Genomic DNA, 57,419 nt, shown 5'->3' with positions numbered 1-57,419 from the left:
ACCATCGCCGCGGCCCTCGGACGGCTCGGCGAGGACGGCGGCTTCGGCCATCCGGCCACCCGGGGCGCGGTGGAACGGGCGGTGCTGCGGCTGCTGGAGTGAGCGGCCGTCGCACCCCCGCCCTCACTCGGTGCCGTGCGGCCCGGACGAGCGGCGGCGCGACCAGCGGACGACGAGGTTCAGCAGGGCCACGAGGGTCAGCACCCACACGCCGGCGAACGCCCAGATCAGGGCGGGTGCCTCGGTGGAGACGGCCAGGACGAGCAGGGTGAGCGCCGTCGCGCCGAGCGCGGCGACGTAGAGGCCGGACCGCCGCGATCCGGAGCCCGGGCCCCCGAACGGCCGCCGTCCCCCGCGCATCGACCGCAGCCGGCGCGCGAGCGTCTCGTCCCGTTCCAGCTGTTCCTCGATCTCCGCCAGCACGCGTCGCTCTCGTGCCGAGAGTCGGGCCTCGTCCATCTCGACCCCTCCTCCCGATGCCTGGGGTCGACGCTGCCGCGCCGCACCCTGCGGGTGCCCCGAGCGGCGTCCTCGAACCGCTCACGGACCCCGGCCTCCCCCGTATCCGGCCCGCATGGGTGGGCGCGGCCGGGGCATCAGCACCGCGAGGGGGCGGCCCGCCGCACGACGAACACGAGGGTGGATCATGTCCCGGCTCGCCACGGCACGGCACCTGCTGGAGGAGCACGGGCGGACGTACGCCGCCGAGGCCGGGATCCGCCTGCGGAACACCCCGCAACCGCTGTACCAGCTGCTCACGCTCTGCGTGCTGCTCTCCACGCGCATCAAGGCGGACATCGCGGTGGCCGCCGCCCGCGAGCTCTTCGCGGCCGGGATGCGCACCCCGCGGGCCATGGTCACGGCCTCGTGGCAGGACCGGGTGGACGCCCTCGGCCGCGCGCATTACCGGCGGTACGACGAGAGCACGGCCGACGCGCTCGGCGCCGGGGCGGAGCACCTCCTCGACGCGTACGACGGGGACCTGCGCGGGCTCCGCGAGGCAGCCGGGGGCGACCCGGAGCGGGTGCGCGAGCTGCTGCGGGAGTTCCCCCGGATCGGTCCCGTCGGGGCGGACATCTTCTGCCGGGAGGCGCAGGTCGTGTGGACGGAGCTGCGCCCGTCGTTCGACGCCCGGGCCCGGCGCGCGGCGGGCGCGCTCGGACTGCCGACGGCGCCGGAGAAGCTCGCGGCCCTGGTGGACGGCGACGACCTGGCCGTCCTGGCGGCGGCGCTCGTCCGCAGCCAACTGGCCGGCCCCCGCCGCTCGGGCGCGGGCTCGGGCGCGGGCGCGGCGAACGGCTCCGGCTCAGGGGCCGCCCCGTCGGCCGCCTCCGGGTGAAAGCGCTGCGCACGCGGGACCGCCCTACAGTGGAGAGGTGGCGCGGACGCCATGGGTACGACCCCGCACCCGGGCCCGCGCCACTGTCGCCCCGTGCGAGGTGGTCCATGGCAGAGCGCAGGCCCACGCCCAGGACACCCGGGCACGCCGAGCCCGGCGGACAGGCGGACGCCGCCGAGCAAACGCTGCCCGGCGGAGAGGTGGGACGCGGTGGGCCGGCGCGGCCCGGCGGCACCTCGGAGCTCGGCGAGAGCAGCCTCAGGGAGCTGCTCGCCGGGCTGACCGCCGTGCGCGACGGGGACCTCTCCGTGCGGCTCCCCGACTCCGGCGGCGGCATCCTCGGCGAGATCGCCGGGGTCTACAACGACATGGTCGGGCACCTCTCCCTCGTGACGTCCGAGGTGACCCGTGTCGCCGACGAGGTCGGTGCGCAGGGCCTCCTGGGCGGCCGCATCCGCGAGCCGGGCGCGCGGGGTGTGTGGCGGGAGCTGACGTCCGGCGTCAACACGATGGCCGACAACCTGACCTCCCAGGTCCGGAGCATCGCGCAGGTCGCGACCTCCGTCGCCGGGGGCGACCTCACGCGCAAGATCCGGGTGGACGCGCGCGGCGAGATCCTGGAGCTGAAGGAGACCATCAACACGATGGTCGACCGGCTCTCCTCCTTCGCCGAGGAGGTCACGCGCGTCGCCCGCGAGGTCGGCACGGAGGGCAAACTCGGCGGCCAGGCCACCGTCCACGGCGTCTCCGGCACCTGGAAGGACCTCACCGACAACGTCAACTCCATGGCCGACAACCTGACCAACCAGGTCCGGAACATCGCGCAGGTCACCACCTCCGTCGCCCAGGGCGACCTGACCAGCCGGATCGACGTGTCGGCGCGCGGCGAGATCCTGGAGCTCAAGACCACGATCAACACCATGGTCGACCAGCTGTCCTCCTTCGCGGCCGAGGTCACCCGCGTCGCCCGCGAGGTCGGCACCGAGGGCAAACTCGGCGGCCAGGCGGAGGTGGAGGGCGTCTCCGGCACGTGGAAGCGGCTCACGGAGAACGTGAACGAACTCGCCGGCAACCTGACCCGTCAGGTCCGTGCCATCGCCGAGGTCACCAGCGCGGTGGCCGAGGGAGACCTGACCCGCTCCATCACGGCGGACGCGCCCGGTGAGGTGGGTGACCTGCGCGACAACATCAACGCGATGGTCGAGTCGCTGCGCGCCACCACCCGGGCCAACGAGGAGCAGGACTGGCTGCAGACCAACCTCGCCACGATCACCGGCCTGCTCCAGGGCACCCGCGGCCTGCCGGAGATCGCCGAGCTGATCATGGCCGAGGTGTCGCCGCTCGTCGGAGCCCAGTACGGCGCGTTCTTCCTCGCCCAGGACGGCGAGCGCGGCCCGGAGCTCGTCCTCACCGCCTCGTACGGCTCCCCCGACGACCCCGACGCCCCGCCCCGCCGCTTCCGCCTCGGCCAGTCCCTCGTCGGGCAGGCGGCCCGGGACCGGCGGGCGCTGCTCGTCGAGGAGCTGCCCGAGGGGTACGCGACGGTGGCCTCGGGCGCCGGCTCCGGCGAGCCGACCACGCTGATCGTCCTGCCGATCGTGGTGGAGGAACAGGTGCTGGGTGCCGTCGAGTTCGCCTCGCTCCACCCGTTCACGCCGCTGCGGCGGGAGTTCCTCGACCGGTTCGTGGACAGCGCGGGGGCCGTGCTCGGCTCGCTGCTCGCCAACCTCCGCACCGACGAGCTGCTCGGCCAGTCCCGCAGCCTCGCCGACGAACTGCGCACCCGCTCGGCCGAGCTGCAGACCCGGCAGCAGGAACTTCAGCGGTCCAACGCGGAGTTGAAGGAGAAGGCGGCGCTCCTGGCCGAACGCAACCAGGACATCGAGTCGAAGAACCTCGTCATCGAGCAGGCCCGGCAGGACCTGGAGGCGCGCGCCCAGCAGCTGTCGCGGACCTCCATGTACAAGTCCGAGTTCCTCGCCAACATGAGCCACGAGCTGCGCACCCCGCTCAACAGCCTGCTGATCCTGGCCCGGTTGCTCGCCCAGAACCCCGAGGGCAACCTCACGGACAAGCAGATCAACTACGCGGAGGTCATCCACTCGGCCGGCTCGGACCTGCTCCAGTTGATCAACGACATCCTCGACCTGTCGAAGGTCGAGGCCGGGAAGATGGACATCCGGCACGAACCGTTCCCGCTCCGGCAGCTCATCGAGTATCTGGAGGCCACGTTCGGCCCGGTCGCCGACGAGCGGCGGCTGGAGTTCGCGGTCACGGTGGCGGACGACGTGCCCGCCGAGCTCAACTCCGACGAGGCCCGGCTCCGTCAGGTCCTGCGGAACCTCCTCTCCAACGCCCTGAAGTTCACCGACGAGGGCAGCGTGGCCCTGTCCGTGCGGTTCGCGGCCGCCGACGAGACGCCGCCGGGGCTGCAGGGCGGCCGGCCCGTCCTGGCCTTCCGGGTCACGGACACCGGGATCGGCATCCCCGCCGAGCAGCTGGAGCACACCTTCGAGGCCTTCCAGCAGGGCGACGGCACCGCCGCCCGCCGGTACGGCGGCACCGGTCTCGGTCTCTCCATCAGCCGCGAGGTGGCCGGGCTCCTGGACGGCACGATCGAGGCCGTGAGCATTCCCGGCCGCGGCAGCACGTTCACCTTCTACCTGCCGGTGCCGGAGGCCGCGCGCGCTCCGGGCGCCGACGCGCCCGGAGCGGCCCGGGAAGCCGGGGCGGGCGCCACCGCCCTGCGGCCGGGGGCGGGCGCCGCACCGGATCCCGTCGCGGGCGAGACCGTGCTCGTCGTGGACGACGACATCCGCAACGTGTACGCCCTGACCGAGGTGCTGGAGGCGCACGGCCTGCGCGTCCTCACGGCCGACGGCGGCCGGCCGGGCCTCGACGTGCTCGCCGCGCACCCGGAGACCCGGCTCGTGCTGATGGACATCATGATGGCGGGCATGGACGGTTACACCGCCATCAAGGCGATCAGGGGGCTGCCGGGCCGCGCGGCGCTGCCCATCATCGCGGTCACGGCGAAGGCGATGCCGGACGACCGTGCCGGCGCCCTGGACGCGGGCGCCGACGACTACGTCTCCAAGCCGGTCGACGAGGACGTGCTGACCGACAAGATCCGCACCTGGCTCAAGGGCTGACGCCCGCGCCGCCCCCTTCCCGCGCGCCCCGCACCCGTACCGCGACGATGCTCGTGTCGTCGTCGGTGTCCCCGGGCGCCCTGGCGAGCAGGTCGTCCACGAGCCGGTCCGGCGCGCGGTCCGCGAGCCGCTCGGCCTCGGCGGCGAGGAGGGCCAGGCCCTCGTCGATGCCGTCGCGGCGGCGCTCGATCAGCCCGTCGGTGTACAGGAGCAGCGTGTCGCCGGGGCGCAGGCCGATCCGCCGTTCCCGGTACGAGGCGGAGGGCACCGCGCCGAGCAGGACGTCGCCCGGCGGGTCGAGCAGCCGGGCCCGTCCGTCCCTGAGGAGCAGGACGGGCAGATGGCCGGCGCTCAACCAGAGCAGACCCCGGTCGTCGGGGTCGTACAGGCCGCACACCGCCGTGGCCGTGGTGCCGCCGCCGGTGCGCAGGGTGACCTCGTTGAGCCACTCCATCAGGCGCCGGGGCGAGTGGCCGGTGAAGGCGAGGGCCCGCTGGGCGTTGCGGAGCGCCACCATGCCGGTGACGGAGTCGATGCCGTGCCCGGCGATGTCGCCGACGGCCACGAGGACCTTGCCGCTGGGCAGGGGCAGGACGTCGTACCAGTCACCGCCGACCCGGTACTCCTCGGTGGCCGGCCGGTACCGGACGGCGACCGTCAGATCGCCGGGCAGGTCCTGGACGTCCGGCACTTCGGGGACGATCGCCCGCTGGAGCTGGAGCGCCAGTTGGTGGCGGATCTCCGCGCGGGTGTGCAGGGCGGTGAGGCTGTCGAACGTCGCCGTGAGGGCCGCCTCGGTCCGGCGGCTGCCCGACACGTCCTGGTAGACCCCGGCGAAACCGGTGACGGCACCCCCGCCGAGCAACGGCTCGGCCGCGACGCTCACATGGCGCACGGTGCCTCCGGGCAGCACGATCCGCAGGACGGCCTGCGCGCCCGTCCGGCGTTCCGTCAGCGTCCGCAGGAAGCGGGTGAGGACCTCGCCGTCGCCCTGGTGCACCCGGCCCCGCAGGCCGAGCAGCGGGACCGGCGTCTCGGTCCGGTCCATGCCGAACAGGTCGTACGCCTGCTCGGACCAGACCGTGCCGGCGCCGGTCAGACTGTCCTGGAACAGGGCCACGCTCTGCAGGCGCGCCACGGCGCGGCCGAAGGCGAGGCGGGGGTCCCCCGCGGTGTGCCAGAGGACGACCGCGTGCTCCTCGCCGACCGGGAGCACGCGTACGTCGAGGAGCGGCGCGTTCCCGGTCTCCGCCTCCTCGTCGGCGGAGGCCGGAAGGCGGGCCGCGCGCTGGGCGCGGAGGGTGTCGACGGCCCGCCGCGCCAGGTGGGCGACGTCGGTGTGCACCCGGGGGAAGGAGCGTTCGAGGGAGTCGTCGTGGTCCGCGGGCCGGTCGCTTCCGAGGACGGCGCCCGCGTCGTTGAGGTGCTCCACGGTCGGTTTGCCGTCGGGCCCGGGCAGGCGGAGCAGCATCGCCGGATGGGCGAGGGCGTCGAGGAGGTCCACGAGGACGGGGATCGGGGGCCGCGTCGGTTCGGTGGCGCCGAGCACGGTGGCGGCGACGTCCAGGAGCGCGGTGACGCCCCGCCGTACGGGGGCGTCGAGCGGGGTGGGGCCGGGCCAGCCGACCAGGGCGAGACCGACCGTGGCGCCGCGGTGGAACAGGGGCAGCACCGCCCGGGCGGCGTGCGCCGAGGGCCCGGGCAGGGGCTCTCCGTCCGCGGGGCCGTGGTCGAGCCAGACGGGGACCCCGCCGGCGAGGACCGTGCGGAACGCCTCGGGCGCCGCAGGGGGGATCCACTGCCAGGCCTCGGCCTCCGCGGCCCCCGCTCCGGCGCATCCGGCGAGGCCGAGACAGCCGTCGTGGGTGCGGCGCCAGAGCCAGACGGAGTCGGCGCCGAGGGCGGAGAGGCCGCCGTCCAGGAGGGTGCGCGCCGCTTCGTGGCCGGTGTCGGCGGTCTCGGCGCGCGCGGCCGTCCGGCGGGCCCTTCGCCGCTCGGCGGGGCGGTCGGCGGCGGGGGCGCGTTCGGTGGGTCCGGCGCCCGGGCGGCCGTCCTGATCGGCGACGGAGTTCACGAGGTCCGCCGCGAGGTCCTCGACGGACAGGCCGGTCGCGTGGGCGAGCGCGGTGAGGTGTGCGGCGGCTTCGGCGGAGGGCAGCCGCATCTGAGCGGCGATCACGCCGGTGGCGAGGTCGAGGAGGTGGCGGTCGGCGAGCCGGCCGCGCAGCCACTGGTTCTCGGCGAGCAGACCGTCGGTTCCGGGGCCGTCCGGCGCATCGGACGGCGGCCCTGCGGCTCCCGCGGAACCCGTCACGACGACCTCCGTTCCGCACGTGCGGACGTCCGGAGCATGTGCTCGTACCCGATCCGGATTTTACTCGCGGGACGCTTCGGCGCGGGGAGGGCGGCGGCCGCCACGCCGGGCGGTGCCCCGCCCGCGCGCGGACGGGGACGCGGAAGGCCCGCCGCGCCCCGGGCGGGGTGCGGCGGGCCGGTGCCCGGCGGGGCCGGGGCGGGGTGCGCTACTCGACGATCTTGAGGAGCTTGTTGGCGGTGCCGGAGGTGGCGTTGCCGATCTTGTCGGGGGTCGCCCCGCCGGTGAGGGCGTCGGCGACCTGGGCCGGGGTGGCGTCGGGGTGGCCGGCGAGGTAGACGGCGGCGGCGCCCACGACGTGCGGGGTCGCCATCGACGTACCGGAGATGGTCTTGGTGCCGGTGTCGCTGTCGTTCCAGGTGGAGGTGATGTCCGAGCCGGGGGCGTAGAGGTCCACGACGGAGCCGAAGTTGGAGAAGTCGGACTGCTGGTCGTCCTTGGTGGAGGAGGCGACGGTGATCGCCTCCGGCACGCGGGAGGGGGAGCCCTGGCCGGCGTCGGCGGACTCGTTGCCGGCGGCGACGCCGAAGGTGACGCCGGAGGCGATCGCCTTCTGGACCGCCTCGTCGAGGGCCGGGTCGGCGCCGCCGCCCAGGCTCATGTTGGCGACGGACGGGCCCTGGTGGTTCTTGGTGACCCAGTCGATGCCGGCGATGACCTGCTCGGTGGTGCCGGAGCCGTTGTCGTCCAGGACGCGGACGGCGACGATCTTCGCCTTCTTGGCGATGCCGTGGGTGGTTCCGGCGATCGTCCCGGCGACGTGCGTGCCGTGGCCGTTGCCGTCCTGGGCGGTTTGGTCGTTGTCGACGGCGTCGAAGCCGTCGGCGGCCCGGCCGCCGAAGTCCTGGTGGCTGACGCGGACGCCGGTGTCGATGACGTACGCGGTGACGCCCTCGCCGCCGCCGTCGGGGTAGGTGTACTTCCGGTCGCCCGCCGTGTCGGTCTGGTCGACCCGGTCCAGGCCCCAGGACGGCGGGTTCTCCTGGGTGGCGTTGATGGTGAAGGTGCGGTTCTGGACGACCTTCGCGACGGCCGGGTCGGCGGCGAGCCGCTTGGCCTCGGTCTCGGTCAGGTTGCCGACGGAGAAGCCGTTGACCCCGGAGTCGTAGCTGCGGCGCAGGGTGCCGCCGTACTCCTCGGCCAGGGTGGACTTGCCCGTGCGGTCGGTCTTCTCGTCGAGCAGCACGACGTAGCTGCCCGCGACGGCGTTCTCGGCGCCGAGGCCGTAGACGGTGCCCTCGGCGGGCGCGGGTGCCGCGCCGGCGAACGGGCCGACGGCGACGGTCACTCCGGCGGCCGCGACGATCGCGGTCGCGACGCTGATGTTCCTGAACGTGCGGGCACGCTTGTGAGTTGCCATGAAAAGGGCTCTCCTCGCCAGGATTTGTGGGGGGTTGGGGCTCCGGAAGGACGTTCTCCGGTGCCTCGCTCGAAACCCTGACCGATTGACGAGTGCAAATCAAAGGGCCTTCACAGAGCCATGACGTTCTCACCAAGTTTTCTTGGAATGGGGGACGACAAAACCGTCGAATCGCCCCAGCGGCCGGCACGGCGTGTGGGGCTCGTCGCTCTCGTCCGCCTCCGGCTGCGCCCGGTGGGACCCCGACCCGGACGACGGCGTCGCTCCCGACCTGCGCTTCGGCCTCGCCATCCCGGCCAAGGGCGGCTCCGGCACGATCGACCTGACCACCCGGAGCGTCGACTTCCTGCCCGAGGCCGTCACCGCCGAGAACCGCATCCTGCTCTGCGCCAGGGCCACGGTGACGGGGCGCTCCGTCCGCGCCTGCAACACCCACATCGAAGGTTCACCGCGGTGCGCGGCGACGCCGTGGGCTGCTCGGGCATCGCGGACCACCATCTGCTGCGCGGCGCCGCCGCCTGGCGGAACTGACGCACGGGACGTAGCGACACATCCGTCGCGTCCGTCGTCGGCATCGCGGACGGCCAGGAGCGGGGGGCGCCCCGGGCACCGGCCGTACGGTGAGGAGCCCGCGCGGTCGGCCGTGGCCGGGGTCCACGACATCCACCTGGTCGGCGTCCCGTCCCCGGCAGTTCGCGTACGAGCGGTCGCGGGCGCTGCGTCCCCGGCCGCCGCTTCGGCGGGGTCAGTCGCAGCAGTCGCAGCAGCACTTGCACGGGTTGCAGCAGCCGCCGCCGTCCCCGCAGCCGCCACCGGAGCCGCCCGATCCACCGGAGCCGTGGCCGCCGCCGGAGTTGCCGCCGGAGCCTCCCCATCCGCCCGAGCCACCCGAACCGCCCGAACCGTGGCCGCCGCCCGAGTTGCCGCCGCCGCGGCCGCCGAACCAGCCGTCGCCGCCGGAACCGGAGCCACCACCGGAGCCGCTGCCGCTGTCGCTGTTGCCGCCGCCGAAGTCGATCGGCTCGCCCTCGTCGTCGGAGCAGGTGCAGCAGCGGTGGCACAGCCGGCAGTCGGCGCACAGCCGGCGCCACTCCTCGCAGCGGCGGCAGCGGCCCTCCGAGGGCCGGTTCGAGGCCATGGCCGCGGGCGCGCCGACGCCGCACGCCGCCGACGACTCGGCGGGCGTCCCCGTCGCCGGACGCCTGCCCAGCCACGGCAGCATGCGCGGCCCGCGGGTCTGGTTGCCGCCCTGCTGCTGCCGGTGCCGGTGGTGCTGGTGCCGGGGGTCGAAGACCCGGTCCACGGCGCGTTCCAACTCGGTGCCGAGCAGCGCCCGTACCAGCCGGTCGTCGACGAACTCCGCCTCGGTCAGGGCCAGTCGGATGCCGTGGACGGCGTCGTCGCAGAGCCGCCGCGCCTCGGCGCGGTCCGTACCCGTCACGGCGATCGGGTTCCAGGCGCCGGACGCCGCGTCCGCGTCCAGGTCCTCCACCGCGTCGAGCAGGTGCGCCAGGCGGCCGAACAGTCTGCCCGCCTCGGCCAGCGGTTCGGCGTTGCCGGGACGGCCGGAGAGCACCGCGGTGTGGGCGAACGCGGCGGCGGTCGCCGTCTCCGTGGGCTCGGTGACCGTCAGGAGCGAGCCGCCCCGGACCGTGGACCGCTCGATCTCGCTCTGGCGCTCCACCGCCCCGAGCAGCACCGCCGTGTCGAAGCCGAGCCGTTCGCCGCCCGCCGCGCCCGCCCGGTCCCAGCCGTGGGCGATCCGGCGAGCAGCGAGGGTCACCGGGCGGCGCCCGAACAGGCCGTCGCCGTCGGCCATGTGGTCACGGATCTTCGCGGCGGCGAGGACCAGCGACACCGTCGCCGCGAGCCGCGCGCCCTCGCCCTGCGCCACGTCCGCCGACCGCATCCCGCGCAGCGGGCACGGGCCCGCGCCGCGCCGCCAGTCACCGCTGCGCCGCGACTGCGCCTCGGTCAGCACCGAGACGATGAGCCCGTCGTAGTTGGTGGCGACCCGGGCGAACTGCCCGTACTCGCCGCGCAACGCGAGACAGAGCCCGCACAGATGGGCCATCCACTCGGTCCGCAGCCCCTCGCCGAGACGATGACGGCACGGCCTGATGATTCCGAACATCGACGTACTCCCCCGTAGATCCCCCGCAGCGGCGCATCGCACGCGCGAGCCGACATCCTAAGGGGTCGCTTCCACGCGCTGAAGTGGCGGCCGCCCCCGCACCCTGGCGGCGGGCCGCATGTGCCGGATCGGAACTATGGTGTCCCACCACATACGCCGTTGACCTGCGTATTTCTACGGTGTGGCGACACGCAAACCCGTCCCCCGTTCCTGCCTGGAAGTGGTGCACATGGTCGCCGCAACACCCTCCCCGACGCCACCCGGATCCCTCAAGCGCATCGTCGCCGCCAGCCTCATCGGCACCACCATCGAGTGGTACGACTTCTTCCTGTACGGGTCCGCGGCGGCGCTCGTGTTCAACAAGCTGTTCTTCCCCGAGTCGGACCCGCTCGTCGGCACACTGCTCTCGTTCCTGACGTACGCCGTCGGCTTCGCCGCCCGCCCGCTCGGGGCCCTGGTGTTCGGGCACTACGGGGACCGGCTCGGGCGGAAGAAGCTGCTGGTCCTGAGCCTGCTGCTGATGGGTGCGGCGACCTTCGCCATCGGTCTGCTGCCGACGCACGCGACCGTCGGCTCCGCGGCCCCGCTGCTGCTGACCGCGCTGCGGCTGGTGCAGGGCTTCGCGCTCGGCGGCGAGTGGGGCGGGGCCGTCCTCCTCGTGTCGGAGCACGGGGACGCGCGGCGGCGCGGCTTCTGGGCGTCGTGGCCGCAGACGGGGGCGCCCGCGGGGCAGTTGCTGGCGACCGGGGTGCTGTCCGCGCTCACCGCGCTCCTGTCGGACGAGGCGTTCCTCTCGTGGGGCTGGCGCGTGCCGTTCCTGCTCTCCGGCCTGCTGGTGGTCGTCGGCCTGTGGATCCGGCTCTCGGTCGACGAGTCGCCCGTCTTCAAGGCGGCGCTCGCCGCCGCGGAGGAGCGCAGGGCGGCCGCCGCGCAGGTCGAGAAGATGCCGCTGGTCGCCGTGGTGCGCCACCACTGGCGGGACGTGCTGATCGCCATGGGCGCCCGGATGGCGGAGAACATCTCGTACTACGTCATCACCGCGTTCATCCTCGTCTACGCGACGACGCAGGTCGGCCTCTCCAAGCAGACCGCCCTGAACGCCGTCCTCATCGGCTCGGCCGTGCACTTCGCCGTCATCCCGCTCTGGGGCGCGCTCTCCGACCGCATCGGCCGCCGTCCGGTGTACCTCATCGGGGCGGTCGGCGTCGGCGCCTGGATGTTCCCCTTCTTCGTGCTCATCGACCGGGCCACCTTCGGCAGCCTGCTCCTCGCCATCACCGTCGGTCTTGTCCTGCACGGGGCGATGTACGCGCCGCAGGCCGCGTTCTTCTCCGAGATGTTCGCGACGCGCATGCGCTACTCGGGTGCCTCGATCGGCGCCCAGTTCTCCTCCGTGGCGGCCGGCGCCCCCGCGCCCCTGATCGCGACGGCCCTGCTCGACGACTACGGCAGCTCCACCCCGATCGCCCTGTACGTGATCGCCGCCGCGCTGCTCACGGTCGTCGCGATCGCCTGCGCACGGGAGACCCGCAACAGCGACCTCGGCGACGTCGAGGACCGCTCACGGGAGAAGGCCGGGGCCGCCACCGGCGCCTGATCCGAACGCTCCCCCGGGCGGCCCCCCGGTCCCCCGTCCCCGCGGGCGGACCGGGGGGCCGCGTCACAGCCGCGTCACACCCGCGGCACGGCCGCCGCGAGGGCGTGCAGGCGCAGGGCGAGCTGGATCTCCAGGGCGCGGGACGGCGTCTGCCAGTCGGGACCGAGGAGCCGGCCGACGCGTTCCAGGCGCTGGGCGACCGTGTTGACGTGGACGTGCAGGGCGTCCTTGGTGCGGGCGGGGCTCATGCCGCTCGCGAAGTAGGCGTCGAGGGTCCGTACGAGGTCGGTGCCGCGGCGCCGGTCGTAGGCGACGACCTCGCCGACGGTGCGCTCGACGAAGCCGTCGACGTCCCGGCTGTCGGCGAGGAGCAGGCCGAGGAAGCCGAGGTCCTCGGCGGCCGCGCCCTGCCCGGAGCGGTGCAGCAGCCGGAGGGCGTCGAGGCAGCGCCGGGCCTCGGTGTACGCGGCGGCCACCCGCTCCGGGTGGTCGAGGAGGTCGCGTACGGGCGCGGAGGCGCCGACGGTCACGGGCTCCCGCAGGACGTCGCCGAGGTGCCGGGCGGTCCTGCGGGCCAGGTCGGCGGCGCTCCCGCCGGGCGGGAGCGGCAGCAGCAGGACCGTACCGCCGTCGCGGGCGGAGGCGAGGCCGTGCTGGGTGGAGGCCAGATGGGAGGCGGCGGACCGCAGGCGCCGGCGGTCGGCGCTGTCCCGGTCGCCGGACCGCGCGTCGGCGGCGTCGGGCCTGTCCACCCGGGCGGCGAGCACGACGTGCGGGGCGGATCCGTCGGTACGGAGCCGGGCGGCGCGCTCGCGCAGGAGGCGCCGGTCGCGGTCGGGGGCGTCCAGGAGGTCGTCGAGGAGTTCGCCGCGCACCCGCTGTTCGGCTTCGCCCGCGGAGCGGCGGGCGAGCAGGAGGAGGGAGGTGACGAGGGCGGCGCGCTCCAGGGTGCGCTGGTCGACGGGGTCGAGGTCCGGCTGTCCGCGCAGGACGAGGGCGCCGAGGCTCTCGCCTCCGGCGGAGACCGCGGCGACCCAGTCGTCGCCCTCGCGGACGGCGTGGCCGTCGGCCCGGCGGGCCGATCCGGCGCCGGTCTCGGTGAACTCGACGGTGCCGCCGAGGACCTGGGAGACGGCGTCGGCGACGTCGTGGACGCCGCCGCCGCGCAGGACGAGTTCGGAGAGCCGGTCGTGGACCTCCGAGGCCCGTTCGATGACGGCGCTGTGCTCGCGGATGATGTCGTTGGCGCGCTCCAGCTCGGCGAGGGCGGAGCGGGTCTCGGCGAGGAGGTTGGCCGTGTCGATCGCGACGGCGGCGTGCGCGGCGAAGGAGCCGAGCAGCGCGACCTGTTCGCGTTCGAAGACCCTGGCCCTGCGGTCGGCGGCGAAGAGGACGCCGATGACCTGGCTGCCGAGGCTGAGCGGCACGCCGAGGATGGCGACGAGGCCCTCGTCCCGTACCGCCGTGTCGATGGTGCGGGTGTGCTGGAAGCGGTCGTCGTCGAAGTAGTCGTCGGTGACGTACGGGCGGGCGGTCTGGGCGACGAGGCCGCCGAGTCCCTCGCCCATGCCGAGGCGGAGCTGCTGGAACCGGGCCGAGACGGAGCCCTCGGTGACGCGCATGTACGTGTCGCCGGCGGCCGGGTCGTTGAGGCTGAGGTAGGCGACCTCGGTGCCGAGGAGGGAGCGGGCGCGCTGGACGATGGCGCGCAGCACGGCGTCGAGGTCGCGGAGTCCCGCGAGGTCGTGGGCGGTGGCGAAGAGCGCGGACAGCTCGGCCTCGCGGCGGCGGCGTCCCTCCAGCTCGGCCCGGACGCGCAGGGCGAGCTGCTTGGCCTCTTCGAGCCCGGCCAGCGCCTCGGGGCCCGCGCCGCTCGCCCGGGCGAGGAGGACGGGCCTGTCGTAGGCCTCCGTGGCGGCTCCTCGGGCGAGGAGTTCCAGGTAGGAGACGTGTTCGTGGGACATGGAGACAGGGATACCTGCCGGACGTGCGGTCGCACCACCCCTGTGGACAGCCTTCGGCGGAACGTTCAGTGCGCGGTCCAGCCGCCGTCGAGCGTGAGGGAGGTGCCCGTGACGAAGGACGCCTGCGGGGTGCACAGGTAGGCGACGGCCTCGGCGACCTCGTCCGGCTCGACGAGCCGCTTGAGCGCCGAGTCCGCGAGCAGGACCTCGGAGAGGACCCGCTCCGGGGGGATGCCGTGGGCGGCGGCCTGGTCGGCGATCTGCCGTTCGACCAGGGGGGTGCGGACGTAGCCGGGGCTGACGCAGTTGGAGGTGACACCGTGCGGGGCGCCCTCCAGGGCGGCGGTCTTGGAGAGGCCCTCCAGGCCGTGCTTGGCGGCCACGTAGGCCGACTTGTAGGGGGAGGCGCGCAGCCCGTGGACGGAGGAGAGGTTCACGATCCTGCCCCAGCCCCGGGCGTACATGTGCGGAAGGGCGCCCCGGATCAGCCGGAACGGGGCCTCCAGCATGACGGTGAGCACGGTGTGGAAGACGTCCGGCGGGAACTCCTCGATCGGGCGGACCAGCTGGAGTCCGGCGTTGTTGACGAGGATGTCGGTGCCGCTGGCGGCCGCCTCCGCCGCGTCGAGGTCGGTGAGGTCGAGCAGCCGGGGCTCGACGGCGCCGGGCAGTCCGGCGGCTCGGTCGGCCAGTTCGGCGAGGCCCTCTGCGGCCCGGTCGACGGCTCTGACCCGGGCTCCAGCGGCGGCGAGCCGGAGGGCGCAGGCCCGCCCGATGCCTCCCGCGGCGCCGGTGACGAGCGCGGTGCGGCCGGTGAGGTCGAGGGCGAGGGCGGCGGCCCGGGGCGGGGAAGCGGGGTCCGGACCCGGGCCGGGGGCGGTGAGGGGGGCGCTCATGCTCCGCACCCTATGAACGGGCCCCTCCCCCACCGATGTGTGCCCGGCCCACAGTTCAGACCTCTGCTGTGGTGCGGAACCACGTCGGTTCGTCGGCGAGCGCCTTCTCGATCCTCAGGTGCGAGAAGCGCTTCATCTCCGGCAGGTCGTCCACCTCGAACCAGCCGACCTCCGTCGACTCGTCGTCGTTGACGCGCGGCTCGCCGCCGACCGCCCGGCAGCGGAAGGCGACGTCCATGTACTGGCAGATGTCGCCGTTGGGGTACGTCACGGGCTTGCTCAGGGTCTCGACGAGCACGATCCGCTCGGGCACGCAGCGCACGGCGGTCTCCTCGTACACCTCGCGCACCGCGCAGTCGGCGGGCTGCTCGCCCGGCTCGACGATGCCGCCGATGATCGCCCACAGGCCGTCGTCGGCCCGGCGGCCGAGCAGGACCCGGCCGCGGTCGTCGAAGACGACCGCGGTCACGCCGGGCAGGAAGAGGAGCTGGTGGCCGGCCGTCTTGCGGAGTTCGAGGAGGAAGTCAGGGGTACCCATGACCGCGACCCTAGATCATCCTCGACGGCGCCCGGGACGAACCGGTGGGTAGCCCCGGGGTCACTCCGCCGGGCCGCGGCGGGCGCGGAGGGCGCGGGTCGCCGCCCAGCCGATGCCCGCCGCCGCCAGGGCCGCGAGCAGGGCCTCGGGCAGGGTGCCGAGGCGGGTCGCCGGGGTCTGCGAGGAGCGCAGCGGCACGGTCTCGACCAGGACGTCCGGGGTGAACATCCTCGTCCGCGCGACGATCTCGCCGTCGGGCCGGATGACGGCGCTGACGCCGCTGGTGACGGGGACGACGACGGAGCGGCTGTGCTCGACGGCGCGGACCCGGGACATGGCGAGCTGCTGGTAGGTCATCTCGCTGCGGCCGAAGGTCGCGTTGTTGCTGGGGACGGTGAGGAGCTGGGCGCCGCGGGTGACGGTGTCGCGGACGGCCCAGTCGAAGGCCGCCTCGTAGCAGGTGGCCAGACCGACCTTCGTGCCGGCCAGGTCGAAGACGCCCACCTTCGTCCCGGGGCCGAAGTCGCGGCTGACCCGGTCGACGTTGCTGTTGAAGAGGCGGACGAGGGACCGCATCGGGATGTACTCGCCGAAGGGCTGGACGTGCCGCTTGTCGTAGGTGGCGACCGGGCCGCGGCCGGGTTCCCACTGGATCAGCGTGTTGCGCAGCTTGCCGGTCTCGGGGGCGACGACCGCGCCGATGACGGTGGGCGCGCCGATCGCCCGTACCGCGCCGTCGATGACGTCGGCCGCGTCGGAGTTGGCGTACGGGTCGATGTCGGAGGAGTTCTCCGGCCACAGGACGAAGTCGGGCCGCGGCTCGCGGCCCTCCTCGACGGCCCGGGCGAGTTCGCGGGTGCGGGCGGCGTGGTTGTCGAGGACCGCGCGGCGCTGGGCGTTGAAGTCGAGGCCGAGGCGGGGGACGTTGCCCTGGACGGCGGCGACGGTGGCGGTGCCGTCCTCGGCCGTGTCGTCGACGAGCGGCAGGGCGGCGACGGCGCCGGTGACGGGCAGGAGCACGGAGAGCGCCGCGGCGGTGAGCGGGCCGCGCGGGACGGTGCCGGTGGCGCGGCGGAGGCGGACCTGACGGACCGCCTCGTACAGGCCGAAGCCGCACAGGGCGACGGCGAAGCCGAGGACCGGGGTGCCGCCGACGGCGGCGAGGGGCAGGAAGACGCCGTCGGCCTGCCCGAAGGCGATCTTGCCCCAGGGGAAGCCGCCGAACGGCACCCGCGCGCGGGCCGCCTCGGCGAGGATCCAGACCCCGGCGGCGAAGAAGGGCCATCCCGGGAGGCGGGAGACGGCCGCGATGCCGAGTCCGGCGGCGGCGACGAAGAGCGCCTCGACGGCGGCGAGGGCGAGCCAGGGGCCGGGGCCGACCTCCTCGCCGGTCCAGACGAGCAGCGGGAGCAGGAACCCGAGCCCGGCGAGGTACCCGAGGCCGAAGCCGCCCCGGAGGCGGCGGCCCCGGAGGGTCCACCCGAGCAGGGCGAAGGCGGGCAGTGCGAGCCACCACAGGGGTCGGGGCGGGAAGCTCAGGTAGAGCAGGAACCCGGACAGCAGGGCCGCCCCGGGCCGCGCGAACCGCCGCAGCCGGCTCCACGGGCTGGGCTGCGGGCTGTCGGCTCCGGGCGCTTCGACGGGAGTGATGGTGGTGCTCACCCTGCGGAGTGTACGGGTCCCCCCTGTTGACGCGGAGGTCGGCACGAACCCCGCGAGGGGCAGGTCAGGCCCCCGTCGGGGCCGGCGGGACCGGGGGGCCGGGGCGGCGGAGGTGGTCGCGGATGACGCGGACCGCGGACTCGGCGTCGTCGACCGTGACCGTGAACGTACGGCCGTCCCCGAGGCGCAGGACCAGTCCCTCGCCGCGGCGGACGACGACGGCGGTGCCCTTCTCGGGGCGCCAGCGGTAGCCCCAGCCGCCCCACTGGCGCGGGGTGACGCGGGGGGCGAACTCCGCGCCCACGACGTGGGAGAGCGGGATGCGGCGGCGCGGGACGCCGATGTGGCCGCAGCGGACCTCCATCGCGCGCTCGTCGACCTTCACGGCGACGTGGACGAACGCGAGGGTGCCGAAGAGGACGAGCAGTCCCGCGGCGACGCAGCCGACCACGGCCATGAGGAGGGCGGCGACGCCGGAGTTCCATCGCGACTCGACGGCGATGACGATGCCGAGGGCCATGCAGGCGGCACCGGCCGCGGCCGCCACCCACTGGCAGCGGTTGGTGGCCCGGCCGGTCCAGACGGCCGGGGCGCGCCCGCGGGGCCGTCCGGTGACCGCGGTGGCCCCGGTGACGTGGGGCGGCGTGCCGGTCCGTTCGCCGGCCTCGACCGCACCGTCCGCGAAGCCCTCGGTCTCGGCTCCGTACGGGAGGCGACGGCCGGAGCGCGCGGACCGGTGGTGCCGGGGGTTCCGGTGGTGCTCCCTCATACAGCGAGGGTAATCAGGGCGGGCCCGTTCGGCGCGGCGGACCGGGGTCGCGCGGTCACACGCGGTGAGCGTCGGCCCCCGCGGTGAGGAGGCGGCCCTCGGCGTAGCCGAGCGCCTCGGCGGGCAGCGGGCCGGGGCGGCCGCTGAGGAGGACGGAGAGGCCGCCGGTCGGGGCCGCGTCGGGGGCGGGTTCGGCGCCGATGCGGCGCAGCGCCTGGGCGGCGACGGCGTCGGCGGAGCCGTGGAACACGATCGGCGGCAGGTCGCGGGAGCGGCCCCGGGCCTCCAGGGCGGCGACGATGCGGTCCTCGACCAGCTCGTAGTGGGTGCAGCCGAGGACGAGGGCCCGGACGTCGGGCGGGGTGAGCGCGGCCGCCGCGGCGACGGTCCGGTCGACGGCGTCCGGGTCGGCGTGCTCGACGGCGTCGGCGAGGCCGGGGCAGGGCACCTCGGTGACCTCGGCGCCGTCCGCGAAGTCGCGGATGAGCCCGCGCTGGTAGGCGCTGCCGGTGGTGGCCGGGGTGGCCCAGATGGCGACCTTGCCGCCGCCGAGGGCGGCGGGCTTGATGGCGGGGACGGTGCCGATGACCGGGATGTGCGGTTCGAGCGCGGCCCGCAGGGCGGGCAGGGCGTGGACGGTGGCGGTGTTGCAGGCCACGATCAGCGCCTCGGGGCCCTCGGCGGCGGCGGCACGGGCCACGGCGAGGGCGCGCTCCGTCAGGTCCTCGGGGGTGCGCGGGCCCCACGGCATGCCGTCGGGGTCGTTGGACAGGAGCAGGTCGGCGTCCGGGCGCAGGCGGCGCATCGCGGCCGCTGCCGGGAGGAGGCCGATTCCTGAGTCCATGAGCGCGATCTTCACCCGGTCACCCTAGCCGATGGGCCTCGTGGGGCCGCCGATCTGGGGCAGACTGCGGCGAATGAGCACGTTCGCGTGGTGTGCGTCGGCCTCGCTGGCCGTCTGGGTCTGGCTGCTGCTGTTCCAGGGCTTCTTCTGGCGTACGGACCAGCGCCTGCCGCCGGTGGCCGGGGAGCGGGGACGGGCCGACGGGGGAGGCGGGAGCGCGGCGGGGGGCGCGGCCGGGGAGTGGCCGCGGGTCGCCGTCGTCGTACCGGCGCGTGACGAGGCGGAGGTGCTGCCGACGAGCCTGCGGTCGCTGCTCGTCCAGGACTATCCGGGCGAGGCGGAGGTCTTCCTCGTCGACGACGGGAGTACGGACGGGACGGGGGCGCTCGCCGTCGAGCTCGCGGCCCGGCACGGGGGGCTGCCGCTCACGGTGGTCTCGCCGGGCGAGCCGGAGCCGGGGTGGACGGGGAAGCTGTGGGCGCTGCGGCACGGCATGGCCCGGGCACGCGCGCGTGGACCGGAGTTCCTGCTCCTGACGGACGCCGACATCGCGCACGCGCCGGACAGCCTCCGGCGGCTCGTGACGGCGGCGACCGGGCACGGTCTGGACCTGGTGTCGCAGATGGCGCGGCTGCGGGTGGCGAACGCGTCGGAGCGGCTCGTGGTGCCGGCGTTCGTCTACTTCTTCGCCCAGCTGTATCCGTTCCGCTGGATCAACCGGGCACGGCCGCGGGCGACGGCGGCGGCGGGCGGCTGTGTCCTGCTCCGGACGGAGACGGCGGTGGCGGCGGGGGTGCCGGAGGCGATCCGGCAGGCGGTGATCGACGACGTGTCGCTGGCGCGGGCGGTGCGGCGGGCGGGGGGACGGATCTGGCTGGGGCTCGCCGACGGCGTCACCAGCGTCCGCCCGTATCCGGGGCTCGGCGAGCTGTGGCGGATGGTCTCGCGCAGCGCGTACGCGCAGCTCCGGCACAGTCCGCTGCTGCTCGTGGGGACGGTGGCGGGTCTCGTCGTCGTCTACCTGGTCCCGCCGGTGGCGCTGGTGGCGGGCCTGGCGGCGGGGGACCCGGTGGCGGCGTGGGCGGGCGGGGCGGCATGGGCGGTGATGGCGGGGACGTACGTGCCGATGCTGCGGTACTACGGGCAGCCGGCCCCGGCGGCCGTGCTGCTGCCGTTCACGGCGCTGCTGTACCTGCTGATGACGGTGGACTCGGCGGTCCTGCACTACCGCGGGCGCGGGGCCGCGTGGAAGGGGCGGACGTACGCGGGGACGTACGCGGGGACGCCCGGGGAGTGAGGCACGCGAACGACCACCCCGCGGCCGTGCCTGCGTTTGCGCCTGTGCCTGCGCCTCCGCCTGCCGCAAACCTGCACAGCGTGGGGGTGGGGAGGGGCGGCGCCTTCACCGTTTCCCGACACGGCGGATCCCGGGGAGGACCGGAAAGCGCACTTCTGTCCCGTTGTGTTCCCCGAGCGGGGTGAGGTCCCGGAATCCGTTACTCCGATCCGGGGAGAAGGTGTCGTCATTCCGTGAAAGTGACCGCACGACCCCTTCCCGACGTGCAGAAACGTCCGCGCGGAGGCGTCAACGGAATTGGTCCCGTCATCCGTTCGCGTGCTTGGATCAAGCCCGCTGCGGCCGCAGAAGACGGATTCCCCCCATGAACGAAGGGTGCGCATCATGCGTCACGACCTTGAGACCGCCGAGATCTCCGACGCGGACCTCGACGCCGTTTCCGGTGGCCTCGTCACCGTCTCCGGCGGCCTCGCCGGCGCGCTGACCAACGACGTCACCAACCTCCTCGGCACCGTCGGCTCGCTGCAGACGGTCCAGGGCGTCGAGGGCGTCGCCGCCGGCGTCCCCGGCCTGGCCTCCGGCATCACCGGCGTCTCGGTGAACACCGCGGGCATCACCGGCCTCGCCGGTATCTGAGCCGAAGCTCGCCCGTAGCTCACCGGTAGCTCACCCGTGAACCCCGGAACCGCCCCGGTTCCGGGGTTCACGGCCGCCCCGCCCCGAGCCCGATCTCGCGGAAGCCTCGACAGAAAAGCAGCCGAAGGAATAGTCCGTGCAGTTCCGCCGCAATGCGCTTTCCAAGCTGCAGTCGCCCGAAGAACTCGACGTGCCGGTCCGTTTCGCGCGCCCCCAGGGCCGTCTGGTGCTCGCCGTCACCGTCGTCGTCATGGCCGCCGCGGGCTACTGGGCCCTCACCGGCACCGTGACGTCCAAGCTGACCGCCCCCGGTCTCCTCACCCGCGCCGAGGGCACCTATCTGCTCCAGAGCCCCCTCGCGGGACAGGTCACGGAGGTTCTCGTCGAGGAGGGCCGGACCGTCGCCGCCGGCGCGCCGCTGCTGACCGTGCGCACGGGCCGGGGCGACCTGCCCGTCCGCGCCGTCGCCGGCGGCCGGGTCACCACGCTGTACGCCGGGCTGGGCTCGGTCGTCGCCACCGGCGCCGACGTGGCGAGCGTCGAGCGCGTGACCGACCCCGACGCGCCCCTGGTGGCCGTCCTGTACGTGCCGGGCGACACCGCCGCCGCGGTCCGCGTGGGCGCCCGGGTCGACCTCGGCGTCGAGACCGCCCCGCACGACCGGTTCGGCACGCTCCGCGGACGGGTCACCGCCGTCGGCACGGCCGCCCGGGCCCGGGCCCGGCTCGGCGCCCCGACCGGCACCGCACAAGGCGGCGGCCCCGCCCCGGGTCAGGGCGAGCCGGTCGCGGTCCTCGTGGCCCTGGACCGCTCCGCCGCCACCGCCTCCGGATACGTCTGGTCCGGTTCGGACGGGCCGCCGGCCGCCCCCGGCTCCGGTACGCCCGTCACCGGCGCCGTCCACCTGGCCGCCCAGCGCCCCGTCGACTGGCTGCTCCCGTGAGCGCGCCCGGAAGGCAGGCCGACACCTCCGGCGCCCCGTCCGCGGCACCGACCGGCGGGAGGCCCGGCGCGAGGTCCGGCGCGCCCCGGGCCCGGTCGGGCGGCCGGGCGCGGACGTCCGCCCGCGGGCTGCCGCCCGCCGCCGGGCCCCGTCGTCGTACCCCCGCCATGAAGGGCCGCAGGCCCCGGACCGTCCGCACGCCCACCGTCCTCCAGATGGAGGCCGTGGAGTGCGGGGCGGCCGCGCTCGCCATGGTCCTCGGCCACCACGGCCGCTTCGTCCCGCTGGAGGAGCTCCGCATCGCCTGCGGCGTCTCCCGCGACGGTTCGCGGGCCGGCAACCTCCTGAAGGCGGCGCGCGGTTACGGGCTGCGGGCGAAGGGCATGCAGATGGACCTGGCCGCGCTCGCCGGGGTGCCGGGACCGGCCGTGCTGTTCTGGGAGTTCAACCACTACGTCGTCTACGAGGGCATGGGCCGCCGCTTCGGCCGCCCCGGCGCGTACGTCAACGACCCGGGCAGCGGACGCCGGTTCGTCCCCATGGAGCAGTTCGACACCAGCTTCACCGGGATCGTCCTCACCTTCGAGCCCGGCCCGGACTTCCGGCGCGGCGGCGGGCGGCCGGGCGTGCTCGCCGCCCTGCCCGGGCGCCTGCGCGGCACGTCCGGCACGATGGCCGCCGCGGTCGTCGCCAGCCTCCTGCTGGTGGCCGTCGGCGCCTGGGTGCCGGCCCTGAGCCGTACGTACATCGACACGTTCTTGATCGGCAATCAGACGTCCCTGCTCGGCGTGGTGTTCGCGGCGATGGCGACCGCGCTCGTCCTCACCGCGACCCTCACCGGCCTCCAGCAGGCCAATCTGCTGCGCGGGCGGATCATCGCCTCCACCCTGGGCGGCGCCCGCTTCCTGCGGCACCTGCTGCGGCTCCCGCTCGCCTTCTACGCGCAGCGGAGCCCGGCCGACCTCGTCCAGCGGCTGCGGTCCAACGACGCCGTGGCCGAGACCCTCGCCCGCGACCTGGCCGCCGCGGGGGTCGACGCCGTCGTCGTGCTGCTCTACGCGGTGCTGCTGTGGACCTACGACCCCCAACTCACCGTCGTCGGCGTGCTGATCGCGCTGCTCAACGTCGTCGCCCTGCGGGTCGTCGTCCAGCTGCGGGCCACCGGCACCCAGAAGCTGCGCGCCGAGAGCGCCCGGCTGACCAACACGGCGTACAGCGGGCTCCAGCTCATCGAGACCATGAAGGCCACGGGCGGCGAGGACGGCTTCTTCCGCCGCTGGGCCGGTCAGCACGCCACCACGCTCGACGTGCAGCAGCGGCTCGGCGTGCCGAGCGCCTGGCTGGCCGTGGTCGCGCCCACGCTCGCGGCGCTCAACAGCGCGCTGATCCTCATGATCGGCGGCCTGCGGGCCGTGGAGGGACACCTCACCGTCGGACTGCTGGTCGCCTTCCAGGCCCTCGTGACGGGCTTCACGGCGCCGATCACCCGGCTCAACGGCGTGGCGGGCCGCATCCAGGACTTCGCGGCCGACGTCGCCCGGCTCCGGGACGTCGAGGACTTCCCCGTCGACCCGGTCCACACGCGGCGCGCCCCGCACGCACCCGCCCGTCGCCTCACGGGCCACGTGGAGGTGGAGGGCGTCACCTTCGGGTACAGCCCCCTGGACGAGCCGCTCCTCAAGGACGTGTGGCTCTCCGTCGGGCCCGGGCAGCAGATCGCCCTGGTCGGCGGTTCGGGCAGCGGGAAGTCCACCGTCTCGCGGCTGATGGCCGGCCTCTACACCCCGTGGGAGGGCGCGATCCGCATCGACGGGATGCGCCTGGAGGACATCCCGCGCAGCGCGCTGGCGGCCTCGGTCTCCTTCGTCGACCAGGACGTCTTCCTCTTCGAGGGGACGGTCCGGGACAACATCGCGCTCTGGGACCCCTCGGTGCCCGACGAGGCGGTGGTCGCCGCACTGAAGGACGCCGCCGTGTACGACGTGGTCGCGCGCCGCCCCGGAGGCATCCGCAGCCGCGTCGAGCAGGACGGCCGCAACTTCTCCGGCGGACAGCGCCAGCGCCTGGAGATCGCCCGCGCCCTGGCGCGCCGCCCCAGCGTCCTGGTCCTCGACGAGGTGACGAGCGCCCTGGACGCGGCGACCGAGCAGCTCGTCATCGACAACCTGCGGCGGCGCGGCTGCGCCTGTGTGGTCATCGCCCACCGGCTGAGCACCGTGCGCGACAGCGACGAGATCGTGGTGCTCGACCGCGGCACGGTCGTGGAGCGAGGGCGCCACGAGCAGCTCGTCGCGGCGGGGGGCGCGTACGCCGCCCTGGTCCGGGAGCACTGACGTGACCTTTACCCACCCGACCGTCGGCCCACTCGGCCCCCTCGGCCCCGGCGGCGCGCCCGACCCGGTCGTCGCGGCCCTGGGCTCCCTCGGCACACCGGTCGACCACACCGGCCTCGGCAGCGTCGCCCTCGAAGGCCCGCACGTCCTCTGGCTCGTCGTCGACGGCGCCCTCGACCTGTTCGCCGTCGACGCGGCCCGGCTCGGCCCCTGGCACTTCCTGGGCCGCCTCACGGCGGGCACGCTGCTCCTCGGCCCCGTCGAGGGCCCCGCGCACACCCTGGTCGGCCGCCCCGCGCAGGGCTGTCTGCTGCGCCGCGTCGAGCTGCGCCGACTCCCGTACGCCACGGGGCGGACGCGTCCCGGTGAGGGGTACGAGGGGCAGGGGTACGCGGCGCAGGGGTACGGCCAGGAGTACGCGGGACAGTGGTACGAGGGCCAGTGGTACGAGGACCCGAGCGCGTACGGGACGCGGGCCGAGCCCCCGCTCAGCCCGCTGGAGCACGCCTTCGCGCTCGGCATCGGGCGCGGTCTGCGCGTCCTGTACCAGGCGGCCGTGGACGGCGGCCCCGGGGACGCCGCCCCCGGCGCGGCCGACGACGACGTCCTGTGGATGCGGCTCGCCGCGGGGAGCGTCGCGTACGGCGCCGCCTACGAGAGCCCGGAGGCCGGCGTGTACGCGGGCGCCGCGGCGGGGGCGGGCACCCTTCTCGTGGAGGCCGCGACGTGGCAGGGCATGGTCGACCAGCAGTACCGGCTGCTGCACGCCCTGGACGGCTGGATCGAGCAGCTCGAACGGGACCACGAGGACCGCGCGGCGGCCGGCGTCGAGGCGGGCCGGGCGGCACGTACGCGGGCCGACCGCACGCTGCTCGCGTCCATCGGACGCGCCGGGAGCGTGGGTGGCGCGAGCGGCGGGGCGGACGGCCCGGCCGACGCCGACGCGACGTACGCGGTGTGCCGGGTCGTCGCCGACGAGGCGGGCATCACCCTCGCGGAGCCGGCGGACATCGGCGCGGCCGACGGCGCCGGTCCCGGGCTCGCCGACCCCGTCGAACGCGTCGCGGTCGCCTCCCGGATCCGCACCCGCGGCGTACGGCTCGGCGAGCGCTGGTGGCGCGAGGACTGCGGCCCCCTGGTGGGTCACCGCGCGGCGGACGGGAGCCCGGTCGCGCTGCTGTGGCGGCGCGGCGGGTACGTCGCCGTCGACCCCGCCACCGGCCGGCGGGAGCGCGTCGGCCGGGCCGGTGCCGGGGCGTTCGCGCCGCGCGCCGTGATGCTCTACCGGCCGTTGCCCGACCGGCCGCTCGGCGTCGCGCGGTTGCTCCGGTTCAGCCTGCGGGGCACCCGCAGGGAGGTGCGCGACCTGCTCCTCGGCGGGCTCGTCGCGGTGGCCCTCGGCGCGCTCGTGCCCGTCGCCACCGGTACGGTGCTCGGCTCGTACGTGCCCGCGGGCGAGACGGGGCTGATCGTCCAGGCCGGTTTCGCCGTCATCGCGACGAGCATCGTGTCGGCGGCGTTCATGCTGCTCCAGAACACGGCGATCCTGCGCATGGAGGGGCGCGTCGAGGCGACCCTGCAACCGGCGGTCTGGGACCGGCTGCTGCGGCTGCCGACGACGTTCTTCACGGGCCGCTCGACCGGCGAACTGGCCGGTGCCGCGATGGGCGTCAGCGCCATCCGCCGCGTCCTGTCCGGCATCGGCCCCGTGGTCCTCCAGGCGGGCACCGTCGGCACGGTCAACCTCGTCCTGCTCCTCCTCCACAGCGTGCCCCTGGCGCTCGTGGCGCTCGCGCTGCTCCTCGCCACGGCGGGGGTCTTCCTGGGCCTGGGGTTCTGGCAGCTGCGGTACCAGCGCCGGCTGATCCGGCTGGGAAACAAGCTCGACAACCAGGCCTTCCAGACCCTGCGCGGCCTGGCCAAGCTGCGGGTCGCGGCGGCCGAGAGCTTCGCGTACGCCGCGTGGGCGCGGGAGTTCGCCCGGACCCGCGAGCTGCACCGGCGTGTCGGGCGGATCACGAACGTCCTCGCGGTGCTCGGCGCGGTCTGTCTGCCGCTGTGCACGCTGGTGATGTTCGCCCTCCTCGCCGGCCCGGCCCGGGGCACGCTCTCCCCGGCCGAGTTCCTCACCTTCAGCACCGCCGTCACGATGATGCTGTCCTCGGTGACACAGCTGACCGGCGCGCTCCTGTCGGCCGCGGCCGTCCAGCCGATGTTCGAGCAGATCGGGCCGGTGCTCCGGGAGACGCCCGAGGTCCGCGGCTCCAGTGTCCGGCCCGGCGTGCTGACCGGGGAGATCGAGGCCGAGAACCTGTCCTACCGCTACACCGAGGACGGCCCGCTCGTCCTCGACGGGGTCGATCTGCGGGTGCGGCCGGGCGAGTTCGTCGCGATCGTCGGGGCGAGCGGCTGCGGCAAGTCCACGCTCCTGCGGCTGCTCATCGGCTTCGACCGGCCGACCTCCGGCACGGTGCGGTACGACGGACAGGACCTCGCGGCCCTCGACCAGGCGGCCGTGCGCCGCCAGTGCGGGGTGGTGCTGCAGAACGCCCAGCCGTTCTCCGGCTCCGTCCTCGACTGCATCCGCGGCGCCGGGTCGTACCCGCTGGAGGACGTGTGGGCCGCCGCGGCGATGGCGGGCCTCGCCGAGGACATCAAGGCCATGCCGATGGGGATGCACACGATGCTGTCCGACGGCGGGGGCACGGTGTCGGGCGGCCAGCGCCAGCGGCTGATGATCGCCCAGGCGCTGGTCCGCAGGCCCCGCGTGCTCTTCTTCGACGAGGCGACCAGCGCCCTGGACAACGAGGCGCAGCGGACCGTCATCGAGTCGACCCGGGCCCTGAACGCGACGCGGGTCGTGATCGCCCACCGTCTGTCGACGATCATGGACGCGGACCGGGTGATCGCCCTCGCGGACGGACGTGTGGTGCAGGAAGGAACCCCCGCCGAACTCCTCGCCGACACCTCCGGCCTCTTCCACGAACTGGTCCGGCGCCAACTCAGCCGATAGGCCTGTGATTACTTTCGGTAATACGGCGATAATCCTGAGTTTCAGGCGCTCATGATCAACAGAAAAAGCCCCCGCCGTTTACACAGATTTTATCGATGTTTTGGCAGGTCAGGCCCCGAAAACCCGGGTAAATCGGATGACCCGAAGATGGGGGCTCCCCAACCGGCACATCGTGGGCTTAACTTATGGCCATGACCTCCCCCCGCTCCTCCTATGGAGGCGGTTACCACACCGCGCCGTCCTTCCCGGACACCCCGATCTACGACTCCCTGGTCGCGGAGCGGGGCACGCCTCAGATCGCCCCGATCCGAGTGCCCGCCGCCTACGACACCGGCAGCAGCTACGGCGGAGCGAGCACCGGCTCCCATCTGCCGGCCCTGGCCTCGTCGCTGCCCGCCCTCCCGGCGGCGCCGAGCCCGCACCCCGCCCCCGCCTACCAGGGCGGTGGCTACGGCTACCCGCAGCCCGCGCCGCAGATGGCCCCCGTGCCCCTGCAGCACGCCCCCGCGCCGTACATCCCGCAGCAGCAGGCCGCCCCGCGCGGCTACGGCTACCCGGGCCCGCAGGCCCCGCAGCCGCCGCGCCCGGCTCCGGCCGGCTACGAGGCGATGCGTCCCGCGGCCCCCCGGCCCGCTCCGGCGCCCGTCCCGGCACAGCCGATGTACCAGGACCCGTACAACCGCCCGTACCAGGGCGGCGGTTACTAGGAGCCGCCCGCCCGGGGCGGGGCGGCTGGCAGGATGACCGCATGTCGCATCCCGTCCTCCGCTCCGTCCACGTCCACCCGGTGAAGGCCCTGCGCGCGCTCGCGCCCCCGGAGGCCGCGGTGGAACCCTGGGGGCTCGCCGGCGACCGCCGCTGGGCGGTCGTCGACCGTACGGGGAAGGTCGTGACCCAGCGCCGTCACCCCCGGATGGCGCTGGCCGCGGCGGCTCCGCTGCCCGGCGGCGGGATCACGGTGTCCGCGCCGGACCTGGCACCGCTGGCCGTCGAGGTCCCGCACCCCTCGGCCACGGTCACGGTCGACATCTTCGACAAGCCCGTGGAGGCCGTCCCGGCCGACGCGGCCGCGCACGCCTGGTTCTCCGCCCATCTCTCGGACGACGTGCGCCTCGTGCACATGGACGCGCCGGAGCACCGGCGGCCGGTGGACCCGGAGTTCGCGCTGCCCGGCGAGACCGTCAGCTTCGCGGACGGCTTCCCGCTGCTCGTCACCACCACCGCCTCGCTCGACGCCCTCAACCAGCTGATCGCACGGGGCGACCACGCCGACGAGGGCCCGCTGCCGATGAGCCGGTTCCGGCCGAACCTGGTCGTCGAGGGCACGGAGCCCTGGGCGGAGGACGGCTGGACGCGGATCGCGGTCGGAGAGGTCACCTTCCGCGTCGCCAAACCGTGCGGCCGCTGCGTCGTCACCACCACCGACCAGACCACCACCGCGCGGGGCAGGGAGCCGCTGTGGACGCTGGCCCGCCACCGCAAGCGGGGCGGCAGGCTCGTCTTCGGCCAGAACCTCGTCCCCGAGCACACCGGCACGGTCCGCGTCGGCGACGGCGTCACCGTCCTCGGCTGAGCCCGACACCCCTCTCCCTCCTCCCCTCTCCCCCGCCGCCGTTCGACGGGCGGGGAAACCTCCCCGGGGGCAGACTCGTTGGAGGAGCGGTGAACAACGAGGGGGTTCCGACGTGCACGCAGCCATCGGACTCTGGCGCTGGCGGCACAATCCCCTGCGCCGGACCACCGATCTGATCGAGGCCTGGGTCGCCCTGGCCGCGGTCGTCCTGCTCTGCCTCGCCGTGCCCGCGACCGGCTGGGCCGCCGCGTCCTCCGCGCGGGCCTCGCTGGACCACGCGGTCCGCGCGCAGCAGGAGCACCGGCACCCGACGACGGCCCGCGTGGTGCGCCTCGCCGACGAGCCCGCGGGCGGGCCCCAGTCCGTCGAGGCGGGCGGGGAGCAGCGGCTGCGCCGCGCGGTGGTGGCCCGCTGGACCGCCCCGGACGGCACGGAGCGCACGGGCACGGTGTCGACGGCCCGGCGCAACTCCTCGCCGGGCGACGCGTTCCCGCTGTGGACGAACCGGGCGGGAGAGCCGGTGCCCGCGCCCATGCGGCCCGACACGGCCCGCGCCCACGCCATCGTCGCCGGGGTCACGGCGGCGGCCTTCGCCGGCATCGCCGTGGAGTCCCTGCGGCGGCTCGTCGTCCGCAGGCTCGTGCGGCGGCGGTACGCGCGCCTCGACCGCGCCTGGGCCGCCACGGGTCCCGACTGGGGCCGCGCGGGCACCGGCAGCTGAGAGGCGCACACCCCACGGGGGGTCCGTCGGCGACCCGTCAACCCCCCGGCGCCGCGCGCGCTACGGTGGGGCATCGGATCAGCGACGAGGCACCAGGCGGGGGCAGGACACACCCATGGCACAGGGCACGGTCCAGGTGACGCACACCGGCACATCGCGGTGGCGGCGCCGCACGGGCGAGTACGCCTCGCTCGCCGCGGCCCTGGAGGCCGCCGGGGACGGCGACGTCCTCACCGTCGCTCCCGGCACGTACCGGGAGAACCTCGTCCTCCGACGGGCCGTCACACTGCGGGGGCCGGAGGGCGGGCTCGGCTCGGTGCGGATCGCGCCGCCGGACGGCGTGCCCCTCACCGTACGGGCCTCGGTGACGCTCCAGGACCTGCACATCGAGGGGCAGGACGTGGCGGCGCCCGCGCTGCTCGTCGAGGACGGCACGCCCGAGCTGCTCGACCTGCGGATCATGACGCGGTCGGCCGCCGGGATCGAGGTGCGCGGCGAGGCGCGGCCGACGGTCCGGCGCTGCACGGTCGACAACCCGGCCGGGGTCGGCATCGCGCTCGTCGACGGCGCGGGCGGGGTGTTCGAGGAGTGCGAGGTCGTCGCGGCCGGGCAGGCCGGCGTCTCCGTGAACGGCGGGGCGCACCCCCGCTTCGAGCGCTGCCGGATCCACCACGCCTCGGGTGCGGGGATCGCGGTGACGGGTGACGGGAGTGCCTTCGAGGGCACCGGTTGCGAGGTGTACGAGATCAAGGGCGCCGGGCTGCGCATCGCGGCCCGCGCCACCGCCCACCTCACCGACTCGTCGGTGCACCGCACGACGGCGGACGGGATCACGCTCGACACCGACGCGGTGCTCACGCTCTCGGACTGCGACATCCACGACGTCCCGGAGAACGCGGTCGACCTGCGCTCGCGCTCGGTGCTGACGCTGACCCGGTCGTCCGTGCGGCGGTTCGGCCGCAACGGCCTCTCGGTGTGGGACCCGGGGACGCGGGTGGACGCCAACCAGTGCGAGATCCACGAGAGCACGGGCGACTATCCGGCGGTGTGGGTGAGCGACGGGGCGACCGCCGTCCTCGACTCCTGCCGGGTGCACGACGTGCCGGACGCGCTGTTCGTCCTCGACCGGGGTTCGCGGGTGGACGTGGTCGACAGCGATCTGTCGCAGGTGCGGAACACGGCGGTGTCGGTCAGCGACGGGGCGACCGCACAGCTCGACGACTGCCGCATCAGGGAGGCGTCCACGGGCGCCTGGTTCCGGGACCACGGCAGCGGCGGGACGCTCGCCGGCTGCACGATCGACGCCGTGCAGACCGGGGTGATCGTCACCAAGGGCGCCGACCCGACGATCGAGCGGTGCGTGGTCACCTCGCCCGCGGAGGCCGGGTTCTACGTCTCGGCGGAGGGCCGCGGGTCCTTCCACGGGTGCCGGGTGAGCGGCAGCGGCGGGTACGGCTTCCACGTGACGGACGGCTGCCGCACGACCCTGCGGGCGTGCCGTACGGAGCGGTGCGCGCGTGGCGGTTACGAGTTCCCGGAGGAGGGCGCGGTCGCCGTGGACTGTACGAGCGACGAGAGCGCGGTCCGCTCCTCCGTGCCGGACGGCTCGGGCGGCGGTGGGGGCGCGGGCGGCGGTGGCGCCTCGGTACTGACGGCGACGCAGCCGGCCGGGATCCTCGGGACGGTGCCGACGCCCCGTACGACCGCCGCCCCGGCGGTGACCGCCCCGGCCGCCCCGCTCGTCGGCGCGGAGACCGTGGCGGCCCGCTCCTCGCAGGAGGTCCTCGGCGAACTGGACGCGCTGGTGGGCCTGGAGAGCGTCAAGCACGAGGTGCGGTCGCTCACCAACATGATCGAGGTGGGGCGGCGACGGCAGGAGGCCGGTCTCAAGGCGGCCTCGGTCCGCCGCCACCTCGTCTTCACCGGCAACCCGGGCACGGGCAAGACGACGGTGGCGCGGCTCTACGGCGAGATCCTCGCCTCGCTCGGTGTCCTGGAGCGCGGCCACCTGGTGGAGGTGTCCCGGGTGGACCTGGTCGGCGAGCACATCGGCTCGACCGCGATCCGCACGCAGGAGGCCTTCGACCGGGCGCGCGGCGGCGTGCTGTTCGTGGACGAGGCGTACGCGCTGTCGCCGGAGGACTCGGGCCGGGACTTCGGCCGCGAGGCGATCGACACGCTGGTGAAGCTGATGGAGGACCACCGGGACGCGGTGGTGGTGATCGTCGCCGGGTACACGGCGGAGATGGAGCGGTTCCTCACGGTCAACCCCGGTGTGGCGTCGCGCTTCTCCCGGACCATCACCTTCGGCGACTACGAGCCGGAGGAGCTGCTGCGGATCGTCGGGCAGCAGGCGGACGAGCACGAGTACCGGCTCGCCCCGGGCACGGACGAGGCCCTCCTCGCGTACTTCGCGAAGCTGCCGAAGGGCCCCGCGTTCGGCAACGGGCGCACGGCGCGGCAGACGTTCGAGTCGATGGTGGAGCGGCACGCGGGCCGGGTCGCCGCGCTCGCCGAGCCGAGCACGGACGACCTGACGCTGCTCTACCCGGACGACCTGCCCGAACTCCCCTGACCCTCCCACCGCTCGTCGGTCTCCCGAGGGTGGGGCAGGCCGGGCGGCAGCCGGTCGAGGAGCGCGGCGCGGCAGCGGGCGAAGGCCGGGTCGGCCTGGTAGTCGGAGTGACCCAGGATCGGTTCCGGCAGGGGGTGTTCGCGGGTGCGTCCGTACGCCACGGGATCGAGCAGGGCGGGCCTGTCGACGGCGGGCCTGCCGTCCTCCGCGGGGACGCGCACGGGGCCGCCGATGGGGTCGGTGGGGCGGTGGAGGTTGCTCCAGCAGTGGACGGTGCGGTGGAGGCCGCGCAGCGCCTCGGGGCCGAAGTAGGCGGGGAACCAGCGGCCGTAGAGCCGCTCCAGCGGTGAGCCGTAGGTGAGCAGCGCGACCCGGCCCCGGTGGGCGGGCGGCAGCTGCCAGACGGCGGCCGCGGCCAGGACGCTGCCCTGCGAGTGGCCGGAGATCACGAGCCGGCCACCGGTGCGGCGGGTCCAGGAGCTCATCCGCCAGGTCAGGTCGGGGACCGCGCGCTCGGCGTAGCAGGGCGGGGCGAAGGGGTGGGCGGCGCGCGGCCAGAACGTGCCGACGTCCCACAGGATGCCGATGGTGCGGCGCGCGGACACGTCCTTGTAGGCGCGGCGGCCCCAGGTGACGAAGAGCAGGAAGCCGAAGCCGACCATCCAGGAGCCGAGGGCCTGGGTGGCCGAGGCGAGGGAGGCGACGGCGGGGTGGGCGCCGTCGAAGGCCCGGCCCGGGACGTTGCCGCTGGCCCAGGCGCCGACGACGGACGCGGCCCCGAGGAGCAGGGCGGTGGCGGAGACGACGCCGACGAGGGCGGGGGCCGCGTCGGTGAGCGAGGCGCGGGCGCGGCTCGTCGCGATGTGGCCGGTACGGACCGGGTCGGGGTCCTCGCCCGCGCGTTCGCCGGCGTAGTCGGCCTCCACGGCGGGCCGCAGGCGCCGGGCGGCGAGCGCCGTCCGTACGACGAGGAGGGCGGTGGGCGCGAGGAGCAGCAGGAGCAGGACCGGGATGACGGAGGCCTGCCAGCTCAGCAGGACGGGCGGGCCGATCAGCGGCCCCTCGCCCATGCCGGGGGTGGCTCCGCCGTCGAGCCAGTCGGCGACGCGCTGGGCGACTCCGCCGGACATCACGCCGGCGAGCGCGCAGGCCAGCATGGCGGTGGCGGGGCCGCCGAGCCCGCGCAGGGCGGTCCTGGGGTCGCGCCGGGACCGCTGGAGGAGCAGGGCGACCACGCCGAGGGCGACGACAAGGCCGCCCTGGACGAGGGTGAGCGCCCCGAAGGCGGCGTCGCCGGGGAGGGTGCCGGTGGAGACGCGGCCCGGTCGTGACCAGCCGGAGTGCAGGGCGGTCAGGGCCAGCAGGGCGAGGGCGGTGCCGGGCAGCCAGGTGACCAGGGCGGCTTCGAGGCGCACGTCGAGCCGGTGCTCGCTGCGGCCCCGGCGGCAGACGACCCAGAGGACGACGGCCGCGAGCGCGACGAGCGCGGCCCTGAGGACCACCCCGAGGGCGGCGGCGGTTCCGGTGTCGGCGCGGGCGCCCGCCGTGGCGAGGGCGGCGGCGACGGTGAGGAGGCCGGCTGCGGTGTGGGCGGCGCGGAGTCGGGCGACCAGCCGGCGCCCGTACCAGAAGCCGGGGCGGCCGAGGGCGGGGCGGAGGTCCTCGGGGTCGGGTTCCGGCCGCGCGGGTTCGGCCGCCGGCCCCGGGGGTTCGGCTCCCGCCTCGGGGGCCGGGGCGGGGGCGGGGATCAGCGGCAGCGGTGCGGTGGAGCGGCCGACGACGACGTCCGGGTGGTCGGTGGGCGGGCGCTGCGCCTCGTACGCGCTCCAGGTGCGCGTGGAGAGGTACCAGAGCAGGCCGACGAGCGCGGTCGGCAGCACGGCGGCGAGGGCGAGGCGGCGGCCGGGCTGCGACCACCAGCCGCCGCGGTCCGCGGAGAGGAAGCCGAGCCACGCGTGCCCGTCGGCGCAGGCGGCGGCGCCCGCGCACTGCCAGGCCGTCAGATCGAGCGCGACCTCGCAGGCGGCCGCGGTGAGGAGCACGGTGAGGGTGAGGGCGACGAGCCGGACGAGGACTCCGTACAGGCGGACGAGTCCGGGCCTGCCCTGGGCGGGCGGCCGCATCCAGTGCGCGAGGTTGACCACCATGAAGGGCAGGAGCAGCAGCCACAGGGCGCGCGTTCCGTCGCCGGAGGTGAGGTTGGACCAGCAGTACGCCTCGGGGACGGGGCCCGCCGCGTACCGTTCGGGATGTCGCTCGGCGTCCACGTCCTCGGTGCGCCGGTGCACGGCGGCGGTCCGGTCGCCGGTCACCCGGACGGTCCTGGGGTCGTCGAGCATGTCCTGCGGGGTGGCTCCGCCGACCCCGTGGACGAGGAGTTCGAGGGCCGCGCCCCCGCTCTCGGAGGCCGATGTGGCAGGGGACACTTAGGGGTCTTCCTCTCGTGGGTGGGAGGATGCGACGTCGGCACCAGGATCGCGGACGGTCGTGCGCCCGTGCACGCCCTCTCACCGAATCCGACACATCCCCTTGTCTCCTGCGGAAGGACCGGCCCCGGCGGTGAGTGACAACCAGAACCTCCTCGCGGAGCAGCGGCGCGCCCTGATCCTCGACGAGGTACGGCGGCGCGGCGGCGTGCGGGTCAACGAACTGACCCGGCGGCTGAACGTCTCGGACATGACGATCCGCCGCGACCTGGACGCGCTGGCGCGGCAGGGCGTGCTGGCCAAGGTGCACGGCGGGGCCGTGCCGGTGGTCGAGGCGAGCACGCACGAACCGGGTTTCGAGGCCAAGTCCGTTCTGGAGCTCAGCGCCAAGGACGAGATCGCCCGCGCGGCGGCGGCGCTGGTGACGCCGGGGTCGGCGATCGCCCTGTCCGGCGGCACCACCACCTACGCCCTGGCCCGGCACCTGCTCGACGTGCCGGAGCTGACGGTGGTGACGAACTCGGTGCGGGTGGCCGACGTGTTCCACGAGGCGCAGCTGGTGGGCGGGGGCACGGCGGAGGTGCGGCGCGGGGCGCCGACGGTGGTGCTCACGGGCGGGATGCGGACGCCGTCGGACGCGCTGGTGGGCCCGGTGGCCGACCGGGCGATCCGCTCGCTCCACTTCGACCTGCTCTTCCTCGGGGTGCACGGCATCTCGGTGGCGGCCGGTCTGTCGACGCCGAACCTGGCGGAGGCGGAGACGAACCGCGGTCTGATCCGCTCGGCGCGCCGGGTGGTCGTGGTGGCCGACCACACCAAGTGGGGGACGGTGGGCCTGAGTTCGTTCGCGGGGCTCGACGAGGTGGACACCTGGGTGACGGACCGGGGGCTCGCGTCGGGCGTGCGGACCGAGGTGGCGGAGCACGTGCCGGGTCTCGTGGTGGCGGGCGAGGAGGCGGAGTGAGCCTGTTCCGGGTCGAGCGGACCGTGGCGCTGGCGCCGGAGGAGGTGTGGCGGCGGCTCACGGACTGGCCGGCGCACGGCCGTCAGGTGCCGCTGACGCGGACGACGGTGCTGACGCCGGGACCGTACGGGCTGGGGACGCGGTTCACGGCCCGGACGGGGATCGGCCGGCTGGCCTTCGACGACCCGATGGAGGTGACGCGCTGGGAGCCGCCCGAGGGGGTGGCGCGTCCCGGCGTGTGCCGGCTGGAGAAGAGCGGCCGGGTGGTGCGGGGCTGGGCGGTCGTGGAGGTGGCCGGCGCGCCGGGCGGGGGGTGCCGGGTGCGGTGGACCGAGGAGGTCGCGGTCCGGGGGCTGCCCGGGTTCTGCGATCCGCTGCTCGCGCGGGCCGGGCGCGTGGTGTTCGGCCGGGCGGTGGACGGGCTGCTGCGCGGCTGAACCTCCCGTCGCGTGCTCCCTCTCGCGTACGGCGTCGGACCGGGACGGCGCGGTGCGGGCGCGGCTGACCAGGTGGGACAGGGCGTCTCCTGTCCCGGACGGCCGGGATCGGTGTCACTCCCCCCTCGCGGCCGCCCATACTTCGAGGGCCTTCGCGGCGGGTTGGCCGCCGGGGGCTTTCCGTGCAGCATCCGACGCATTTTTCCCTGAGGGGGATCGCACATGTCGAAGGGTTACCGCTCCCTGGTCGCCGGTGTCGCGCTGGCCGTGGGCCTCGCTCTGTCCACGGCGAGCGAGGCCGCCGCCGCGGACGGGTGGCAGGCGACGGCGGACGTCTCGGACGGCAGCTACAGCAACGGGTACGCCAAGGAGTGCACCTACTCCGGCGACCAGGTCCTGTTCGACACCGGCCAGGGCTGCTTCCAGCCGTACGGCGACTGGGTCTGGATCCGCGACCTGGACGCGAACGGCATCCCGGTCGGCATCAGCTGGTCGTACTACCCGCCGGCCGGCTCCGGCGGGTCCTACCGCAGCGGCGTGATCTACAACAGCGCGGGCAAGGACAGCGGTTGGGGCAACCTGAACAAGAACTTCGTCGAGGGAGGCACGTTCAGCTGGCAGACCTGCGAGGTCAACGTCTCGACGGGCCGCGTCTACTCGGGGACGTGCAGCGAGAGCAACTCCATGCGGTCCTGAACGCGCGCCGCCCGGACCGGCGGCTCGCTCCGCTCACTCCGGCCAGACGCCGGTCGTCAGGAAGCTCTCGACAGCGGCGGTGTACGGGGCGATGTCGAGCCCTTGTCCGGCGAGCCACGCGTCGGAGTAGTACTTGTCGAGGTACCGCTCGCCGGGGTCGCAGATGAGCGTCACGACACTGCCGGTGCGCTGCTGGGCGACCATCTCGGCCACGATCTTGAAGGCGCTCCACAGGCCGGTGCCGGTGGAGCCGCCCGCCTTGCGGCCGATGGCCGTCTCCAGGGCGCGGACGGCGGCGACGCTGGCCGCGTCCGGCACCTTCATCATCCGGTCGATCGCCCCCGGCACGAAGCTCGGCTCCATGCGGGGCCTGCCGATGCCCTCGATGCGCGAGCCGCAGTCGGCCGTGGCGTCCGGGTCACCGTGCGTCCAGCCGTCGAAGAAACAGGAGTTCTCGGGGTCGGCGACGCAGATGCGGGTGTCGTGCTGCATGTAGTGGACGTAGCGGGCGATGGTGGCGGAGGTGCCGCCGGTGCCCGCCGTGGCGACGATCCACGCCGGCTCCGGGTACCTCTCCAGGCGCAGCTGCTGGTAGACCGACTCGGCGATGTTGTTGTTGCCGCGCCAGTCCGTGGCCCGCTCCGCGTACGTGAACTGGTCCATGTAGTGGCCGCCGGTGCGTTCGGCGAGCGCCGCCGCCTCCTCGTACATCGTGCGCGAGTCGTCGACGAAGTGGCACTGGCCGCCGTGGAACTCGATCAGCCGGCACTTCTCGTGGCTGGTGGTCCGCGGCATGACGGCGATGAAGGGGACGCCGATCAGCTTGGCGAAGTACGCCTCGGAGACGGCGGTCGAGCCGCTGGACGCCTCGATGACCGGCTTGCCGGGCCGCACCCAGCCGTTGCACAGGCCGTAGAGGAAGAGCGAGCGGGCCAGTCGGTGCTTGAGGCTGCCGGTGGGGTGGGTGGACTCGTCCTTGAGGTACAGGTCGATGCCCCACCGCTCGGGCAGCGGGAAGCGCAGCAGGTGGGTGTCGGCCGAGCGGTTGGCGTCGGCCTGGACCTTGCGCACGGCCTCCTTGAGCCAGGCCCGGTACGCCGGATCGCTGCGGTCGACGTCGACGGTCGCCGTGGCGGTGGCGTTGGCCGCGGCGGTGGCCGCGCTGTTCTCCGTGGTGCTCATCCGGCGCACGCTCCTCGTCATTCGTGTCGTCCGTGCCGTTCGTGACGTCCGCGTCATGACGCCGTGTCGGCGCCGCGGTCCCCAGGGGTCTCCCACTGCCGACGATACCGCCCCCACCTGGACAAACGTTCGCTTTGGGCGTCCATAGGAATGCCTTGGGATCAGCGCGTGGACGGGACGTCGCGGAGGCACTGGTGCGGGCGTCCGCGGTTCGGCACACTGGGTGGGACAACCGGGTGAAAGGGGCGGATCGACATGTCAGAACCCGAGTTCAGCGCGCGGGGGGTGCGGATCGCCCGCTGGCCCCGTTCGCTGACGCGCGCCGGAGAGGTCAGGATCGAGGACGGTCGCCTCGCCCTCCTGACGAGTTACGGCAGCGAGATCGACAGCGCCCCGGTGTCGGCGGTGCGTGCGGGACGCCCGTGGTTCGCGAAGGCGGACGAAGCGGTGGCGACCGTGAACGGCACCCGCTACCGGCTGACGATGGACCGTCCCGACGGGGACGACGGGCACGAGGGGGAGGCCGAGCAGTCGGGGCGTTTCCTCGCCGCGCTGAAGCGGGCGGCCGGGCGTCGCTGAAGCGGGAGGCCTGGCATTGCTGAACCGGGAGGCCGGGCGTCGCTGAACCGGGTGGGCGGGGCGGCGCTGCCCCGCCCCGCCCATCGACCACCCTCACGCCGTTCACCTGCGACGGGTCGCCGCGAGTTGCGGCGCGCTCACCGCTGGCTCACGCTGGTAACACCTCACCGAGGGTTCACCGGCGGTGACGCTGTGCTCCGGTCGCCGCCTGCTGTACCGCAAGACAGATCCGAATCTTCGTCTTCTCACGACAACTTCGGGGAGTCGCAGCCGTGATCAGCGAGCCGAGCAGGTACTACGCGGTGGAGCTTGAGGCCCTGCCGTCGCGGATCGGACAGATCCGCCGCATCATCTCCGCCCATCTCCGACATTGGCATCTCGACACCCTGGTCGACCAGGCCGCGCTCGGCGTCACCGAGCTGCTGACCAACGTCCATCGTCACGTCGAGCCGGACAAGACGTGCACGGTCGAGATCGAGCTGTTGCTCGACCGCCTCACCGTCTCCGTCCGGGACCGCGATCCGCGACTGCCCGAGCCCGCCAGGGCCACCAGTGCGGCAACGGCCGCCGGGTCCGTGGAGACCGCAGGGGCGACCGCCGTCGGTGCCGTCCGCGCCGCCCTCGATCCCCTCGCCGCCTTCACCGGGTTCGGGGACGCCGAGTCCTGCGACGCCCTGGCCACGTCCGGCCGCGGCCTCGCCCTCGTCGACGCGCTCAGCGACGTCTGGGGCGTCCGCCCCTGCGGGGCCGACGGGAAGGTCGTCTGGTTCACCCTGACGGCCCCCGCACCCCCCGCCCCGGTCGAGCCGCGCGTCGAGGTCGTCCCGCTGGCCGACAGCACGTTCGTGTCGTACGGCCGACTGCCGGGCCTGCCGCTCAGCACCCCGGCCGACCCGCTCAGCGTCCCCGCCGAGCCGGTCCGTACCCCGGCCGCGGCCCGCTAGGGCGACGGCCGGGGGCGGGAGGGCAGAGGGGGCCGGCTCCCGAGCCGCCCCGAACCCCCTCGGTCGCTCACTACGGTCCGCCCGACACGGCCGGCCCTGGGGCGCGGGGCGGCGGGGCCGTCCAGGGCGTAGGGGGCCGGACGGGCGCGGGCCGTACAGGCGTACGGGACCGACAGGGCGTACGTCCGGCGTCAGCGCACGGCGACGAGGGTGAGGTAGGCGATGCCGAGCACCGTGCGGTAGCCCGACAGCCAGCTCGCACGCTGGCGGTCCACGCGCTCGCGGATCTCGGCGGCACGCGGGTGGTCGGGGTGGGCGGCGAGCCAGACCTCGGTCTCGTGGCGGTAGCCCGACTCGAACTCCTCCCACTCCTCGCGGCTCGCCGTCTCGATCCACGCGGGCCGGAAACCCGCCTCGATCGCGAGGTCGACGAGGGCGTCGAGCGTGAGGTGGTCCCCGGTGTGCGCACCGGGCCACATGCGGGCCAACTCGTCCTCGGTGGGCGTACGTTCCCAGAAGCCCTCGCCGAGGACGACGCGGCCGCCGGGGCGGACGAGGCGGCGCAGCTCGCGCAGGGCGGCGGCCGGGTCGTGCGGGCCCGACGGGTCGCAGAGTGCCTGGCTGGAGCCGAGGCACAGGACCGCGTCGACGGGCCCGCGGTCGGTGCCGAGCGCCGACTCCTCGACGAACAGGGCCCGTTCGGCGAGTCCCCGCTGTTCGGCGAGGGCACGGCCGCGCGCGATGTCCTCGGTGTTGATGTCGATCCCGGTCCCCTTGGCACCGGGCGCCGCTTCGAGGAGGCGCAGGAGCAACTCGCCCCATCCGCAGCCGATGTCGAGGACGTCGGCGGGCCCGGCGGCGGCCAGCCGGTCGATCATGCGAGTGGCGCGGGTCTCGGAGAGCGGGCCGTGGAAGGTGAGGTTGCCGAGGCGGGGCGGCAGGTCGGCCTCGCTGCCGACGCCGGAGGCGGCAGCGGCGCCGGAAGCAGAGGCAGGGGCAGGGGCAGAAGCGGAGGCAGAAGGAGACACGGAAGCGGTATCGGGTGAGGTCACGGCCGAACGCTACGTCCCGGGCCGCCCGCCGCCCACCGTTTTTCGGGGACGAGCGAGCGACCGCTTCGACTCCTCCGCCCCACTTCCCTTACGCAGCAAGGGTGTTGGAGGATCAACGCATGAACCAGCATGCGACCGGACCGACCGCCGAGGCGGCGGCCGCGTACCTCTCAGCGCTCCAGCGACGACTGACGGCCGACGGCTGCGCGGTGACCGAGCCCCAGTGGAACGGCCGCCGCGTGGTGGCCGGTTTCCGCGCGGACCGCAAGGTCCGCTGGTTCGGCACGAAGGTCGAACTGTCCGTCTTCGCGACCGCGGTCCCCGAGGCCGACCTGGCCACCCTCGGGGAGTTCACCACCTGGGCCATGGCCTACGCCAAGAGCCTGCGCAGCGGCATACCGGGCGCCCGCAACGCGGCCATGGTGCTTCCCGCCCTGGTGAGCGACCGCGTCCGGCCCGACGCGGCGCGGTGGGCGGCGGAGGACGCCCGCATCCTGGGCACGACGCTGATCGGCCGTCCCCTCACGGTCGAGACCGCCCCGGGCGCCGTCCGGACCACGATGTACCGCGGTCAGGTCGCCTGGGGCGGCATGTTCACCGGCCACGTCCTGGAGAAGGCCGCCCTCTACTTCCCGTGAGCCGGGCCGGTGAGCCGGGCCGGGCCCCACGCCCCAAGGGGCCGCGGCCCCGGGTCCGTCGCGGGTCAGGCCGCCTCGCGGCCGAGAGCGGACAGGGGGTCGTCGAGGACCGGCTGCCAGGCGAGTTCCGCGGCGCCGACCAGGCTGTTGTGGTCGAGGGTGCAGGGCAGGATCGGAACGCCGCCGCTGCGCCCCCACAGGCTGCGGTCGGCGACGACGGCACGGAGGCGCTCGGGGTCGGCGTCGAGGAGCTCGCGGTGGAGGCCGCCGAGGATGATCCGGTCCGGGTTGAGGATGTTCACGAGGTTGGCGAGGCCGAGCCCGAGGCGGTCGATCAGCTCCTCGGTGGCGGCCCGCACCCCCGGCTCGTCCGGGCTGGTGCGCAGGAGGTCGCGGGCCTGCTGGAGCAGGGACACCTCGGGCCCGGGCGCCCGGCCCGCGACCGTGAGGAAGGCGAGCGGGTCGGTCTCGACGTCCAGGCAGCCGCGACTGCCGCAGTGACAGGGGCGCCCCTCGGGGTTCACCGTGACGTGGCCGACCTCCAGGGCCAGGCCTGAGCTGCCCGTGTGCAGGCGGCCGTCGAGCACGAGGGCGCCGCCGACGCCCCGGTGGCCGGTGGCCACGCAGAGCAGGTCGCGGGCGCCGCGCCCGGCGCCGTGCCGGTGTTCGGCGAGGGCGGCGAGGTTGACGTCGTTGCCGGTGAAGGCGGGTCCCCGGATCCCGGCGTCCCGTACGCACTCGGCGAAGATCTCCCGGACGGGCGCCCCGGCGGGCCACGCCAGGTGGAGCGGGTTCAGCGCCGTGCCCTCCGGCTCGGCCACGGCGGAGGGGGCGGCGAGCCCGGCGCCGACGCAGCGGCGGCCGCTCTCGCGGAGCAGGGCCGCGCCCGCCTCGACGACGGCGCGGAGCACCTGCGCGGGGTCGGCGGAGACGGTGACGCATCCGGGCGCGGTGGCGACGATGGTGCCGCCGAGGCCGACGAGCGCGGCCCGGAAGCCGTCGGCGTGGACCTGGGCGGCGAGGGCGACGGGGCCCCGCTCGTCGACGGCCAGCCGGTGCGACGGCCGCCCCTGGGAGCCCGCGGCGGCACCGGGGTTGGAGTCGACGCGGATGAGTCCGAGGGCCTCCAGTTCGGCGGCGACGGCTCCGGCGGTGGCCCGGGTCACCCCGAGCTCGGCGGTGAGGACGGCCCGCGTCGGCGCCCTGCCGGTGTGCACCAGTTCCAGCGCGGGGCCGAGCGCGCTGCGCCCCCTGTCCAGCCGTGTCCGGGTCGTCGTCGCCTTGCCGTTCATGGGGGCGAGTCTCCCATGATCGGGCCGCCACCAGGCACCGGGACCCCGACCGACGGCCGGTGGGCGCCGACCGCCCGAATGGTGCCGACCAGGCGCCCACCCGGGGGCTGCTGCCGGGCCGGGGTCGGCGCCGGGTCGCTGCCGGGTCGGTGCCGGGGTCGGTGCCGGCGCCGGGTCGGTGCCGGGTGCCGGCCCCAGTGGTTGCCCGCCGCGTCGCCGCGGGGCGCCCGGCGGGTCGATGCCGGGATGGTGCCGGCCACCCGCCGTTTCCCTGCCCCGCGTCCGCCCGGTTGAAGTCGGGGGGCCGTCGCCCCTATCCTGAGTTTGTGCCGCTACTAAACAAAGTACGGACGGCCGCATCGGGGGGCCACGGCGGAGACACCGCCACCCGCTCCCTGTCCCGCCTCCGCTCCGCCCTGACCCTGTTCTTCGCCCTCGACGGATTCCTCTTCGCCGGCTGGGTCGTCCGCATCCCCGCCGTCAAGCAGCAGACCGGCGCCTCCGCCGGCGACCTCGGTCTCGCCCTGCTCGGCGTCTCCGCGGGCGCCGTGGTGACCATGACGCTCACCGGCCGGCTCTGCCGCCGCCACGGCAGCCACGCCGTCACCGTCGCCACCGCCGTCCTCCTCTCCCTCTCCGTCGCCCTGCCCGCCCTGACCCGGTCCCCGCTCGCGCTCGGACTGGTCCTGCTCGTCTTCGGCGCCGCCTACGGCGGCATCAACGTCGCCATGAACAGCGCCGCCGTGGACCTCGTCACCGCCCTGCGGCGGCCGGTGATGCCGAGCTTCCACGCCGCGTTCAGCCTCGGCGGCATGCTCGGCGCCGGGCTCGGCGGCCTCCTGGCCGGAAGCCTCTCCCCCACCGCGCACCTCCTCGGCCTCACGCTCGTCGGCCTCGCCCTGACCGCCGCCGCCGGACCCGTACTGCTGCGCCACCCCGCCCCCGTACCGCCCGAATCGCTCCCGGCGGCCGCGGACCCCTCCGGGGCGGCGGCCGGAAAGCCGTCGCGGGCGACGCGCCGCACCGTCGTCGTCTTCGGGGTGATCGCGCTCTGCACGGCGTACGGCGAAGGGGCCCTGGCCGACTGGGGAGCGCTGCACCTCGCCCAGGACCTCCACGCCCACCCGGGCGTCGCCGCCGCCGGATACTCCGTCTTCGCGCTCACGATGACGGCCGGCCGCCTCTCCGGCACGCTCCTCCTGGAACGGCTCGGCCAGACCCGCACCCTCGTCGCCGGCGGACTCACGGCCGCCGTCGGCATGCTGCTCGGCGCGCTCGCCCCGACCGTGTGGGGCGCGCTCCTCGGCTTCGCCGTGACCGGGCTCGGCCTGGCCAACATCTTCCCCGTCGCCGTGGCCCGCGCCGGAGCGCTCGCCGGCTCCAGCGGGGTGGCGACCGCCTCCACCCTCGGATACGGGGGGATGCTGCTCGGCCCGCCGTCCATCGGGTTCCTCGCCGACTGGTTCTCGCTGCCGGTCGCCCTCACCACCGTCGCCGTCCTCGCCGCCGGGGCCGCCGCCATGGGCTACGGCGCCCGCAAGGCCGGTCCGGAAAAGGCGCGTTGACACCGCGGCCGCCTGCGAGAATCCGCCCCATGGAGACGATCAACGGGGACGCCGTGAAGACCACCGACCACATCGAGGCGCTGGAGGCGGCGGGGCTCGCCCTCGCGGAGGCCGCGGCCGCCGCGGGGCCCGGCGCCGAGGTGCCGACCTGTCCGGACTGGCGCGTGCGCGACCTGCTGCGGCACACCACGACCGTGCACCGCTGGGCCACCGCCTTCGTCGTCGAGGGGCTCACCTCGCCCCGCCCCATGGGCGACGATCCCGACCTCGACGGCGACGCGCTCCTCGCGCACTACCGCGAGGGACTCGCCGCGCTGGTCACCGCCCTGCGCGATGCGCCCGAGACGCTGGACTGCTGGGCCTTCCTGCCCGCGCCCTCCCCGCGCGCCTTCTGGGCGCGGCGGCAGGCCCACGAGACGACCGTGCACCGCGCCGACGCCGAAGCGGCGCTCGCCGCCACGACCGGCGGCGGAAACGGCCCGGTGGTTGCCCCGGCCCTCGCGGCCGACGGCATCGACGAGCTGCTGCGAGGTTTCCACGCCCGCGACCGGAGCCGGGTGCGGACACCGGAGCCCCGGACCCTGCGGGTGCGGACGACGGACACCGGCGACGTCTGGACCGTACGGCTCTCGGCGGACGCCCCGCGCACCGGACCCCACGCCAGGGCGGCCGAGGCGACGGCGGACACCGTGGACACGGAGCTGAGCGGCACCGCCGAAACGCTGTACCTGGCCCTGTGGAACAGGCTTCCCGAGGACGCCGTCACCGTGACGGGCGACGCCTCCCTGGCGCGCCTCTGGCGCGAGGCCTCGGCCATCGTCTGAGGCTCGGCCCGCCCCCGGGTCGCCTTCACCGAGGACCGGGCGCCCGCGCCAGGGGCTCGCCCGTCGCCGAAGACCACCGGCACCGGCGCGCTCGCCCCGCCGCCCGCCGTTCGTCCATGCCGCCACACCGGCCGCGCCCGCCGCACGGCGGCGTCAGCCGGGCGTGGTGGTCGCGTCCACTCCCCCCGGGAGTACGGGGCGGGTGCGCCGGGCCGGGGTTCTGGTGACCTCGGCCCGGCATCCGCTCAGGAGCCTGTCCAGGCATCCGTTCAGAAGCCTGTGTCCAGGCAACCGTTCAGGCGGCGATGGTGAGCTTCACCGGTTCGATGCCGGCCGCGCTGTGCCGCTCCGCCCAGTTCTCCAGCGCCGTACGGCAGGCGTGGTCGAGGTGGTGCAGGTGCGACAGGTCCAGTTCGACCGGGCGGTCCTGCGGGAGGGACTCCAGGCTGTCGAGGATCTTCGGCAGCCGGAGGAAGGTCGCGTTGCCCGCCAGGTGCGCCTGGACGGGGCCGGCGCCCTTGTCGACGACCTCCAGCCTGACGTGCGAGGCCTCCCAGGCCGTCTTGGCGACCGCGAGGGCGAGGCCGATCAGAACGCCCTCGAACATGTTCACCGCGACGATGGCCACGGCCGTGACCACCAGGATGACCACTTCGCCCCGGTGGTCCCGCCACAACTCCGCGACCTGGCGGAACGGGATCAGCTTCCACCCCGCGTGCACGAGGATGCCCGCGAGGGCGGGCAGCGGGATCAGGGCGAGGGCGAACGGCAGCGCGGCGGCGAACAGCAGCAGCCATACGCCGTGCAGGACCCGCGACGCCTTGGTCTTGGCTCCGGCGTGGACGTTGGCGGAGCTGCGGACGATCACCGCGGTCATCGGCAGGGCGCCGAGCAGGCCGCACACCGTGTTGCCCGCGCCCTGGGCGACCATCTCCTTGTCGTACTCGGTGCGGGGACCGTCGTGCAGCCGGTCCACGGCCGCGGCGCTGAACAGGCTCTCCGCCGAGGCGATCAGCGCGAACGCGATGATCGTTCCCCAGACGGCCGGGGACGCCAGCTCGGCGAACGCCTCGGAGCCGGGCGGCTGGACGACGTCGAGCAGGCCCTCGACCTCGACCGTGGCGACGGGCAGGCCGAGGCCGAGCGAGGCGGCCGTCGCCAGCACCACCGCGGCGAGGGCGCCGGGCACGGCCCGCACCCGCTTCGGCAGCCTCGTCCAGAGCACGATGACGGCGACCGTACCGGCCCCGATGGCGAGGGAGGCCACGCCCTCCGCGCTCCCGAGCGCGTCCGCCAGCGCCCCGGGCAGACCGGTGATCTTCCCGATGCCGGTCTCCGGAGCCTTCAGGCCGGCCGCGGCGTAGAGCTGACCGGCGATGATCACCAGGCCGATGCCACAGAGCATGCCCTCCACGACGGAGACGGATATCGCCCGGAACCAGCGGCCGATCCGGAGGAAGCCCATCGCGAGCTGGAGCAGACCGGCGACGAGCACGATCACTCCGAGCGTGCCCACGCCGAACTCGCTGACCGCCTCGAAGACGATCACGGTCAGACCGGCGGCCGGACCGGACACCTGGAGGCTGCTGCCGGGCATCAGACCGGTGAGGATGCCGCCCACGATGCCGGTGACGAGCCCGAGTTCGGCAGGGACGCCGGACGCGACCGCCACGCCGACGCAGAGCGGAACGGCGACGAGGAAGACGACGACGGAGGCGAGGAAGTCCTGGCGGAGGTGGGGTAACGCGCGCGTTCGAGCCATGGCGCCGCTCCTCACAGCGCCTCGAAGGAGTCCGACTCCCTGCGGTGTTCCCGCACGGCGCCGGTGCCCACCTCGTAGTACCAGCCGCGCAGCCGGATCCGCTCCTCCGTCAGCCGCTTCTCGACGCAGGGGTACGAGCGCAGGCGCAGCAACTGCGTCAGGACGTGGTTCTGCACGGCCTCGGCGACCGCCGGGTCGGCCGGGTCGGAACAACGCGGCTCGTCCGCCGCGTGGGCGAGCCAGTTCCGTACGGCCGGTACGCCGGTCAGGTCGTCGCCGCGGACCAGGGCGCCCACGGCGCCGCAGTGGGAGTGCCCGCAGACGACGATGTCCTTGACGCCGAGGACTTCCACGGCGTACTCGATGGTGGCCGCCTCGCCGGTGGGGGTGCCGGAGGCGTACGGGGGAACGATGTTGCCCGCGGTGCGCAGCTCGAAGAGCTGTCCGGGGCGGGCCCCGGTGATCAGGGCCGGGACGACCCGGGAGTCGGAGCAGGTGATGAACAGGACCTCGGGGGACTGACCCGCGGCGAGGCCGGTGAACTCCTCGGGGCGCTGTCCGAACGTACGCGCGTGGTCGATGAGGGGCTGCATGGCGTGGTGATTCCTCCTGGCGCGCTGCCAAGCGCGTCGGGTGTGCATGACGGAGATGTGGGGGGAGCGCTCCGCCGCCTCAGCAGCGGAACACCTGAAGTGCCACGGGGGTGGGAACGCTGGGACCTCTCACCGCACGGCTCGGCACCCGCGGCAGCGGCTCCGGCGCCCTCCCTCTCGTCGCGGTTCGTAACACGCTGGTCTCTCCCTGTGAGCGCATATGCATAGCGCAACCCAATGGCTGGTCAAGAGAAGGTCAAGAAGATGGTATTCCAGCAAAGCCCAGCGCTGGGTTAACTCCGTGTGTCGATCCGCCGAGAGCCCTAAAACCGAGGTCGATTGGCCGAATCGGGCAACCTCAGCGCATCGGTGGCGGTCCGATCATCTGATCAACGGCCGGGCCGGGCGCCGCGGGTCCCGACGACGTCCGGCGACGGAGCGGTTCCGGCCCTTGCGCTCACCGGTGGAACGATCAGGTCGGAACGGATCTGCTCGGCAGGGCCCGCAGGCCGCGTGGCGCCGCGGAACGTGTGGATCATGTCGTCGGTGATGACCGGGGGCCGGCCTCCTTCGCACTTCGGGCGGGCCGGTGCGCGGGTGCTGATGTTCTCGCCGAAGAGCGTGTCGCGGGGAACGCCGTGTTTGCCGGGCGCGTCGAGCCGGGAGTCGGGTTCCCGCCCGAGGGTCGAGCAAGGGGCGTGGTCGGTGCGGATGTCCGCGCCCGGCGGGCCCGTCGATGGGCGCGGGCGGCGGGGTGGGTGACCGGCCCCCACGGCCGGCCCGGACCGCGGTCGGCCGGGGTGGGCACCCGCAGCGCCTTCTTCAGCCGGGGCACCAGGGTGAAGCGGCGGGCGCGGCGGGCGGAGGTGACCGCACCCGCCGCGCGAGCGGCAGGGCGAGCCGGGCTGGGCGTCACACTACGGACAGGCGTGCTGTTCGACGTCGTCCGCGTCCGACCGGCCGGGCGACCCGTTGCCGGTCTTGTTCGCGCCGGGGGCGGGGGCAAGGCCCTTGAGGATGATGTCGACGGTGTCGGCGATCCCGGGGAGGGCGGGGACGGCATTCCGATCGGGTGCCGGGAGCGGGTTCATGGCCATGCCGAACAGCAGGGCGAGCAGGACGACGGCGCCGTGGTCGGGGTCGGCGTCGGCTCGCAGGCGGCCGAGTTCCTGTTCGGCGCGCAGGTACTCGGCGAGCCGTCCCGGGGGGCCGGGCAGGGCGCCGGGGGGCGGTGCCACCCGGGCGAGTTCGGGGTCGGTGAGGATGGCCAGTTCGAGGGGGAGGATGTCGGCGCGCAGGGTGGCGAGGTGGGTGAGGCAGTCGGTGAGGTTGGCCTTGACGGTTGCGGTGCCGGCGCGTGCGGGCAGGGTGTCGATCCAGTCGACGACGTGCTGGTTCTGCTGCAGGACGGCTTCGGCGAAGAGGGTGGCCTTGTCGGGGAAGTGCCGGTAGAGGGTGCCTTCGGCGACGCCGGCCGCCTGCGCGATGGCGCGGGTGGTGGTCTTGGCGTAGCCGAGTTCGCCGACGAGCCGGATGGTGGTGTCGACGAGTTTGGTCCGGGTGGCGCTGCCGCGTGGGGTCATGGCACTTCCCCTTCGAGGTGTGTGACGGGCTGGGGTCAGTCGGTGATGTCGCGGCGCTTGAAGACGGTGAGCGCGACGCCCAAGCCTAGAAGGGTGTAGAGAGCTCCGAGGGTCAGGGCGGTGCCGTAGGGGATGGCGCTGGTGCCGCCCTGGGCGAGCGCCGTGAGGGTTGCTCCGGGTGTCCAGTCGGCGATGGCGTCGAGGGCGGCGGTGATGACCGCTTCGACGACCAGGACGTAACCGACGCCGACGGAGATGGAGATGGCCGCGGAGCGGGTGACCAGCGCCAGTACGAGTCCGATGACACCCCAGACAAGCAGGGTGCAGAGCAGGTTGAACCACGCACCCGTCAGGGTCGGCAGGACGTCCTGGCCCCAGGCGGAGACGTCGAGGTCCGCGCTCCGGGCAGCCACGGGAGCGATGAGCAGGTTGGCGATGAGTGCCACCGTCGTGACGGCGGCCGTCCACAGGGACAGCGCGGCGACCTTGCCGAGCAGCAGCCGGACGCGGTCGGGCTGCGCGGAGACGGTGAGCCGGATCAGGCCGCTGCTGTAGTCACCGGCCGTCGCGATCGCCCAGAACGACAGGGCGACGACCCCGTACATACTGGCGGCCGAGGACAGGCCCGCCGTGATGCCGTCGGCTGCCTGCCACTGGTCGAGCGTAGGGAAGGACACCCCGGGTCCGCCTTCCGGCTGCGCCCGGGAGGAGCCGACGACCTGCGCCATCACCATGTTGATCATGGCGGTGAAGAGGATGGTCAGGCCGAACCAGCCCAGCACGACGCCTTTGCGGCGGGTCCGCAGGAGCTCGCTGCGCACTGCGTTGATCATGACGCCTTCCGTTCCGCGGCCGCGGCGCGGTCCGCAGTGAGGTCCTGGTCGCTGCTGCCGGTCATCTCCAGGAAGATCTCCTCCAGACTGCCGCGCACCGGGGTCATCGACGTGAGGGTGATGCCCCCGCGGGCGGCCAGCCGGTTCAGCTCGGCGCCCTGGTGCTCGCCTGCGGCGACACAGAGCCGGCCCTCGGACGTGAGCTCGACTTCCCATCCGTCGGCCGACAACAGCGTGAGCAGCGCCGAGGTATCCCCCGCGTGTTCTGCCGCGATCTCGATCCGTTGCCGCGCGCGAGTGAGCAGATCGGTGACGGGACCGGAATATACGAGGTGGCCGAAGCGGATGACGACCAGGAAATCGCAGACCGTCTCGATCTCGGCCAGGAGGTGCGAGGAGACGACGACGGTCCGGCCTGCCCGGGCCAGGTCCGCCAGCAGGCCCCGGATCTCGACGATGCCCGAGGGGTCGAGACCGTTGGTGGGCTCGTCCAGGATCAGCAGTTCCGGATCGGGCAGCAGGGCCGCGGCAATGCCCAGGCGCTGCTTCATGCCCAGCGAGAAACGCTTGACGGGTTCGGCGTCCCGACCGGTCAGGCCGACGGTCCCGAGCACCTCGTTCACCCGGGACGCGGGCAGGCCCCGCAACCTGGCCAGCGACATGAGGTTCGCTCTGGCCGACAGGCCGGGCACGAACGCCGGGTTCTCCACCAGAGCGCCGACCCGGTGCAGGTAGCGGCTGGGCTCGCTGACCGGCTCATCCAGTACTTCGGCCGTTCCCGACGTCGGCGCGATCAGGCCGAGCAGCATACGGATGAGGGTCGACTTACCCGACCCGTTCGGGCCCACCAGGCCGATCACCCCCGCCCGCGGGAGCTCCAACGTCAGTCCTTCCAGGGCTGTGACCCCGCCGAAACGGCGGGTGAGCCCAGCCGTCTTGATCACACTCATCATTCCTCCAAAGCGTGTGAGCGCTCACTCACATAGTGGGACGGAGGAACCCTCCTGTCAAACAGCGGAAAGAGCGGGGTCGAGTGCAGGGAAAGGCAGATCGAGGAGGACTGCCGGCCCCACCCGGACAGCAGCGGCCCAGCGCGGTCCCGTCGCGTGTGCCGCCCCCGGCCGGGAAGCCGGCCGGACGCGCGAAGGGCGTCATCAGCCCCAACCGGTTCGCACCGACGCGTTCCGCAGCCGCTCACGGCCCTTCTCCAGCAGCGCCCGGACCTCGATCAGGTCCTCTCGGCTCCCCTGCCTGCCGCACCGGGGAGCGGCTGGCCCGCGAAGGCTCCGTTGCGCCTGGCGTGCGTGCTCCCGCGGAGCCGGGAGACCCGTCTCGGCGCCGGGGTCGTGGCGGCGCTCGGCAACGAGCCGCACGTGTCGGTCGCGAGACCCCCGCCGAAGTGGAGGGCGCGAATCCGCGTGCTCCGGACCGTGCCTGTCGAGCGCGATCGACATCGTCGACGGCGCGCCCGCTCCCCCGCACCCGAGCACACCGCAGCCCGTCGAGAGGGACTTCGCGGTCGCTCTGGCGGGACCGGGCCTCAGCCGCGCGGGAGGAGGCCGACCTCGCGGCCGAGGCGTTCGGCGGCGTGGGCGAAGAAGGCGTCGCGGGCCTCGACGACGCGGTGGAACTGTCCGAACACCTCGAAGGAGACGAGCCCGAAGAGCTGGGACCAGGCGGCGACCAGGGCGGCGGCGACGGCCGGGGGGAGGTCGGGGGCGAGGTCGGCGGCCATGCGGGTCGCCTCGGGGCCGAGCTCCTCGGGGAGGGGCGGCAGGGCGAGACCCTCACCGGCGTGGGCCTCGCGGACGATGCCGACGAGGAGGAGGCCGACGCGGGAGGCGGGGACGATCGTGTCCTGCGGGGCCCGGTAGCCGGGGACCGGGGAGCCGTAGATCAGGGCGTACTCGTGGGGGTGGGCGACGGCCCAGGCGCGGACGGCGCGGCAGACGGCGGTCCAGCGGTGGAGCGGCGACCTGTCGGTGGTGTCGGCGGCCGCCTGCTCGGCGGTGGCGCCGAGGCTGTCGTACGCATCGACGATGAGGGCCGTGAGGAGGTCGTCGCGGCTCGGGAAGTAGCGGTAGAGCGCGGAGGACACCATGCCCAGCTCCCGGGCGACGGCGCGCAGGGACAGCTTCGCGGCGCCTTCGGCGGCGAGCTGGGCACGGGCCTCGTCCTTGATGGCGGCGGTGATCTCGATGCGGGCGCGGGCGCGGGCTCCCTGGGCGGTCGTCATGAAGATCAGTGTGCCACTGACAGAGCGGCGATCTAAAGAGAGAGCATCGCTCTTGTTTCGGAGCGCCGATCCGTGCACACTGTTCTCAATCGAGAGCACTGCTCACACTTTCCGCCAGGAGGCTCCCCATGTCCGCCGCCCCCGCTCACGTCATGAAGCCCGGCTGGTTCACGGTGAACGTCCTCAATCCCACCGTCGCGTGGCTCACCCGGCGCGGGCTCAGCGTCTGGGGCTCGCGCGTCCTCGCCGTGCGCGGCCGCAAGAGCGGCGAGTGGCGCCGCACCCCGGTGAACCTGCTGACCGTGGACGGTGCGCAGTACCTGGTCGCCCCGCGCGGTCACGTCCAGTGGACGTACAACATGCGCGCCGCCGGCGGGGGGCAGCTGCTGCTCGGGAGGCGGGCGGAGGAGTTCACCGCCGTCGAAGTCCCCGACGACGAGAAGCCCGCCCTGCTCCGCGCCTATCTCAAGCGCTGGAAGGCCGAGGTCGGTGTCTTCTTCGGCGGGGTCGGGCCGAACTCCTCCGACGAGGAGCTCCGCACCGTCGCGCCGCGGCACCCCGTCTTCCGCATCACGACGCACGGCCCCGCCGCCACGGCCGCGTGACGCGGTCGCGAGGGCAGGGGCGTGGCGGCGGGGCCGTGGCGGGGGACGGTCGCCCCGGGTGCGGCACTCAGCGCGGCTCCGGCGCCCCGTTGGCGTCCGCCCGGTTGGCGTCCGGCGCCCCGTCGTCGGGGCCGGCGTTCTCCTCCGGATCCGACGCGCGCGCGCTCACGCCGCGCCCCGCGGGGCCGACGCCCGTCGCGGTGTCCATCCTGCGGTCGAGCAGCTCCAGCGCCCGTCGCGCCATCCCGTTCGAGCGGACCATGCCGCCGAGGGTCGCCGAGCCGCGGGTGATGTCGGCGAACGCGTTCCACGCCGGCCGTACGCCGGTGAGCACCGCGTGCAGCAGCCCCGGGCGCCGTTCGAAGACCGCGAGCATCCGCCGGCCGACCGCCATCTCCACGCCGAGACCCGCCTTGATGGCGAAGGCGTAGTTGAGCGCCTGGCGACGGGCGTCGACCGCGTCGTTCGCCTCGGCGACGCGCACGGCCCACTCCCCCGCGAGCCGGCCCGAGCGGAGCGCGTACGAGATGCCCTCGCGGGTCCACGGTTCGAGCAGACCGGCCGCGTCGCCGCAGACGAGGACCCGGCCGCGGGAGAGCGGCGAGTCGTCGGTGCGGCAGCGCGTGAGGTGGCCGGAGGAGAGGGCCGGTTCGAAGCCGGACAGGCCGAGGCGGGCGACGAAGTCCTCCATGTACCGCTTGGTGGCGGCGCCCTCGCCGCGCGCCGAGATGACGCCGACGGTCAGCGTGTCGCCCTTGGGGAACACCCAGCCGTAACTGCCGGGCATCGGACCCCAGTCGATGAGGACGCGGCCCTTCCAGTCCTCCGCCACGGACGGCGGCACGGGAATCTCCGCCTCCAGGCCGAGGTCGACCTGGCCGAGCTTCACGCCGACATGAGCCCCTATCCGGCCCGCGCTTCCGTCGGCGCCGACCACGGCGCGGGCGAGGACGGTCTCGCCGCCCGCGAGGACGACGGCGACCGTACGCCGGTCCGGCACTGCGGGGCCGTGCTGCTCCACCCGGGTCACGGCGACACCCGTACGCAGCTCGGCGCCCGCCTTCTGCGCGTGCTCGACCAGCCGGGCGTCGAACTCGGGACGGTTGATGAGCCCGAACAGCATGCGGCGCGAGCGGCGGGTGCGGGCGAACCGGCCGCCCAGCGAGAACGTGACCGCGTGCACCCGGTCCTGGAGGGGCAGCTCGAAGCCGGGCGGCAGGGAGTCGCGGGAGGGGCCGATGATGCCGCCGCCGCACGTCTTGTAGCGGGGCAGTTCGGCCTTCTCCAGGAGCAGCACCCGGCGTCCGGCGACCGCGGCCGCGTACGCGGCGGAGGCACCGGCGGGCCCGGCGCCGACGACGACCACGTCCCACACGTCCGCCGCCCCGTCCTCCCGGCCGGTCCCCTCCTCGGCGGCCCCGGGGTCGCCGGCGACACCGGGCTCGTCGGCCTCGTGCTCGACAGCACCGTGCGCCTCGGCACCGCGCGCGTCAGGACCGTCCGCGACGGCCTCCGTCTCCCGGGCGGCCTCGGTGTTCTCCGGAACGGCGTTCTCTGTGTGCTCGCTGCTCACGTGTGCTTCTGCTCCTGATCCGACCGGTGGTCTGCTCCTGACGCATCCTACGGCTCGGTAGTGGCGGGCCCGGCCGTAGGATCGGCGATGCGTTCGCCGTACCACGACATACGGCGAACGCCCTCCTTTTGTCGTAACGTCGCACCCACCAGGAGCGTGCCCATGACCGCCAATCCGATCGCCGAGACCGTCCGGTCGCTGATGCCCCGGGCCCAGGTCGAGCTGGCCGAGCTCGTGGCCTTCGAGTCGGTGGCGGACGAGGCCGTGGCACCCCGCAGCGAGTGCGAGGCGGCCGCGAACTGGGTGGCGGACACGCTGCGCACCGAGGGTTTCCAGGACGTGGCGCTGCTCGACACCCCCGACGGTTCGCAGTCGGTGTACGGCGTGCTGCCGGGCCCCGCCGGCGCCCCGACGGTCCTCCTCTACGCCCACTACGACGTGCAGCCGAAGCTCGACGAGTCCGCCTGGCTCACCCCGCCGTTCGAGCTGACCGAGCGGAACGGCCGCTGGTACGGGCGCGGCGCCGCCGACTGCAAGGGCGGAGTGGTCATGCACCTGCTCGCGCTGCGCGCCCTCAAGGCCAACGGCGGCGTGCCCGTCACGGTCAAGATGATCGTCGAGGGCTCGGAGGAGCAGGGCACCGGCGGTCTTGAGCGGTACGCGGAGCAGCACCCCGAGCTGCTGACCGCCGACGCGATCGTCATCGGCGACGCCGGCAACTTCCGGGTCGGGCTGCCGACGGTCACCGCCACGCTGCGCGGCATGACCATGATCCGGGTCCGGATCGACACGCTGGAAGGCAACCTCCACTCCGGCCAGTTCGGCGGCGCCGCGCCGGACGCGCTCGCCGCGCTCATCCGCGTACTCGACTCGCTGCGGGACGAGACCGGTGCGACGGTCATCGACGGGCTGCCGCACGACACGGCGTGGGAGGGACTGCAGTACCCGGAGGAGGACTTCCGCCAGGACGCGAAGGTGCTGCCGGGCGTGGAGCTGCCCGGCACGGGCACGGTCGCGGACCGGATCTGGGCGCGCCCGGCCGTGACGGTCATCGGCATCGACTGCCACCCCGTCGCCGGTGCCACCCCGTCGATCCCGTCCTCGGCCCGCGCGCAGCTCAGCCTGCGGGTGCCGCCCGGCCAGGACGCGGCCGAGGCGACGAAGCTGCTGTTCGCGCACATCGAGCAGCACACGCCGTGGAACGCGCGCGTGAGCCTGGAGCAGGTCGGTCAGGGGCAGGCCTTCCAGGCGGACACGTCGAGCCCGGCGTACGCGGCGATGGCCGACGCGATGCGGGTCGCCTACCCGGGCCAGGAGATGCAGGCGGCCGGCATGGGCGGCTCCATCCCGCTGTGCAACACGCTGGCCTCGCTCTACCCGCAGGCCGAGATCCTGCTGATCGGCCTGAGCGAGCCGGAGGCTCAGATCCACGCGCCGAACGAGTCGGTGTCGCCGGAGGAGCTGGAGCGGCTGTCCGTGGCCGAGGCGCACTTCCTCGTCAACTACGCCCGGTCCAAGCAGAACTGACGCCCCGGACGGGACCGGCCTCCGCAGCGGCGGGCCGGTCCCGTTCAGCGTTCGGCGAAGCTCGCGGAGAGCGTAGAACCGCCCGGCGAGGGCGGGCACCGCCTACGTTCGGCGCATGGAACTCATCGCGGTCACCCCTCGGTTGTTCATGCTCGACCACTCCATCGGACAGGCCTACCTCTGGCTCGACGAGGACGGGCGGGACCTCACGCTCGTCGACGCCGGCTGGGCGGACACGGCCGACGCGACGGCTGCCGCGATCCGCACGGCGGGCCTGGACCCGGACCGGCTGCGCCGCATCGTGCTCACCCACTGCCACCGGGACCACGTGGGCTCGGCGCAGGAGCTGGCGGACCGGCACGGCGCCGAGATCGTCGCCCACCGGCTCGACGCCCCGGTGATCCGCGGCGAGGCGCCGGTGCCCGATCCCGTGCTGCTCGACTGGGAGGTTCCGCTGCACGAGAACGGTCTCAGGACGCCGGAGGCGCCGCCCACCCGGGTGGACCGCGAGGTGGAGGACGGCGAGGAGCTGGGCTTCGGGGACGGCGCGGTCGCCGTGCACGTCCCGGGGCACACGCCCGGCTCGCTGGCCGTCCATCTCCCCCGCCACGGCGTGCTGTTCGCGGGCGACACGGTGGCGTCCGTGGGCGGTGTGACGTTCGGCGTCATGCATGTGGACCGCGCGCTCGCCGCGGAGTCGATGCGGAGGCTCGCCGGGCTCCGCCCGTCGGTGCTGTGTTGCGGGCACGGCGCCCCGGTGACGACCGACACCGCGGAGCAGCTGGCCGCGGCGGCGGCGTTGAGCGCGTAGGGAGCCGGCCTTGGCGGGCCCGGGTGGTCAGCCCACCGGGACGCCCGCCTCCAGGTTGAGCACCGTGCCGCGTTCGCGGGCGCGCAGGGCCCAGCGCAGGCGCTCGTAGCGGACGGGCGGCAGCAGGTCGGCGGCCTCCTCCTCGGTGACGAAGCGCCAGTCGCGCAGTTCGGCGCGGGGAAGGCGGAGGCCGGCGGCGGTCGCCGCGTCGAGGCGGCCGCCGTCGAAGAGGAGGCGCAGTCCGCCGTGGCCGGGCGGCTGGGGGCGTTCCCAGTCGACGACCAGCAGGCGCGGTACGGCGTCGAGTTCGAGTCCGATCTCCTCGGCGACCTCGCGCATGCCCGCGCGGGCGGGCGGCTCGCCGGACTCGACGACGCCGCCGGGGAACTCCCAGCCCGGCTTGTAGGTGGGGTCGACGAGCAGGACCCTGTCGCGCTCGTCGAAGAGCAGCACTCCGGCGGCGAGGGTCTCGCGGGTCGGTTCGGGTGTCTGCACGATGCCGCAGGGCTCTGCCCGCCCGGTCCGGACCGCGTCGGCGACGGTCCGGGCCGTCTCGGCGGGGGTGAGCACGGAGTTGTCGACGGTGTAGGCGTCGGCGGCGAGCCAGCCGTCGGCGGCGGCGCGGTACGGGGCGAGGTGGTCGTGGCTCCAGCGCCGGACGCGGGCGTCGGCCTCGGGTTCGCCGTGCTCCGCGCGGCCGTCGATCCGCTGCCGCAGGATCGTTTCCTCCGGGGCCAGGTGGATGTGCCGCACCTCGATGCGGCGGGCGGCGAGGCCGCCGAAGATCTCGTCCCGGTACTCCTGGCGGAGCAGGGTCATCGGTACGACGAGGACGCCGCCGACCTCGGCGAGCAGGGCGGCGGCCGTGTCGACGACCATCCGCCGCCAGACGGGCAGGTCCTGGAAGTCGTCGACCTCGGCGAGCCGCTTGGCCGGGAGCAGGGCGCTCAGGGCGCCGCCGGTCAGCTCGGGGTCGTAGACGGTGCTGTGCGGGATCAGATCGACCAGTTCGCGCGCGGTGGTGGTCTTTCCCGCGCCGAACGCACCGTTGATCCAGACGATCACGATTCCCCCTCATCGGTAGCCCCCTGTGGCTTGCCCGCACCACCCTGCCACGGAAACCCACGAACACACGTCCGAGCGCCGGACGGGCGGCCGGAGCCTGGCGCGGACCGGCCGTCCCCGCAGACGGCACCGTCCCCGCAGAGGGCCACGCCGGGCCACGGCGACCTCCGCCGCCGGGACCGCGCCGGGCCTCACCCCCGCGGCCACCCCCGCCGGCCCGCGGCGGCCCCCGTCGTCGGGGCCCGGGCCGCCGCGGCCGCGCCGAGCAGGCCCGCGTCGGTGCCCGTCTCGGCCGGGACGACGGTCAGGTCCCGTACGAAGGAGAGCGTCGCGTACGTGGCGAGGGCGCGGCGCAACGGGCCGAAGAGGACCTCACCCGCGCCCGCCACGCCGCCGCCGACCACGGCGATGTCGACCTCGACGAGCGTGGCGGTGGCGGGCGTTTACGCCCCCCGCGCCCCCCCAAAAGAAGAAGGGGTGGGAAGGTGAAAATGGTTAAATAGGGGGGTAGG

General features: G+C 74.5%; 46 protein-coding genes and 1 pseudogene (1 of these 47 running past the window's edge). 24 read left to right on the top strand and 23 right to left on the bottom strand.

Features of this window, described 5'->3' with window-relative positions:
- Positions 1–102, top strand: partial view of a DNA topoisomerase IB gene (locus tag ACWDVG_RS25230; RefSeq protein WP_451702119.1) — the 3' end only. It extends 909 nt beyond the left edge of the window; only the last 102 of its 1,011 coding nucleotides appear in the window; the start codon falls outside the window, past its left edge; it ends in the stop codon at positions 100–102.
- A 21-nt stretch (positions 103–123) separates the two neighbouring features.
- Here ACWDVG_RS25230 and ACWDVG_RS25225 read toward each other — a convergent pair whose 3' ends face one another.
- Entirely contained in the window at positions 124–459 is a 336-nt protein-coding gene (locus ACWDVG_RS25225) for a DUF3040 domain-containing protein (protein WP_451702116.1), read from the bottom strand.
- Between the two features lie 187 nt (positions 460–646).
- On the opposite strand from ACWDVG_RS25225, the gene ACWDVG_RS25220 reads away from it, so the two are divergent.
- Entirely contained in the window at positions 647–1,339 is a 693-nt protein-coding gene (locus ACWDVG_RS25220; RefSeq protein WP_451702115.1) for an endonuclease, read from the top strand.
- Positions 1,340–1,446: 107 nt separating this feature from the next.
- The gene (locus tag ACWDVG_RS25215; RefSeq protein WP_451702113.1) at positions 1,447–4,491 is read left to right on the top strand and encodes a HAMP domain-containing protein; all 3,045 of its coding nucleotides are present in this window, start codon (positions 1,447–1,449) and stop codon (positions 4,489–4,491) included.
- On the opposite strand, the gene ACWDVG_RS25210 is transcribed toward ACWDVG_RS25215, so the two are convergent.
- The 3 genes from ACWDVG_RS25210 to ACWDVG_RS25200 all read right to left on the bottom strand — a co-directional run bounded on the left by ACWDVG_RS25210 (position 4,481) and on the right by ACWDVG_RS25200 (position 10,359).
- Positions 4,481–6,805 (bottom strand): PP2C family protein-serine/threonine phosphatase, encoded by a 2,325-nt coding sequence (locus ACWDVG_RS25210; RefSeq protein ID WP_451702111.1) that lies wholly within the window; start codon positions 6,803–6,805, stop codon positions 4,481–4,483. The genes ACWDVG_RS25215 and ACWDVG_RS25210 overlap by 11 nt on opposite strands.
- A 208-nt stretch (positions 6,806–7,013) precedes the next feature.
- Entirely contained in the window at positions 7,014–8,225 is a 1,212-nt protein-coding gene (locus ACWDVG_RS25205) for a S8 family peptidase (RefSeq protein ID WP_451702109.1), read from the bottom strand.
- A gap of 745 nt (positions 8,226–8,970) precedes the next feature.
- On the bottom strand, positions 8,971–10,359 hold the full coding sequence (locus ACWDVG_RS25200; protein ID WP_451702107.1) for a DUF5685 family protein: 1,389 nt from the start codon (positions 10,357–10,359) through the stop codon (positions 8,971–8,973).
- Between the two features lie 229 nt (positions 10,360–10,588).
- On the opposite strand from ACWDVG_RS25200, the gene ACWDVG_RS25195 reads away from it, so the two are divergent.
- Positions 10,589–11,956 (top strand): MFS transporter, encoded by a 1,368-nt coding sequence (locus tag ACWDVG_RS25195; protein ID WP_451702105.1) that lies wholly within the window; start codon positions 10,589–10,591, stop codon positions 11,954–11,956.
- 74 nt (positions 11,957–12,030) lie between these two features.
- Here the strand turns inward: ACWDVG_RS25195 and ACWDVG_RS25190 are convergent, their stop codons facing one another.
- The 6 genes from ACWDVG_RS25190 to ACWDVG_RS25165 all read right to left on the bottom strand — a co-directional run bounded on the left by ACWDVG_RS25190 (position 12,031) and on the right by ACWDVG_RS25165 (position 18,644).
- Positions 12,031–13,920 (bottom strand): helix-turn-helix domain-containing protein, encoded by a 1,890-nt coding sequence (locus ACWDVG_RS25190; protein ID WP_451702103.1) that lies wholly within the window; start codon positions 13,918–13,920, stop codon positions 12,031–12,033.
- A 65-nt stretch (positions 13,921–13,985) separates the two neighbouring features.
- The gene (locus ACWDVG_RS25185) at positions 13,986–14,816 is read right to left on the bottom strand and encodes a 3-hydroxybutyrate dehydrogenase (protein ID WP_451702101.1); all 831 of its coding nucleotides are present in this window, start codon (positions 14,814–14,816) and stop codon (positions 13,986–13,988) included.
- Positions 14,817–14,871: 55 nt separating this feature from the next.
- Positions 14,872–15,354, bottom strand: coding sequence for an NUDIX hydrolase (locus ACWDVG_RS25180; protein WP_451702099.1), 483 nt, complete (start codon positions 15,352–15,354; stop codon positions 14,872–14,874).
- Between the two features lie 60 nt (positions 15,355–15,414).
- On the bottom strand, positions 15,415–17,016 hold the full coding sequence (gene lnt, locus ACWDVG_RS25175; protein WP_451702097.1) for an apolipoprotein N-acyltransferase: 1,602 nt from the start codon (positions 17,014–17,016) through the stop codon (positions 15,415–15,417).
- A 64-nt stretch (positions 17,017–17,080) separates the two neighbouring features.
- On the bottom strand, positions 17,081–17,785 hold the full coding sequence (locus ACWDVG_RS25170) for a hypothetical protein (RefSeq protein ID WP_451702095.1): 705 nt from the start codon (positions 17,783–17,785) through the stop codon (positions 17,081–17,083).
- Between the two features lie 55 nt (positions 17,786–17,840).
- A complete protein-coding gene (locus tag ACWDVG_RS25165) occupies positions 17,841–18,644 on the bottom strand; it encodes a glutamate racemase (protein WP_451702094.1) in 804 nt (267 codons plus the stop codon).
- A 58-nt stretch (positions 18,645–18,702) separates the two neighbouring features.
- Between ACWDVG_RS25165 and ACWDVG_RS25160 the strand changes: the two genes are divergently transcribed.
- The 9 genes from ACWDVG_RS25160 to ACWDVG_RS25120 all read left to right on the top strand — a co-directional run bounded on the left by ACWDVG_RS25160 (position 18,703) and on the right by ACWDVG_RS25120 (position 31,720).
- Entirely contained in the window at positions 18,703–19,926 is a 1,224-nt protein-coding gene (locus ACWDVG_RS25160; protein WP_451702092.1) for a glycosyltransferase, read from the top strand.
- A gap of 384 nt (positions 19,927–20,310) precedes the next feature.
- Positions 20,311–20,562, top strand: a complete 252-nt coding sequence (locus ACWDVG_RS25155) for a hypothetical protein (RefSeq protein WP_451702090.1) — start codon at positions 20,311–20,313, stop codon at positions 20,560–20,562.
- A gap of 136 nt (positions 20,563–20,698) precedes the next feature.
- Positions 20,699–21,505 (top strand): HlyD family efflux transporter periplasmic adaptor subunit, encoded by an 807-nt coding sequence (locus ACWDVG_RS25150; protein WP_451702088.1) that lies wholly within the window; start codon positions 20,699–20,701, stop codon positions 21,503–21,505.
- Positions 21,506–21,672: 167 nt separating this feature from the next.
- On the top strand, positions 21,673–23,838 hold the full coding sequence (locus ACWDVG_RS25145; RefSeq protein ID WP_451702086.1) for an NHLP family bacteriocin export ABC transporter peptidase/permease/ATPase subunit: 2,166 nt from the start codon (positions 21,673–21,675) through the stop codon (positions 23,836–23,838).
- A gap of 1 nt (position 23,839) precedes the next feature.
- Positions 23,840–26,851 carry an NHLP bacteriocin export ABC transporter permease/ATPase subunit gene (locus tag ACWDVG_RS25140; RefSeq protein WP_451702085.1) on the top strand — a complete coding sequence of 1,004 codons (3,012 nt, stop codon included), beginning with the start codon at positions 23,840–23,842 and terminating at the stop codon, positions 26,849–26,851.
- Between the two features lie 191 nt (positions 26,852–27,042).
- Entirely contained in the window at positions 27,043–27,558 is a 516-nt protein-coding gene (locus ACWDVG_RS25135; protein WP_451702084.1) for a DUF6643 family protein, read from the top strand.
- A gap of 41 nt (positions 27,559–27,599) precedes the next feature.
- Positions 27,600–28,424 (top strand): MOSC domain-containing protein, encoded by an 825-nt coding sequence (locus ACWDVG_RS25130; protein WP_451702083.1) that lies wholly within the window; start codon positions 27,600–27,602, stop codon positions 28,422–28,424.
- Between the two features lie 112 nt (positions 28,425–28,536).
- Positions 28,537–29,145, top strand: coding sequence for an Rv1733c family protein (locus tag ACWDVG_RS25125; RefSeq protein WP_451702082.1), 609 nt, complete (start codon positions 28,537–28,539; stop codon positions 29,143–29,145).
- A gap of 115 nt (positions 29,146–29,260) precedes the next feature.
- Positions 29,261–31,720, top strand: a complete 2,460-nt coding sequence (locus ACWDVG_RS25120; protein ID WP_451702080.1) for a right-handed parallel beta-helix repeat-containing protein — start codon at positions 29,261–29,263, stop codon at positions 31,718–31,720.
- On the opposite strand, the gene ACWDVG_RS25115 is transcribed toward ACWDVG_RS25120, so the two are convergent.
- Positions 31,690–34,146, bottom strand: coding sequence for a hypothetical protein (locus ACWDVG_RS25115; RefSeq protein ID WP_451702079.1), 2,457 nt, complete (start codon positions 34,144–34,146; stop codon positions 31,690–31,692). The genes ACWDVG_RS25120 and ACWDVG_RS25115 overlap by 31 nt on opposite strands.
- 133 nt (positions 34,147–34,279) lie before the next feature.
- Between ACWDVG_RS25115 and ACWDVG_RS25110 the strand changes: the two genes are divergently transcribed.
- The 3 genes from ACWDVG_RS25110 to ACWDVG_RS25100 all read left to right on the top strand — a co-directional run bounded on the left by ACWDVG_RS25110 (position 34,280) and on the right by ACWDVG_RS25100 (position 36,243).
- Positions 34,280–35,110: a DeoR/GlpR family DNA-binding transcription regulator gene (locus ACWDVG_RS25110; protein ID WP_451702077.1), complete on the top strand. Its 831-nt coding sequence runs from the start codon at positions 34,280–34,282 to the stop codon at positions 35,108–35,110.
- Positions 35,107–35,547, top strand: a complete 441-nt coding sequence (locus ACWDVG_RS25105; RefSeq protein WP_451702075.1) for an SRPBCC family protein — start codon at positions 35,107–35,109, stop codon at positions 35,545–35,547. Before ACWDVG_RS25110 ends, ACWDVG_RS25105 begins: the two co-directional genes overlap by 4 nt.
- A 222-nt stretch (positions 35,548–35,769) precedes the next feature.
- Positions 35,770–36,243 carry a hypothetical protein gene (locus tag ACWDVG_RS25100; RefSeq protein ID WP_451702073.1) on the top strand — a complete coding sequence of 158 codons (474 nt, stop codon included), beginning with the start codon at positions 35,770–35,772 and terminating at the stop codon, positions 36,241–36,243.
- Positions 36,244–36,276: 33 nt separating this feature from the next.
- On the opposite strand, the gene ACWDVG_RS25095 is transcribed toward ACWDVG_RS25100, so the two are convergent.
- On the bottom strand, positions 36,277–37,425 hold the full coding sequence (locus ACWDVG_RS25095; protein WP_451702072.1) for a PLP-dependent cysteine synthase family protein: 1,149 nt from the start codon (positions 37,423–37,425) through the stop codon (positions 36,277–36,279).
- A 255-nt stretch (positions 37,426–37,680) separates the two neighbouring features.
- Here ACWDVG_RS25095 and ACWDVG_RS25090 point away from each other — a divergent pair, with 255 nt between their 5' ends.
- Together ACWDVG_RS25090 and ACWDVG_RS25085 are read left to right on the top strand one after the other, a co-directional pair.
- The gene (locus ACWDVG_RS25090; protein ID WP_451702070.1) at positions 37,681–38,004 is read left to right on the top strand and encodes a hypothetical protein; all 324 of its coding nucleotides are present in this window, start codon (positions 37,681–37,683) and stop codon (positions 38,002–38,004) included.
- 272 nt (positions 38,005–38,276) lie between these two features.
- On the top strand, positions 38,277–38,948 hold the full coding sequence (locus ACWDVG_RS25085) for an ATP-binding protein (protein WP_451702068.1): 672 nt from the start codon (positions 38,277–38,279) through the stop codon (positions 38,946–38,948).
- Positions 38,949–39,139: 191 nt separating this feature from the next.
- On the opposite strand, the gene ACWDVG_RS25080 is transcribed toward ACWDVG_RS25085, so the two are convergent.
- The gene (locus tag ACWDVG_RS25080; RefSeq protein ID WP_451702146.1) at positions 39,140–39,889 is read right to left on the bottom strand and encodes an SAM-dependent methyltransferase; all 750 of its coding nucleotides are present in this window, start codon (positions 39,887–39,889) and stop codon (positions 39,140–39,142) included.
- A 230-nt stretch (positions 39,890–40,119) separates the two neighbouring features.
- Between ACWDVG_RS25080 and ACWDVG_RS25075 the strand changes: the two genes are divergently transcribed.
- Positions 40,120–40,638, top strand: coding sequence for a hypothetical protein (locus ACWDVG_RS25075; protein WP_451702066.1), 519 nt, complete (start codon positions 40,120–40,122; stop codon positions 40,636–40,638).
- Positions 40,639–40,703: 65 nt separating this feature from the next.
- Here ACWDVG_RS25075 and ACWDVG_RS25070 read toward each other — a convergent pair whose 3' ends face one another.
- Positions 40,704–41,930, bottom strand: coding sequence for an ROK family protein (locus ACWDVG_RS25070; protein ID WP_451702064.1), 1,227 nt, complete (start codon positions 41,928–41,930; stop codon positions 40,704–40,706).
- A 326-nt stretch (positions 41,931–42,256) separates the two neighbouring features.
- Here ACWDVG_RS25070 and ACWDVG_RS25065 point away from each other — a divergent pair, with 326 nt between their 5' ends.
- A complete protein-coding gene (locus tag ACWDVG_RS25065) occupies positions 42,257–43,495 on the top strand; it encodes an MFS transporter (RefSeq protein ID WP_451702062.1) in 1,239 nt (412 codons plus the stop codon).
- A gap of 53 nt (positions 43,496–43,548) precedes the next feature.
- Positions 43,549–44,319 (top strand): maleylpyruvate isomerase family mycothiol-dependent enzyme, encoded by a 771-nt coding sequence (locus tag ACWDVG_RS25060; protein ID WP_451702145.1) that lies wholly within the window; start codon positions 43,549–43,551, stop codon positions 44,317–44,319.
- A 295-nt stretch (positions 44,320–44,614) separates the two neighbouring features.
- On the opposite strand, the gene ACWDVG_RS25055 is transcribed toward ACWDVG_RS25060, so the two are convergent.
- The 6 genes from ACWDVG_RS25055 to ACWDVG_RS25030 all read right to left on the bottom strand — a co-directional run bounded on the left by ACWDVG_RS25055 (position 44,615) and on the right by ACWDVG_RS25030 (position 51,326).
- On the bottom strand, positions 44,615–46,081 hold the full coding sequence (locus ACWDVG_RS25055) for a SulP family inorganic anion transporter (RefSeq protein WP_451702059.1): 1,467 nt from the start codon (positions 46,079–46,081) through the stop codon (positions 44,615–44,617).
- Between the two features lie 11 nt (positions 46,082–46,092).
- Entirely contained in the window at positions 46,093–46,674 is a 582-nt protein-coding gene (locus ACWDVG_RS25050) for a carbonic anhydrase (RefSeq protein ID WP_451702056.1), read from the bottom strand.
- A gap of 917 nt (positions 46,675–47,591) precedes the next feature.
- The gene (locus ACWDVG_RS25045) at positions 47,592–48,257 is read right to left on the bottom strand and encodes a TetR/AcrR family transcriptional regulator (protein ID WP_451702054.1); all 666 of its coding nucleotides are present in this window, start codon (positions 48,255–48,257) and stop codon (positions 47,592–47,594) included.
- Positions 48,258–48,292: 35 nt separating this feature from the next.
- Positions 48,293–49,090 (bottom strand): hypothetical protein, encoded by a 798-nt coding sequence (locus ACWDVG_RS25040; protein ID WP_451702052.1) that lies wholly within the window; start codon positions 49,088–49,090, stop codon positions 48,293–48,295.
- Positions 49,087–50,034, bottom strand: coding sequence for an ABC transporter ATP-binding protein (locus ACWDVG_RS25035; protein ID WP_451702050.1), 948 nt, complete (start codon positions 50,032–50,034; stop codon positions 49,087–49,089). The genes ACWDVG_RS25040 and ACWDVG_RS25035 overlap by 4 nt, the downstream gene beginning before the upstream one ends.
- Before the next feature lie 596 nt (positions 50,035–50,630).
- Positions 50,631–51,326: a TetR/AcrR family transcriptional regulator gene (locus ACWDVG_RS25030; protein WP_451702048.1), complete on the bottom strand. Its 696-nt coding sequence runs from the start codon at positions 51,324–51,326 to the stop codon at positions 50,631–50,633.
- A gap of 128 nt (positions 51,327–51,454) precedes the next feature.
- Between ACWDVG_RS25030 and ACWDVG_RS25025 the strand changes: the two genes are divergently transcribed.
- Positions 51,455–51,931 carry a nitroreductase family deazaflavin-dependent oxidoreductase gene (locus ACWDVG_RS25025; RefSeq protein WP_451702046.1) on the top strand — a complete coding sequence of 159 codons (477 nt, stop codon included), beginning with the start codon at positions 51,455–51,457 and terminating at the stop codon, positions 51,929–51,931.
- Between the two features lie 67 nt (positions 51,932–51,998).
- On the opposite strand, the gene ACWDVG_RS25020 is transcribed toward ACWDVG_RS25025, so the two are convergent.
- Positions 51,999–53,306, bottom strand: coding sequence for a geranylgeranyl reductase family protein (locus tag ACWDVG_RS25020; RefSeq protein ID WP_451702142.1), 1,308 nt, complete (start codon positions 53,304–53,306; stop codon positions 51,999–52,001).
- 360 nt (positions 53,307–53,666) lie between these two features.
- Here ACWDVG_RS25020 and ACWDVG_RS25015 point away from each other — a divergent pair, with 360 nt between their 5' ends.
- Complete coding sequence (locus ACWDVG_RS25015; RefSeq protein WP_451702044.1) at positions 53,667–55,031, top strand: M20/M25/M40 family metallo-hydrolase; 1,365 nt, start codon at positions 53,667–53,669, stop codon at positions 55,029–55,031.
- A gap of 115 nt (positions 55,032–55,146) precedes the next feature.
- A complete protein-coding gene (locus tag ACWDVG_RS25010) occupies positions 55,147–55,842 on the top strand; it encodes an MBL fold metallo-hydrolase (protein WP_451702042.1) in 696 nt (231 codons plus the stop codon).
- Positions 55,843–55,869: 27 nt separating this feature from the next.
- Here ACWDVG_RS25010 and ACWDVG_RS25005 read toward each other — a convergent pair whose 3' ends face one another.
- On the bottom strand, positions 55,870–56,907 hold the full coding sequence (locus ACWDVG_RS25005; protein ID WP_451702039.1) for an NUDIX domain-containing protein: 1,038 nt from the start codon (positions 56,905–56,907) through the stop codon (positions 55,870–55,872).
- A gap of 191 nt (positions 56,908–57,098) precedes the next feature.
- Positions 57,099–57,344: pseudogene (locus ACWDVG_RS25000) on the bottom strand (ROK family protein); the annotation flags it as partial.
- Positions 57,345–57,419: the final 75 nt, after the last annotated feature.

It is taken from the genome of Streptomyces sp. NPDC003327, from assembly GCF_053589515.1.
The sequence above is the reverse complement of the archived record's forward strand: the minus strand, read 5'-3'. Positions and strand labels throughout refer to the sequence as shown.

Coding starts and splice junctions, on each gene's coding strand:
- ACWDVG_RS25100 (WP_451702073.1), top strand. CDS start 35,770: ATGTCGAAGGGTTACCGCTCCCTGGTCGCCGGTGTCGCGCTGGCCGTG.
- ACWDVG_RS25215 (WP_451702113.1), top strand. CDS start 1,447: ATGGCAGAGCGCAGGCCCACGCCCAGGACACCCGGGCACGCCGAGCCC.
- ACWDVG_RS25070 (WP_451702064.1), bottom strand. CDS start 41,930: ATGAACGGCAAGGCGACGACGACCCGGACACGGCTGGACAGGGGGCGC.
- ACWDVG_RS25120 (WP_451702080.1), top strand. CDS start 29,261: ATGGCACAGGGCACGGTCCAGGTGACGCACACCGGCACATCGCGGTGG.
- ACWDVG_RS25195 (WP_451702105.1), top strand. CDS start 10,589: ATGGTCGCCGCAACACCCTCCCCGACGCCACCCGGATCCCTCAAGCGC.
- ACWDVG_RS25135 (WP_451702084.1), top strand. CDS start 27,043: ATGACCTCCCCCCGCTCCTCCTATGGAGGCGGTTACCACACCGCGCCG.
- ACWDVG_RS25170 (WP_451702095.1), bottom strand. CDS start 17,785: ATGAGGGAGCACCACCGGAACCCCCGGCACCACCGGTCCGCGCGCTCC.
- ACWDVG_RS25225 (WP_451702116.1), bottom strand. CDS start 459: ATGGACGAGGCCCGACTCTCGGCACGAGAGCGACGCGTGCTGGCGGAG.
- ACWDVG_RS25155 (WP_451702090.1), top strand. CDS start 20,311: ATGCGTCACGACCTTGAGACCGCCGAGATCTCCGACGCGGACCTCGAC.
- ACWDVG_RS25055 (WP_451702059.1), bottom strand. CDS start 46,081: ATGGCTCGAACGCGCGCGTTACCCCACCTCCGCCAGGACTTCCTCGCC.
- ACWDVG_RS25130 (WP_451702083.1), top strand. CDS start 27,600: ATGTCGCATCCCGTCCTCCGCTCCGTCCACGTCCACCCGGTGAAGGCC.
- ACWDVG_RS25160 (WP_451702092.1), top strand. CDS start 18,703: ATGAGCACGTTCGCGTGGTGTGCGTCGGCCTCGCTGGCCGTCTGGGTC.
- ACWDVG_RS25220 (WP_451702115.1), top strand. CDS start 647: ATGTCCCGGCTCGCCACGGCACGGCACCTGCTGGAGGAGCACGGGCGG.
- ACWDVG_RS25025 (WP_451702046.1), top strand. CDS start 51,455: ATGTCCGCCGCCCCCGCTCACGTCATGAAGCCCGGCTGGTTCACGGTG.
- ACWDVG_RS25180 (WP_451702099.1), bottom strand. CDS start 15,354: ATGGGTACCCCTGACTTCCTCCTCGAACTCCGCAAGACGGCCGGCCAC.
- ACWDVG_RS25190 (WP_451702103.1), bottom strand. CDS start 13,920: ATGTCCCACGAACACGTCTCCTACCTGGAACTCCTCGCCCGAGGAGCC.
- ACWDVG_RS25145 (WP_451702086.1), top strand. CDS start 21,673: ATGAAGGGCCGCAGGCCCCGGACCGTCCGCACGCCCACCGTCCTCCAG.
- ACWDVG_RS25030 (WP_451702048.1), bottom strand. CDS start 51,326: ATGACGACCGCCCAGGGAGCCCGCGCCCGCGCCCGCATCGAGATCACC.
- ACWDVG_RS25200 (WP_451702107.1), bottom strand. CDS start 10,359: ATGTTCGGAATCATCAGGCCGTGCCGTCATCGTCTCGGCGAGGGGCTG.
- ACWDVG_RS25010 (WP_451702042.1), top strand. CDS start 55,147: ATGGAACTCATCGCGGTCACCCCTCGGTTGTTCATGCTCGACCACTCC.
- ACWDVG_RS25050 (WP_451702056.1), bottom strand. CDS start 46,674: ATGCAGCCCCTCATCGACCACGCGCGTACGTTCGGACAGCGCCCCGAG.
- ACWDVG_RS25075 (WP_451702066.1), top strand. CDS start 40,120: ATGAACCAGCATGCGACCGGACCGACCGCCGAGGCGGCGGCCGCGTAC.
- ACWDVG_RS25040 (WP_451702052.1), bottom strand. CDS start 49,090: ATGATCAACGCAGTGCGCAGCGAGCTCCTGCGGACCCGCCGCAAAGGC.
- ACWDVG_RS25090 (WP_451702070.1), top strand. CDS start 37,681: ATGTCAGAACCCGAGTTCAGCGCGCGGGGGGTGCGGATCGCCCGCTGG.
- ACWDVG_RS25045 (WP_451702054.1), bottom strand. CDS start 48,257: ATGACCCCACGCGGCAGCGCCACCCGGACCAAACTCGTCGACACCACC.
- ACWDVG_RS25205 (WP_451702109.1), bottom strand. CDS start 8,225: ATGGCAACTCACAAGCGTGCCCGCACGTTCAGGAACATCAGCGTCGCG.
- ACWDVG_RS25095 (WP_451702072.1), bottom strand. CDS start 37,425: ATGAGCACCACGGAGAACAGCGCGGCCACCGCCGCGGCCAACGCCACC.
- ACWDVG_RS25015 (WP_451702044.1), top strand. CDS start 53,667: ATGACCGCCAATCCGATCGCCGAGACCGTCCGGTCGCTGATGCCCCGG.
- ACWDVG_RS25185 (WP_451702101.1), bottom strand. CDS start 14,816: ATGAGCGCCCCCCTCACCGCCCCCGGCCCGGGTCCGGACCCCGCTTCC.